The sequence below is a fragment of the Benzoatithermus flavus genome, from assembly GCF_037908215.1.
In the GTDB taxonomy this organism is placed as follows: Bacteria; Pseudomonadota; Alphaproteobacteria; order Geminicoccales; family Geminicoccaceae; genus Benzoatithermus; species Benzoatithermus flavus.
Genome location: NZ_JBBLZC010000009.1, coordinates 57672 through 113413, shown reverse-complemented (window position 1 = coordinate 113413; position 55742 = coordinate 57672). Strand labels below are relative to the sequence as shown.

Below are 55742 nucleotides of genomic sequence, written 5' to 3'. Positions count from 1 at the left end.
GCGCCGTGAATCACGCCCAAGGCCGCGTAGCAGGCGGGCACGCTGTCCACGAGGACGCGGAACGCCATGATGTCCGAGAGCTGCTCGAAGCTGATGTTCTTGCGCTCCATCTTCTGCCAGATGGAGTAGGGCGTCTTCTCGCGGCCGTAGATCTCGGCCTCGATCCCGGCGACCTGGAGCACGTGTTTGAGCTCGGCGACCACCCGGTCGACGAGGTCGACGTCGCCCTGGCGCAAGTGGCGCAGCCGGTGCAAGATGCTCTCGCGCGCGTCCGGCCAGAGTTCGGCGAAGGCGAGATCCTGCAGCTCCGCCTTCAGTCCCTCCATGCCGATGCGCTCGGCCAGAGGTGCATAGATCTCCATGGTCTCGACGGCGATGCGCCGGCGCTTCTCCGGGTTCTTGATGAAGTGGAGCGTGCGCATGTTGTGCAGGCGGTCGGCGAGCTTCACGAGCAGCACCCGGATGTCCTCGGACATCGCGAGCAGGAGCTTCCGGAAGTTCTCGGCCTGCGCAGTCTGCGCCGATTGCAGCTCGAGCCGGTTGAGCTTGGTCACGCCGTCGACGAGGCGTGCCACGGTGCGGCCGAACAGGCGCTCGATCTCTTCGAGCGTGGCGCCGGTGTCCTCGACCGTGTCGTGCAGGAGAGCGGTCGCGATCGAGGCGCTGTCGAGCCTGAAGCCGGTCAGGATGCCGGCGACCTCGACGGGATGGTGGAAGTAGGGGTCGCCCGAGGCGCGGAGCTGCGAGCCGTGCGCCTTCATGGCGAAGACGTAGGCGCGGTTGAGGAGATCCTCGTCCGCGTCCGGATCGTAGGACTTGACCCGCTCGACCAGCTCGTACTGCCGCATCACCGGCCGGCGCGGCTTGGGGGGCGGCGCCGGCGGTGCTGGCACGGGCGCCGGGGCAGCGGCCTCCGTCACGAGCTCGGCGGCTTCCCCAGGCGTCATCAGCGGATCTCTTCTTCGCTCCCGGTGTTCCGGACCATGTGCGCTAGCGGCGGCTCAGTCCCCGTCCGGGACGTTGAACTCGCCGTAGTTCACCCCTTCGGGCATGGGTGCCACGATGCCCGCGTCCTGCGGCGGGATCAGCGCCTCGAGCTCCTCGGCGAGATCCATGGGCGCCTCGGGCTCGAGGTCGACGTGGCGGCGCAGGCCATGGACCAGCTCGTAGCGCAGATGATCCAGGTCGACCGTGCCCTCGGCGATCTCGCGCAGGGCCACGACCGGGTTCTTGTCGTTGTCGCGGTCCACGGTGAGCGCGGCGCCGGCGGAGATGTCACGGGCGCGCTGTGCCGCGAGCATCACGAGCTCGAAGCGGCTCGGCACGCGCAGGACGCAATCTTCGACCGTGATACGAGCCATAAGGGAGAACTCCAGGAGGGCAGGAGAGGAAGGCTTCCCGTTCGTTTATCCGAACTCGCGGATGCAGGCAAACGGCCTCGTGGCCGCACGAGGCGAAAACCCATCGGGCAGAAGATGGTCACGACGGCCGGCCGGGAAAAGGGGAGGCGCATCCGGACACGCGGAGGCGACCCTGCGGCCGGTTGAGGAGCGCAGGAGGTAATCATACCTGCCCGCTCGCGCGGGCGTTGTTTCTACGCGCTCGCGTCAACAGCCTGTTGCGGCCGCTGACGAGCGGGATTAACTTGTCCTTAGTCCTTTTGGATTACGTTTGATGGCATGGAGTTCATCGAAATGGGCCTAGCTGCCCCGGAGCGGCTATTCCACCCCGAGGATCGGGTGGCCGTCTTCATCGACGGTGCCAATCTATATCAGGCTGCCAAAGCTCTCGGCTTCGATATCGATTACAAGCGGTTGCTCAAGACCCTGTCGTCCGACTGCCGGTTCCTGCGCGCTTATTACTACACCGCTCTCCTGGATGAACAGGAATATTCCCCGATAAGACCGCTGGTCGATTGGCTGGACTACAACGGCTACACGATGGTGACCAAGCCGCTGAAGGAGTTCGCTCAATCTACCGGAAGGCGGAAATATAAGGGCAACATGGACGTCGAGATAGCCGTCGACGTCATGGAGGTCTCGACGCACGTCAACCACATCGTCCTGATTTCGGGCGATGGCGACTTCCGCCGCCTGGTCGAGGCGGTGCAGCGCCGGGGTGTCAGGGTCACGGTGATCAGCACCATCCGCACCCAGCCGCCCATGGTGGCCGACGAGCTGCGCCGGCAGGCGGACTTCTTCCTCGACCTCGCCGACCTGCAGAGCCGGATCGCCCGCGAGTACCAGGTGCGGCAAGAGGAGGCGCGGGCCGCCAACGAGCTGCCCGAGGACGAGGTGGAGTTTGACGACGAGGCCCACTGATCCGGCCCGCCCCGAACCCGATCACGACTGCCCGCTCTGCCCCAGGCTCGCGGCGTTCCGCAACGCCCAGCGCGCGGCCGAGCCGGGCTGGTTCAACGCGCCCGTGCCCGCATTCGGGCCGGAGGACGCGCGCCTTCTCGTGGTCGGCCTGGCACCCGGCCTGCGCGGTGCCAACCGCACTGGCCGGCCGTTCACGGGCGATTATGCCGGCGAGGTGCTCTACCCGGCACTGACGCGCCACGGCTTCGCCAAAGGCCGGTTCGCGGCACGGGTCGACGACGGGTTCGAGCTCGTCGACTGCCGCGTCACCAACGCCGTGCGCTGCGTGCCGCCGGCCAACAAGCCCACGCCGGCCGAGATCGCGACCTGCCGGCGCTTCCTCGAAGGTCAGCTCGGCGGGACGGTCCCGCCGCGGGTGATCCTGACCCTCGGCCGGATCGCGCACGAATCGGTACTGCGGGCGCTGGGCGTCGCGCCCGTCCGCCATCCATTCGCGCACGGCGCGGTGCACGTCCTGCCGAACGGCCGCAGGCTCGTCGCGAGCTATCACACCTCGCGCTACAACGTGAACACGGGCGTTCTGACCGAAGCGATGTTCGACGCGGTCGTGGCCGAGGCCGCCCGCCTCGTCCGCATGGGCGCGGAGACCGTCAGCGCCGGCGCGTGACTTCGTCGGCGAATGCGCCGAACGCTTTCAGGAACTGCTGCCGGATCGGGTCGCGCTCGCGCAGGAGTTCGTGGCGGGCCTCGGGCAGGACGAGAAGGCGCCCGCGCGGCAGGCGCCGCGTGATCTCGGTCATGGCGCGGTTGGAGACGATACGCTCGCGGCCGGCCTGGCAGACCAGCACCGGCGTGGTGATCGCCTCGACGAAGCCCGGCTGCCGGAGCAGCGCGATCGAGCGGAGGCTCGCGGCGAGCCAGCCATAGGTCACCCCGCCCAGCGCCAGCTCGGGCATGCGCTCGAGACGCCGGCACAGGTCCTGAAAGCGCATCTCGCAGGAGGTCAGCCGGTGGAACTCGCGGGCGAGGCGCTCGGGATGGAAATCGCCTTGCCCCGGCGCGTAGCAGTGCGCGGCGCCGAGCCGGATCGCGACCGTGCAGATCGCATGCGCTATGGCCGCCGGCATCGGCAGGCGGATGCCGAGCATCGGCGCCGACAGCACCGCACCCGCGAAGCGCTCGGGTTCGAGCCGCAAGTAGCGCAGGCCGACGTGACCGCCCATGGAGTGGCCCAGCATCAGGAACGGGCGCGGCAGCCGCCGCCGCTCGAGATGCTCGAGCACGGCGGCGAGATCGGCGAGATAGTCCTCGATCCGGACGACGTGGCCGCGGTGGCGGCGATCGAGGAAGCGATCCGACCCGCCCTGGCCCCGCCAGTCGAACACGGCGACGGCGAAGCCTTCGGTGGCGAGCTCGCCGATCGTCTCCTCGTACTTCTCGATGAACTCGGCCCGACCGGTCAGGACGACGACCGTGCCGCGGGCCGCTCCTGCCAGCGGGCCGCGATGGCCCAGCCGCAGCCTCATGCCGTCGACGAGGATCCGCTCGAGCTCGACGGACACGGCCCCATCGGGAGCGCTCGCCTCGTCGCTCGGGCACAGCGCCGGGTCGGCCATGCGTCGCCCTCGTCATGCCTCGATCGACCGGACGGTTAGGCGCTCCACGGCCGATCGTCAATCGTGCCGCGACGCTTCGGCCGGGTGATCGGGTGAGCAGGGACGACGGGCTTTCCGCAGGTGCGGAATTCAGGTCGAACGGATGCTTCCGAGGGAAGCGCCACATCCGCGCTCACCTGCAGGCTCTCCCGGCCACGGATCGCCGAGACGCCCCTGGACGCTGACGCGTCAGCCCGGTCGGACTGCCGCTGCGCGGATGATGGCGGCGCGCATCTGCGCGGCGAGCCAGCCCGAGACCAGGGCCAGGGCCGGGTCGGCGAGGAGCGTGGCCGCAGCGGTGATGCCGATCACCGGCCAGCAGGACGGGCGCGCGTCGAACAGGCGGCGCGAGAGGGCGGGATCGCCGCCCGCGACCAGAAGGAGGGCACCCACGGCGCCGGACGGGATCGCGGCGAGAAGGGCGGCAGCGCTGCCGGAGAAGCCCAACGCCAGCACGAGGAGCACCGTGCCGAGCACGATCGACGCCAGCCCGGTCCTGGCGCCGAAGCGGTGCTGCGCCTGCACCCCGCCGGCACCGTGGCACATCGGCATGGCACCGAAAGGGGCGAGGAGAAGGTTGGCGAGACCGGTCGAGAGCAGGAGGTTGCGCTCGCTCGCCCGTGCGGCCTGCGCCGGGTAGAGCGCGCGGCACAGGGCGGCGGTCACGAGCACGGCGTTCGTGGGGGTCAAAGGAAGCTGCGGCACGGCGCCTTGGGCGAGCCCGCGCCAGAACTCGGCCGGGTCGGGCAGGGAGAAGACGGGAAGGGTGAGCGCGACGTGGATGGAGGAAGGAGGTGCTGCCTCGCCCGTGCTCCAGGCCGCGAATGTCGCCGCGAGCAGCATCAGAGGTGCCGAGGGGAGCGCCTCGGCCGCATGAGCAGGAGGAGCAGCACGAGCGAGCCCAACCCCAGCCAGGGCGTCTTCAGGACGAGGCCGAGCCCGAGCATCGCCATCGACAGACCGAGCCCGAGCTGGAGCCCGGCCGTCACCGACTGCGGAATCATCCGCGCCAGCCGCCCGATGGCGCCGATGGCACCCAGAACCAGGAGAACGGCCCCGATGACGATGCCGGCGGCCGCCACCTCGCCGGGTGCGAGGCCACCGGTCAGCATGACGGCCGAGACCGCCTTCATGGGCTGAACGGCCATGGGCAGCCGGTAGAACAGGCCGCTGCCGAGGAGGAAGGTGCCGAAACCGAACAGCACGCCCGTGGGCGAGAGGCCGGCCACGGTCATGGCACCGACCGCGTGCGGCAGGATGGTGCCGAGATCGCCGCAGGCGCCCGCACCTTCCCGCGCCAACCGCACGCGCCCGCCTTCGTCCGTCACGTCGGCATCCGCCACCTCTGCCGAGGGATGGTGCCAGCACCGCCCGGGCGCGCCTGTCACGCGCCGGAGAGCGGATCGCCGCGGCTCAGGCTGACGGAAGCTCCCGCCGGCGCACCGTCTCCGCCATCGGCCCGCGATCGAGCGAGGCGAGGCCGACATCGTCGAGCAGGTGCCAGATCGCGAACAGGTCGCGCTTGCGCACGTGCGGCAGGACGAGGCTCCGCGCTCTCGTCACCCGGAGCTCGCCGTGGCCGAACTCCTCGGCCAGCTCGGCCAGCGCCCGCATCGCCTCGGCCGTGGCTTCGCCGGGCACGCCGCCCGCAGGCTGCAGCGGCACCGTGACGATGCTGTAGCCCGGCACCTTGTGGCGCGCTGTGCTGTGCCACACCCAGCGCCCGAACGCCTCGACCGCGAGCACGCGCTGGTCGTGGAGTGCATCGACGTCGGCAAGCGCCTCCCAGGGCGGCGGCGCGAACCGGTCACGGCTGCGAGCCAGCTCCTCGGCCCATGGCGCGGGATTCCCGACCGGCTCGCCCGCGGCGTGCTCGGCCTCGACCAGGCGGGCGAACCCGGCGGCGCCCAGCTCATGGGCGAGAATTCTGATCCGCGCCTTGTGATCCCGACCCCATCGGGTGAAGCGATCATAGACCCGCACGAGCGCGGCCGCATAGGCGAGCAGCTCGTCGGCGGGAAGGAAAGCCCGGATCGTGCCGCCCGCACCCGAGGTGCCGCCGAGGAGCGCCGTGAAACCCAATGTACCGGCCTCGTCCCGCTTCAGAACGAGGACGAGATCCTGCGACCGCATCGCCGTGCCGGCCGGGAGCGGGCTCGCCGTCACCATGATCCGGAGCCCGCGCGGCAGCCGGGCGAGCGCCGGCTGGACGGCGAGCCACCGGCGCACGAGCGCGCACCAGGGGCGAGGGTCCTCGACCTCGCCATGGGCCGCGCCGGCATGGGGATCGGTCGTGACGACGTGGAGGTCGCCACCTTCGGCCGCGAGAGGCCCCAGACCGACCTCGGCGAGCGCGGCGAGGATGGCCGGCGCTGCCGCGGGGCTCGCCGCCTCGAACCGCACGTCCTGCCGGGCCGTGAACCGGGCGCGACCCTCGCCGTGCCGCTCGGCGATCTCGGCGAGCGCCATGAGCTGCCGCACGCTCAACGTGCCGTAAGGGATGGTGATCCTCGACCTCTCCGCCTCTTCCCGATGGTGGTCGTCGACGATCCCGAGCACCCTCTCCGGCCGCAACGGCACCACACGCTCCGACGTGAAGAGGCCGCTCATGCCGCCTGCTCCCCGATCGGACGGGACGACGCGAGGGCTCGGACCGCACGGCCTCGCTCCTCGCCCGCCGCTGCCGTCCGGGCAGGGCAGGGATGCGCCCCGACATAGATGATCGCCGGCCCCTTGATGCCGGCGTCGATGACGAGCTCGGCGAGGCCGACGATGACGCCCGTCGCCACCTTCTGCCCCGGCAGTGTGCCGTTCTCGACCACCGTGACCGGCGTGGCGGGATCGATTCCGCCGGCGAGGAGCCGGCTCTGGACATGGCCGGCGGCGCCTGTGCCCATGTAGATCGCGAGCATCCGGCCGGGCCGGGCGAGGGCCTGCCAGTCGTGCTCGGCGGGGCCGTCGCTGGCACGGCCCGTCAGCAGCGTCAGGCTGCGACGCTGCTCCCGCTCGGTGAGAGCGAGTCCGACCGCTGCAGCGCAGCCGATGGCGGCAGTGATGCCGGGGATCACCTCGACCGGGATGCCGGCCTCGGCGAGGGCGGCGAGCTCCTCGCCGCCGCGGCCGAAGACGAAGGGATCGCCGCCCTTGAGCCGGACCACGTGCTTGCCGGCCTCGGCCTCACGCACCAGGATGGCGTTGATCGCCGACTGGCTCGGCGAGGGCTTGCCCGGCGCCTTGCCGACATGGATGCGCGCGGCGTCGCGGCGGGCGCAGTCGAGGATCGCCTGCGGCACGAGCCGGTCGACGACGATGACGTCCGCGGTCTGGAGTGCTCGCATCGCCTTGAAGGTGAGAAGATCGGGGTCGCCCGGACCGGCGCCGACCAGCGTGACGGAACCCGTAGGTGCCGGCTCCGCGCCGGCGCCGTCCAGCTCCGTCTCGACCAGACGGGCGGCGGCTTCGTGCCGGCCGGCCAGATAGGCGCGTGCGATCGGCCCGTCGAAGAAGCCGTCCCAGAACCGGCGGCGTGCGGCTCCGGCCCGGATGGCCTCGGCCACGCGGCCACGCAGCGAGGCAGCCCAGCGGGCGAGCCCGCCCAGCCGTGCCGGCAGCATCGCCTCGAGCTGCGCCTTGATCCGGCGCGCCAGCACCGGGGCGGCCCCCTCGGTGCCGATGGCGACGACGACCGGATCGCGGTCGACGATGGCAGGCGTGAGAAAATCGCAGAGCTCCTGCCGGTCCACGACGTTGACCGGCACGCCCGCGGCCCGCGCCATCTGCACCGCGCGGGCGGCCTCGCCGCCGTCCTCGAGCGCCACGTAGGCGAGCCGCACGCCGACGAGGTCGCGCGCCGCCACCCGGCGCCGCTCGAGGGCGAGATCGCCGGCCGTGGCCAGCGCTGCGATCTCCGGGCCCGGCTCTTCCGCCAGCACCGTGATCCGTGCGCCGGTCCTGCGCAGGAGCCGGACCTTCTGCGCGGCCTGCTCGCCGCCGCCGATCACGAGCACCGGCTGATGCTCGAGATCGAGGAAGATGGGGAAGAAGCGCATCCTCGTGCCCATTCACGGCCGAAAGAGGTGGGATGGTCTATCCCACATCCGGCAGGGCGATCATCTCTTTTTACACAAAATAGTCAAGCAATGTTATAAATAACATATATTTTTCGTTATATAGCCTGCCGTTCCATCGGCTTCCTGCTGAAGGTGTCTTCCCGGTCTCGGCTCGAGAAGCGCCATGGCGGTCGTTTCCATGGAACGGCGGCTCGCTGCCATTGTGCTCGCCAGCTACGCTCGCCCGACCTCGAGCGTGCGGCCATGCCCGGATGCTGGTCTCGCGATTTCCGTTAAGGGCAACGTACCAGAAAATGACTTTACCATATCGGCCATGCGTCGAAATCTCTGCGACCAATTATACCTAGAGGCGAAATATCTGCTCCCTCATACCATGCAGTTGAGTTAGCGCGAATGGCGATCGCTTGCTGAGGCAAGCAGGAACGCAATAGCTTCGATGGGGACGGAAACGATGACAGGCATGGTGCGCAGGGGAGGTCAGCTCGGCTGGCGAGGTCACCGTCGTGCTCTTGCTCTCGTATCGGGCCTGGCTCTGGCCACCGTCGCCGGCGCCACGCGGGCGGCGCCGGTGAACGTGCCGGGTCTGCTCGATCCGCTGCCGGCGACGATGACGTCGCCGGCAGCGGAAGGCCTGCTCCTCGGCAGCGAGTCACCGGCAGTGGCCCGGCCGACCCCGACCATGGTCGCCCTGACGACCACGGCCACGAGCACGGCGCCGGTGCTGCGCAAGGCCGCCTGGGGCGGCCAGCGTTCCGGCCTGCCGTGGGCGTCGGGTGCCTCCAGCGGCTCGAGCGACCTCGAGAGCTGGCGCGGCCGCAGGCTCGACGTGCGCACCGGCTTCCTCGCCATCCGCCAGGGCTGGGCGGAGCTGACCCAGGTCTCCTGGTTGAGGGATTGGGTCGCGGCGGGCGGCTATCCGGTGGTCGCGGTGGGTCTCCTGCCCGAGAGCGCGCGCGGCCAGCTCGCCCAGTGCGCCAACGGCGCCTTCGACGCCCACATCCGCGAGATCGGCCGGGACCTCGTCGCCGTCGGCGCAGGCAACGCCATCCTGCGGCTGGGCTGGGAGGCCAACCGCATGGGCGGCTTTCCCTGGTCCATCACCGGTGACCCCGGCCCTTACAAGGGCTGCTTCCGCCGCTGGGTCCAAGTCCTGCGCACGGTGCCGGGGCAGCTCTTCACCTTCGATTGGAACATGGGTTCGCGCGGCTCGCTTCCTTACCATGTCGATCAGGCCTATCCCGGTGCAGAGTATGTCGACGTGATCGGCGTGCAGTACTACGACCGCTGCCCGCCGGCTTTGACCCAGGCCGACTGGGACAAGCGCTACAACTCGTACAACACCACGACCGGCAGCCCGTACGGGCTCGGCAAGTGGCTGGCCTACGCCAGGTCCAAGGGCAAGCGCCTCTCCGTGCCCGAGTGGGGTATCGGCGGTCCGACCGATGCCTGCGCCAGGCCCGGCGTCGACAATCCGCTGTTCGTCGAGAACATGTTCCGGTTCTTCCGGGTCAATGCCGCCTCGATCGCCTACGAGGCCTACTTCAACGGCGCCCTGCCGACCGGCTCGCACGTGATAGCCCCGCCCGACGACAATCCCTTGTCCTGGGCCAAGTACAACGCGCTCTGGGGCCGCCGCTGAGCCGTGCCCGGCGATGATAGGCGCTTTCGCCGAAGACCTCTTGCGCGCCGCCGCCGGCGGCGCCAGATGCTGCCGGCGGCGGCCGGGTGCCGCTTCGGCGAGGAGCGAACACGTGCACGATGCCGCCATCGAGGGCTTCTTCCTCGGCCTCAGCCTCATTCTGGCGATCGGTGCCCAGAATGCGTTCGTGCTGCGTCAGGGCCTGCTGCGGCGGCACGTCTTTGTCATCTGCTGCCTGTGCGCGCTCTCGGATGCCATCCTGATCGCGGCTGGGGTCGCCGGCTTCGGTGCTCTCATCGAGCGCCTGCCGGTGCTGCCGCGGATCATGACCTGGCTGGGTGCCGCCTTCCTTCTCTGGTACGGCTTCGGCCGCTTCCGCGAGGCGCTGCACCCCCAAGCCCTGCACGCCGCCGAGCGGGCCGCCGGCTCGCTGCGCGCCGCCGTCACCACCTGCCTCGCCTTCACCTGGCTCAACCCGCACGTCTACCTCGATACGGTGGTGCTCCTGGGTGGCATCGCCAGCCGCTTCGCCGGCACGGCGCGCGTCGCTTTCGGCACGGGCGCCGCCGCGGCCTCGTTCCTGTTCTTCTTCGTGCTGGGTTACGGTGCGCGCCTGCTGGCGCCCTGGTTCGCGCGTCCGAACGCCTGGCGCGCGCTCGACGTCGGCGTGGGTGCTACGATGTGGCTCCTCGCGGGCAAGCTCGTGCTCGGCTGAGCACCACGCCGCCCACACCGCGCCCGTGTGCTACACTCGCTGCGGCTCCGCCTCGTCGGCGCGGGCCCAGGGAGGACGACACATGCGCAAGGACATCGCGTTCCGGACGGAAGACGGCGTCACGCTCCGCGGCTGGCACTACCTGCCCGACGGCCGTGCCGGCAGGGTGCCCACCATCGTCATGGCGCACGGCTTCTCGGCCGTGAAGGAGATGTATCTCGACCGGTTCGCCGAAGCTTTCGCCGCGGCCGGCCTCGGCGTCCTCGTCTTCGACAACCGCAACTTCGGCGCCTCGGACGGCGAGCCGCGCCAGGAGATCGATCCCTGGCGGCAGGTGCGCGACTATCGCGACGCGATCACCTTCGCCGAGACCCTGGACGAGACCGATCCCGAGCGCATCGGCATCTGGGGCTCGAGCTACAGCGGCGGGCACGTCGTCGTGGTGGGCGCCATCGACCGGCGCGTGCGGTGCCTCGTCTCGCAGGTGCCGCTGATCAGCGGCCACGCCAACGCCCGCCGCCTGATCCGGGCCGACCGGATCGCCGCCGTCCAGGCGGCCTTCGCGGCCGACCGCCGCGACCGCATGCGGGGTGCCGCGCCCGCCATGATCCCGGTCGTGGCCGAGGACCCGGCTGCGGTCTGTGCCCTGCCGACGCCCGACTCCTGGCGCTGGTTCACGGCCACCCACGAGGCCCGCGCCCCTGCCTGGCGCAACGAGGTGACGCTGCGCTCGGTGGAGATGTTCATGGAGTACGAGCCCGGCGCCTACATCGCCCACGTCAGCCCCACGCCGCTCCTGCTCGTCGTGGCGCTCGGCGATCATCTCACCGTGGCCGACGAGGCGCTTGGAGCTTACGAGCGGGCACTGCACCCGAAGCAGCTCGTCTGCCTGAAAGGCGGCCACTTCGACGCTTATGTCGACGGCTTCGCCGAAGCTGCCGGTGCCGCCAGGGACTGGTTCGCCCGGCATCTTCTGCAGGCCTGAGTCCGAGACGCATTGCTGCCGATGCGCCTTCGAGGTTTCTTTTACGTTTTCGTGTTGATATCGGTGGGTGAGATAAAGCAGGCTGCTGCCGTGCGGATGTCTGTTCTCCGCTCGCACATCGCAAGAAACCGCCATGGCCCGAACCAGCCTCACCCACCCGCTCGAGATCGCGACCGTGCCGCTCGCAGGCGGCGGTGCGGTCGGTGACGCCTTCGGCTATACGGTGGAGTTCCTGCCGCTGGCTGCCATCCGCCGCCGCTTCGGGCCCGGGGGGCCTGGAAGAGCCGGTCTGCGAGGACGGCCGGCTCGACGTCGGCGACGAGATCGCGACGCTCGTGCAGGTGTTCGCTGCCCTCGCTTCCGTCCGCCGATCCTGATCGGAGCCATCAGCTCGCGGAACCATCGCCTCTTGCACCTCGATGCGTGCGACGGGCGGCCGATCGTGTATGATGGGCTTCGATACCCCGGTGGCGATGCCGATGGCCGGCACCGGGAGGTGAGGGGACGTAGGCCGCGGATCGGAGCACGTCCCGCCGTCCGGCGGGTCGGGCTCTCCCGAGACCGGTGGCTGGACCCGCCGAGCCGAGGGGTGGCCTACGACCTCTTGAACCAACGGTTCGGGAGAAGCGACCATGGCCGCCAGCGATCACATCCGAAACCCGATCGAGTGGAGCGCGGATCAGATCAAGAACGCGAGCCTCGCGGTGGCGCATGCGGGCCAGCACGTCCGAGGCGACGAGGTCGTCCGATCTACGGCACTGCCCGAGGTCCGGAGGATCACGGTGGCCGATCTCAAGGACGTCCTGGCCAAGGGTCTCGACGACTTCATGGCCTATCGCACCGACGTGATCTTCGTCTGCCTCATCTATCCGATAGCGGGCTTGATCCTGTGGCGGCTGGCTTTCGGCTACGAGATGGTGCCACTCCTGTTCCCGCTCGCGTCCGGCTTCGCGCTGATCGGCCCCGCGGCCGCGGTGGGCCTCTACGAGATCAGCCGGCGGCACGAGCAGGGGCTCGAGAGCACCTGGGCCGATGCCTTCGGCGTGGTCCGCTCGCCGGCACTCGGTGCCATGATCGTGCTGGCCCTCATCCTGCTCGGCATCTTCCTGCTCTGGCTCGTGGTCGCCAACACGATCTATCTCGCGACCCTCGGCCCCGAGGCGCCGGCTTCCCTGAGCTCGTTCTTCCACGACGTGTTCACGGCACGGGAAGGCTGGGCGCTCATGATCATCGGCGTGGGCGTGGGCTTCCTGTTCGCGCTTCTCGTGCTCATGATCAGCGTCGTGTCGTTCCCGCTGCTGCTCGACCGCGATGTCGGGCTCTGGACGGCGATGGCGACCTCGATCCGCGCCGTCGTCACCAACCCGGTGCCGATGGCGGCCTGGGGCCTGATCGTGGCGCTCGGCCTCGTGCTCGGCTCGATCCCAGCATTGCTCGGCCTGATCATCGTCCTGCCGGTGCTCGGCCACGCCACCTGGCATCTCTACCGCAAGGTGGTGGTGTCCTGATCCACGGGCCGCGGGAGCCGGTGCGCCGCGCCGGCTCCCGTGCACGCCGGTCTTGGGGGAAGGCGGGTCCCCGGTGCGACCGAAGCGGCAGCTCTTCGTGCTGCAATGTCCTGTGGTACTCGAGAGCCGGTTTCGGCTAAACTGACCTCTTGCCCGGCCGAGCCGGGCGGAAGCTGTCGATCAGGGAGAAGAGTCATGTCCGTCGCCCGTGTCACCGAGATCTCTTCCACCTCCGAGCAGAGCTTCGAGGACGCCATCCGCAGGGGGCTGGAGCGCGCCACGAAGACCCTGCGTGGCGTCACCTCCGCCTGGATCAAGGAGCAGCGCGTGGCGCTGCAGGACGGCAAGATCAAGCACTACCAGGTCAACATGCAGGTCACCTTCGTCCTCGACGAGTGAGCCCGGCGCGAGCCGGCAAGAGGCGGGCGGCGCAGGTGGACCGTTGCCGCCCGCCTCTTTCGATCCGCAGGGACGACCCTCGAGCAGCGACGAGCTTCGAGGAGTCCCGCACGCCATAGCGACCCCGGGCGCCGCGCCGAGGTTGAAACGTTCGCCCGGCCGATTCTCTTGCCCTTCGCCCGGCGGACGCTGCCGGCGCGGCTAGGATGCGCCGCCGAAGAACACGAGCCGTGTGAGGAGCGTGTAGTCCGACTCGAGCATCATGATCGCGACGAACACCAAGACCACGAGCGGCGGAACGAGGATGGCGTAGACGAGAGCCAGCCGCTCCCAGGCCATGTGCATGAAGACCGCGACGATGAGGCCGGCCTTCAGGATCATGAACAGAAGGATCAAGGACCAGCGCAGATAGCCGTGCAGGCCGAAATAGTCGACGAGATAGGAGCCCGTGCTGAGGATGAACAGCCATCCCCAGACCACGAGATAGAGCCTGATCGGGTGCTGCTGCCCTTCCTCGTGAGTCCGCTCTCCGACAGACAGGGTGGTCGCGTGCGCCATGCCGCTCCTCCTCACCACAGATAGAAGAAGGCAAAGATGAACACCCAGACCAGATCGACGAAGTGCCAGTAGAGGCCCATGATCTCGACGATCTCGTAGCGTCCCTTGCGGCTGGTGAAGAAGCCCGGCCGCTCCTGGTCGAAGTCGCCGCGCCATACCTTGCGGGCGATCGCCAGCAGGAAGATCACGCCGATCGTGACGTGGGTGCCGTGAAAGCCTGTGATCATGAAGAAGCACGAGCCGAACTGCGCAGCCCCCCAGGGATTGCCCCAGGGCCGCACCCCTTCCATGATCAGCTTGGTCCACTCGAAGGCCTGCATGCCGACGAAGGTGGCGCCGAAGGCCGCGGTCACGAGCATGAGGGCCGCCGTCCTGACACGGTCGCGGCGATAGCCGAAATTGACCGCCATCGCCATCGTGCCGCTGCTGCTGATCAGGACGAAGGTCATGATGGCGATGAGGATGAGAGGGATGCTGCGGCCACCGATCTCGAGTGCGAACACCTCGCTGGGATTGGGCCACGGCACGGTCGTCGACGACCGCACCGTCATGTAGGAGAGCAGGAAGCAGCTGAAGACGAAGGTGTCGCTCAGGAGGAAGATCCACATCATGGCCTTCCCCCAGGACACGTTCTTGAACGCCCGCTGGTCCGAGGCCCAGTCGGCGACGACGCCTCGCCAGCCCGAGGGCTGCGCGGCGGCCATCTCCTGCATGCCCACGAGCGCCTGCCGAGCCATCGCCGTCGTCCTCCCTAGCTGAGCAGCAGCACGAACAGGGCGAGCCAGACCACGAGCAGAAAGTGCCAGTAGAGCGCGCACAGATCCACGCTCAGCCGCACCTTGCCCGCCTCGTCGTGGCGCCATGCCCTGGTCGTGGTCACGCCGAGCGCGACGAGGCCGCCCAGGACGTGCAGCCCGTGCACCGCGGTGACGAGATAGAAGAAGGAATTGGCCGGGTTGGCGGCGAGAAAGTAGCCGGCGGCAACGAGCTGACGCCAGGCCAGGAGCTGCCCGGCCAGGAACGCGAGGGCCAGGCTGCCGCCGGCGAGCAGGCCGGTCCGCGTCTCGTCGATCCGCTCCCGGCGCGCGGCAACCAGCGACCATTGCAGCGCCGCGCTGCTCGCGACCAGAACGCCCGTGTTGAGCCAGAGCAGCCTCGGCACGGGCGGCGCGCTCCAGTCGCCCATGTGCATGCGCATGTGATAGGCGCTGATGAACAGCGCGAACAGCGAGCCGGCGACGGCGAGGAGCACGCCCAGGCCCAGCTTCGCCGCCGGCAGCGAGGGTGCGCCAGCGCCCGCGAGATCGGCCGGCGCCCCTTCCTCGAGCCAGGGCTTCGTGGCGAGGCCCTGCTGCGAGAGCCACCAGGCGATGATCGCCCCGACCCCGAGGAGGAACAGGAGGGTGACACTCACCGTGCCGCGGCCCTTGCGAGCGGCGGCTGGTTCTGCGGCAGGAAGTCCTGCTCCGCACCCGGCACGCTGTAATCATAGGCCCAGCGATAGACGACGGGCAGCTCCTTGCCCCAGTTGCCGTGCGCCGGCGGGGTCTCGGGCGTCTGCCATTCCAGCGTGGTCGCCCGCCAGGGGTTGGGGCCGGCGGGCCGGCCTTTGAACAGGCTCCAGACCAGGTTGAACAGGAACACGAGCTGGGCGAAGCCGACGATCAGCGCGGCGATGGTGATGAAGACGTTGAGCGAGTGGGCCGAGGGCGGGACGAAGGCGGTCTCGCCGAGCTCGTAATAGCGGCGCGGTACGCCCAGGAGCCCCAGATAGTGCATCGGGAAGAAGATCGCATAGGCGCCGAGGAAGGTGACCCAGAAGTGGAACTTGCCCAGCGTCTCGTCGAGCATCCGCCCGGTGACCTTCGGATACCAGTGATAGATACCGCCGAAGATGACGAGGATGGGGGCAATGCCCATCACCATGTGGAAGTGGGCGACGACGAACATGGTGTCCGAGAGCGGGACATCGACGACCACGTTGCCGAGGAACAGGCCGGTGAGGCCGCCGTTCACGAAGGCGACGATGAAGCCCAGCGCGAACAGCATCGGCACGGTCAGATGGATGTCGCCACGCCACAAGGTCAGGATCCAGTTGTAGACCTTGATCGCGGTCGGGATGGCGATGATGAGCGTGGTGGTGGCGAAGAAGAACCCGAAATAGGGGTACATGCCGCTCACGTACATGTGGTGCGCCCAGACGATGAAGCTCAAGGCGCCGATCGCCACGATCGCCCACACCATCATGCGGTAGCCGAAGATGTTCCGGCGTGCGTGCGTGGCGATCAGATCGGAGACGATGCCGAAGGCCGGCAGCGCCACGATATAGACCTCGGGGTGGCCGAAGAACCAGAACAGATGCTGGAACAGAAGCGGGCTGCCGCCGGTGTAGGCGAGGCGCTCGCCCATGGCGACGATGCTCGGCATGAAGAAGCTCGTGCCCAGAAGGCGGTCGCACAAGAGCATCACCGCCGCCACGAACAGAGCCGGGAAGGCCAAAAGCGCCATCACCGTGGCGGTGATGATGCCCCACACCGTCAAGGGCAGGCGCATCAGCGTCATGCCGCGCGCGCGCCCCTGCAGCACGGTCACGACGTAGTTGAGGCCGCCCATGGTGAAGCCGATGATGAACAGGATCAGGGAGGAGAGCATCAGGATGATGCCCCAGTCCTGCCCCGGCGTGCCGGAAAGGATCGCCTGCGGCGGGTAGAGGGTCCAGCCGGCGCCCGTGGGGCCACCGGGCACGAAGAAGCTCGCCGCCAGCACCAGCACGGCCAGAAGATAGACCCAGTAGCTCAGCATGTTGACGTAGGGGAACACCATGTCCCGCGCTCCCACCATCAGCGGGATCAGGTAGTTGCCGAAGCCGCCGAGGAAGAGAGCCGTGAGCAGGTAGACCACCATGATCATGCCGTGCATGGTGATGTACTGGTAATAGCCGTCGGGCGAGACGAGCGAGAACGTTCCCGGAAAGGCGAGTTGCAGCCGCATCAGCCACGACAGGACGAGGGCCACGAACCCGATCGCAAGAGCCGTGACCGAATACTGGACGGCGATGACCTTGGCGTCCTGCGAGAAGACGTACTTCGTCACCCAGCTTTTCGGATGATAGAGCTCGACGTCCTCGACTTCGGCAGGCGGGACGGCGCCGGCGGCGCCCAGTGCGATGTCGCCCATCAGCTCTTCTCCCCTTGCCCGAGACGGGTCTCGGCTCGCCCGCTCGCTCGCCCCGGCCCCGAGAGCTGGGCGAAGGTCCGCTGCTTCTCGAGCCAGGCCTGGTAATCGGCCGCCTCCTCGACCACGACCCGGCCGCGCATGTGCGGATGCTCGAGGCCGCAATACTCGGCGCAGAGCACCTCGAACGTCCCGGTCCGGGTCGGCGTGAGCCAGAAATAGGTGACGGCGCCCGGCACCATGTCCATCTTGGCGCGGAACTGCGGCACGTAGAAATCGTGCAGGACGTCGATCGCGCGCAGCAGCACCTTGACCGGCCTGCCGACCGGCAGGTGCAGGTCGTCGGCCTCGATCACCACGTCGTCCCGGCCGTTCGGATCGTCCGGGTCGAGGCCCAAAGGGTTGTCGGAGCCGATATGCGCGACATCGGCCCTGCCGAGCCGGCCGTCCTTGCCCGGCAGGCGGAAGCTCCACTGCCATTGCTGGCCCACGACCTCGATCTCGGACGCCTCTGCCGGGACCGTGACGAACTGATGCCAGACCACGAGACCAGGTGCCAGCATGGCCGCGACACCCACCCCGGTCACGACCGCGAGCCACCACTCGAGCCGCTTGCTCTCCGGCTGGTAGGCCGCCCGCACGCCCTCGCGGTGACGGAAGCGGTAGACGCAGTAGGCCATGAACAGGAGAACGGCCGTGAACACCACACCGGTGATCCAGAACGTGATCTCGATGGTGTGGTCGATGTACGCCCAGTTCGAGGCGATCGGCGTCCACCACCACGGGCTCAGGAAGTGGAACAGCACCGAGCCGATCACCACGAGGGCCAGTACGAGCGCTATAGCCATTCCTGGTTCATCCTTGCCTCGAAGGCTGCGGGAACAACGATCTTCAGGCGGTGTTCTGGTCCCTATCTCGGCAGGGAAGGGGCCGCCCACCGGCTGCGGAGCGGTGCCTGCCCGGCGCTCCAGGAGCGCGTCACGTCGTGCAGGTGCACGTTCCGGGCCGCGTGGCGCTCGAGGATGCCGAGCGCCGTCCGCTCCTGCTCCGGTCCATGCGTCTCCACCCAGAGCAGGAGCCCGCCGTGCAGGAGCTGCATCTCGATCGCGCGCGCCCGGCGGCGACCGATGAAGCGGGCGAGCCAGACGCCCAAGGCACCGCCGGCACCGCCCGCGGCCGCCGTGGCCGCGACCACCGCCGGAAGCTCGCCGCCGGCCGCGACCACCGTGCCGATCGCGGCGAAACTGCCGACATAGGCCAGACCCGCGACGAGGGCGGCCTTGCCTTCCGCCAGCTCGTGGCGGTCGACCCAGGTGCCGAGCGGTATGCGTGCTTCGTGCTCGAGCTCGCGGATGTCGGCCACCGTGTGGCCGAGCCTCCGCTCGACGCCTTTCCAGCTCGAGATCAGGTTGATCTGGGCCCGGTCGAAGCCGGCGAGCTCCAGATCCTCGATGGCAGCGACGAGGCCGTCGTGATCGTCGAAGACCGCGACCGCCTCGCGAGCCTTGTAGCGAAGAACCGATCCGCCGGCACGACCATTCGCTGCCGCCATAGCGGGCCCCCCAGGCACGAGCGCCTTGCAAGCGGCGGAGCTCCACCATCGGTCCGAACCGGCCCCGCCGTCGCCCGATCCCGGACGGCGACGTGCCGGCAGCCCTCGGGCCCGATCATGGGCTGCGTCTAATTTTTCATATTACCGAAAACCAAGTGTTGCGACAGCAGGAATAATCGGCGTGAACGGACGTCTCATGGCCTGCGCCATCGGAGCTGCATCGCACCGGTCGGGAAAAGACTCCGGGAACCGGCGTGCCTTTGACATGGATCAAGGCATGCGGCCGCCCTTCGGGCGAGCATGACGGGCTGTCACGGTCAGGGGGGAGTCCGGCTCATGCAGAAGCCTGTCCCGTCCGGCGTATCGCTATCGTCCGGCTGGGATCTCGAGCGTCGTGTTCGGGCCCTCGGGGCCGACACTGCAACGGCCCGCTGGATAGGCACGCGCGTGGATGCCTATCTCACGGCGATGCTGCGCCGCTTCGGGCTGAGCCATGCGCGCATGCAGCGTCTGTTCCCGCTCGAGCTGCTGACCGCCGAAGCGCGCTGTGCCGCCTGCACCGAGGTCGGGCGCTGTCGCCGTTTCCTCGCCGAGGCGGCCGGGAGGAAGGAACGGCCCAGCGCGTTCTGCCCGAACGCGCTGCTGCTCCGCCAGCTCCGCCGCCGGATCGGGACGATGCACGAGGACGGCTGCGGCGGGCCCTAGCCGCCCACCATGAGCTTCACGATCTCGTCGCCGCTGGTCTCGTGCGGGCGGCGCTCGCCGGCCTTGATGCCACGGCGCAGCACCAGGATGCGGTCGGCGACGGCGAAGATGTCCTGGAGATTGTGGCTGATGAAGATGATGGCGACGTTCTGCCGCTTCAGGCGCTGAATGAGCTCGCGGACTTTCCGCTGCTCGGGCACGCCCAAGGCCGCGGTCGGCTCGTCCATGATCAAAAGCTCGGCCTTCCAGTAGATGGCGCGCCCGATCGCCACGGCCTGGCGCTGCCCGCCCGAGAGGTTGCGGACGGGCTGGTTCAGCTTTCTGGCCGGAATGTCGATGTCGAGCGTCTCCAGAACCTCGTGCGCGGCGCGGCGCATGGCGGCGCGATCCAGGCGCGGCAGGAGGCCCAGAAAGCGCGTCTCGGGCTCGCGGCCCAGGAACACGTTCTCGCCGACGTCGAGATTATCGGCCAGCGCCAGATCCTGGTAGATGGTCTCGATCCCCCGCTCGCGCGCGGCTCTCGGGTTGGCAAAGCGCACGGGCTCGCCGTCGTAGAGGATCTCGCCCTCGTCCGGCTGGTGCACGCCCGAGATCGTCTTGATGAGGGTGGACTTGCCGGCCCCGTTGTCGCCGGCCAAGGCCAGGACCTCGCCGCGATGCAGCTCGAAGGAGACGCGCTCCAGCGCGTGCACGCCGCCGAAGCGCTTGCTGACCTCGACACAGCGCAGGATGGGCTGCGCCATCAGCCTTCCTCCTTCTTCTCGCCGGTGAGCCGGTGGCGCGACTGGTCGATCAGCACCGAGACGATGATGACGATGCCGACGGCGACGAACTGCCAGAACGGCTCGACATTGATGAAGACGAGGCCGTACTGGATGACAGCGATGATCAGCGCCCCGATGACGGTGCCGGCGATGGTGCCGGAGCCGCCGAACAGCGACGCCCCGCCGATGACGACGGCGGCGATGGAATCGAGCAGCAAGGGCTCGCCGGCCTGGGCGGCGCCGGCCGAGAAGCGGGCGGTGTAGAGCATGCCGGCGACGGCGGCACAGGCGCTCGAGATCATGTAGAGATAGAGCGTGTGCCGGCGGACGTTGATGCCGGCACGGATGGCGGCGGTGCGGTTGCCGCCGATGGCGTAGGTGTACTGGCCGAAGCGGGTCTGGCCGAGCGTCCAGTGCATCCCGAGCACCACCAGCACCGTGACCAGGACCGGGATCGGAATGCCGAGCACGGTGCCGTTGCCCATGACGAACAGGAGCGGGTTGTTGACCGGCACCGTGGTGCCGCCGGCCGAGAGGAAGCCGACACCGCGCGCGACGCCGTACATGCCGAGCGTGCCGATGAAGGCGGGAACGCCGAGGCGCGAGATCAGCGTGCCGTTGATGAGGCCCGGCACGATCCCGGCCGCGAAGGCGGCGATCAGGCCCGCAGCCAGGGCGAGCGCCGGGTCGACGGGGGTGAGGACCTGCATCGCCCGCGCCATGACGACGGCGGCGAGGCCCATGACGAAGCCGACCGAAAGGTCGATGCCGCCCGCGATGATGACGAAGGTCTGGCCCAGGCCCAGAAGGAGCGGCAGGGCGGCGAAGAGGGCGATGCTCTTCAGGTTGTAGGGATTGAGCAGGAACGAGGTGGAAAAGGCCGCGCGCGCCCAGAGCTCGAAGAAGGCGAGCAGGAGGACGAGGAACAGCCAGGGCCAGGCCGCCATCAGGAAAGCGAGCGCCGGGTGGCGCCTGGGCTCGGTATCCGCGCCGGTCGCGGCGATGGTGGAGGTGGAGGGGGGCATGGATCACCGCAGGGTGCCGGGAAGCCGACCCCGGCACCCCTCATGGGAGGTCAGTCGGAATAGACGAACTTCGCGATCGCGGGATCGTCGATGTTGGCCTTGGTCATGATCGTGCTGCCGGTGCCGATGTGTGGCGGCACGGACTGGCCGTTGATGACGGCGAACGCGGTCATCACACCGTAATAGCCGATCTCGGCCGGGTGCTGCGCCACCGCCATGTCGATGACGCCGGATTTGAGATCGCCCACGATCCGGCTCGGCGCGTCGAAGGCGACCACACGGATCTGGCCGGTCTTGCCGAGCGCCTTCACACCGTCGGCAGCACCGATGGCCGAGAACAGGTTGGCACCGAACACGCCGGCGAGGTCGGGGTTGCGGGCGTAGACCGCCTGGACCTGCGCCGCCGCCTTGTTGGCGTCGTCCTCGTTGAACTGGGTCTCGAGCACGGTGATGCCGGGATGGTTCTTCATCGCGAGCTTGAAGCCCTCCTCCCGCTGGTCCGTGGTCGAGATGCCGGGCTTGACGTTGCTGACGTAGACCTTGCCCTTCTCGCCGATCGCCTTGGCCAGCGCCTCGCCGGCCATGTAGCCGCCCATGACGTTGTCGGTGGCGATGTAGGCGAGCGGGAAATCGCCGTTGCCCTGTCCGTCCTGGTACTTGCCGTCGTCGATGAAGGTGTCGACCGTGATCACCGGGATGCCGGCATCATGCGCCTGCTTCAGGGGGGCTATGAGCTGCTGCTTGTCGGTAGGGGCGATCAGGATGGCGCCGGGCTTTCTCGCGATCACCGCCTGCAGCACCGGCACCTGCACGGTCGGGTTGAACTCGGGTCCGCCCTGGAACAGGAGCTGGCAGCCGACTGCCTTCGCGGCCATCTCGGCGCCCTTGCGCATGGTGATGTAGAAGGCGTCGGTGGTGAGCCCCGGAATCAGGGCGATGGTGCAGGAGCCTTGCGCCTTTGCTTCGGGTGCGGGCGAGACCGCCAGCGCAGCGACGGCGCCAAGCAGCGCCGCGACGAGCCTCTTCATGATGACCTCCCTGGTCCTCGGTACCGCCGGTTGCGGCTTGCCGTCCGGCGTTCGGTGGCCGACCCTAACGAGCCCGCCGATTGCCGGCAAGCATGGTCTCGATCGGGTCGATGTCGCCCGCCCGGCTCTCCGAAAAGAAAGCGCCGGGCATGCTCTTTCGAGCGGCCCGGCGTATCGGCTCGATCCTGTCCGATGCGTCTCAGCCCGCGGTGGCGGCCCGGATCGCCTCGGAGCTCGCCTCGGGCTTGGCCGGACGGGTGGCCTCCCGTTCCGGCTTGGTCTCGGGAGCCGCCGGCGTCGTCTCCTCGTGCGGCACGATGTAGGTCGTCTGCTCCGTGCCCAGGAGCGTCGCCACGCGTGGCGGCGTGCCCCAGTGCACGGCATCGAACCGGCCGCTCGGCCCGAACGGCTGCCAGGCCGGCAGGACCTCGCCGGTGTCCTCGCAGATCCACGCCTTGTCGGGCTGGGCGTCGATCGCCTTGACCAGCCACTCCTGCGCCCGCGCGTTGTTGCCGTGCGCCGAGCGCTCGAGCTCGGCGAGCAGGCGGTAGACGCGGGCGGTGTGCTCCTTGGTCAGCGCCGTCTCGAGCCGGCTGCGCGCCACGTCCCACTGATGCGCCTGCATGGCGAGCTCGGCCTGCAGGATCAGCGTCTCGACGTGGTCGCGGTTGAGCGGGGCGAGGCGGGTATCGACCCGCTGCAGACGCTGGGCCGGGGTCTCGCTGGGATCGAGCTGGGCATAGGCGCGCCCGACCTCGGGATGGGGCTCGATCCGCCAGCACTCCTCCAGCATCGAGAGCGCGAGCCGCCGCCGGCCCTGCTGCATCGCGAGCTCGGCCGCGAGCACGGCCGCCGGGGCGAAGCTCGGGCAGGCCCTGACCGCCTTTCTGGCCTGGGACAGGGCCTCGGCGTTCCGGTCCTGCTGCCGCAGGCGGCCGGCCAGGAGATGGTGCAGGATGCCGCGCTTGCGGCGCGCCTCGCCCTCGTCGAGCAGCTTCTGGGTCTGCATCTCGCTTAAGAGCGAGAGCGCCTCGTCCCACTTCTCGGCGCGGGTCAGAAGATCGAACAGGGTCGTGAGCACCCAGGGCGTGGTCGGGCTGCGTCGGTAGGCGCGCCGGGCGAGCTCCAGCGCCTCGTCGAAGTCGCCGGCCTTCATGGTCTGGCCGAGGAGGCCACGCAGGCCCACGAACTCGCCGTCGCGCCGCTCGAGCATCTGGCGGAACCTGAGATGCGCCACCTCTTCCCGGCCCTCGAGCTGAGCGGTCTGCGCTTCGAGCAGGAGAAGTCCGGCATTGGCGGGCAGGCAACGCTCGGCCTCGCGCGCATGGATGCGGGCCCCGCGCAGGTCGCCGGCGGCAGCCGCCATGAGGCCTTGCGTGAGAGCCCGGTAGCCGCGCAGCTCGCGCCGGCGGCTGCGCGAGATCCGCCAGCGCGACGGCAGGCCTACGAGCCAGCGCAGAAGCTCGAACAGGACGATGACGACGGCGATGAAGACGAGGGTGAGCGCTAGCACCGTGCCGACGTTCAAGATCAGCTCCTGGCCCAGCCACTGGACCGTGACCGTACCGGGATGCTCGGCGACCCAGACCGCTGCCCAGGCGAGCACGGCCGAGACCGCGAGGAAGAGGACGAGGCGAAGCATGATGGTCGTTTCCTCCGCTTGTCTCGGGCTCAGCCCTGCTGCGCCAGCAGCGTCTTGACGTGCTGCTGCAGCGCTTCCAGCGCCTCGCGCGCCGCGAGCCGCTGGCGCGCCGCGTCGATCCACGCGACGGCGTCCCGGTTGCCCGCTTGTGCCAGCGGCTCGAGCGCGCTCACGGCACCCGGCAGGTCCTGCGCCTCCAGCGCTCGGGTCGCGGCCCGAACCGCGTTCAGGCCGGGCACGGCCTCCTCGCCCTCGGGATGAATGCTGACGAGGCCCGTGAGGTTCTGGCGCGTCCGCTCCAGCCAGTCCTTGGGCTGCTCCTTGGGCGTGGGCTTCAGCTTCGCCTCGATTTCGGCCAGGCGCCTCGCGAGTTCGGCCGAACTCACGACACCGCTGTCGGCCACCGGCTGCAGCTTCCGGATCGCCGCAGCGACCACGTCGTCGCCTTGGCCGAGCTGGGTCAGGGTCTCGAGCGCCGGCTCGAAGGGCTGACCGTTCTGGATCGCCGTTTCGATGTCGTGCACGGCGATCGAGAGGCCCACGCTGCGCTCGCGCTGGGCGTCGAGCGTCGTCAGGTGGTCGGTCACGTCGCGGAGCTGCCGCTCGAGATCGCCGCGCACGGCCGCGATCCGCTGGCCCAGCTCCTCGAATGCCGCCTGGTTCTTCCGGATCGCCTCACCCTGCTGCGCCATCTGGTCCTTGAGGGCCATCAGCTCGCGCTGGCCCGCGACCAGCTCGTCGAGGCGCGAGCGGGTGGCGTCCACCACGGTCCTGAGCGCCGCCGCCTGCTGGTTGCCGGCCTCGAGTCCCTGCGCCACGAGCTGCTCGAGGCGCGAGAGAGCGCCCTCGAGCTTCGCCTGCGACTGGTCGATGGCGGCCTGCTTCTGCGCCACGGCGGCGACCGTGCCCTTGTCGACGACGTCCGCCGGCTGGTGCTGCTCGACCTCGACCAGCTTGGCGTTCACGGCCTCGAGCCGGCCGATCACCTCCTCGCTCGCCTTGCGGAAGCTGGTGCTCGCCTGCTCGACCGTGGCGGCGAGATCGCTGCGCGCCTTCTCGGACGCGGCGGCGAGGTCGCTCGTGGCCTTCTCCGAAGCCGCGACACGATCGTTCAGGGCCGCGATCGCGGCGTTCGTTTTCTGCAGATCGGCGTTGGTGCCCTGGAGCGCCGTCTTCAGCCCGTCGAGATCGCCGCGGAGCTGGCCGAGCTGGTCGCCGAGCCGACCGACGCCGGCCTCGGCGTTGCGGGCCGCGGTTTCGGCCGCCTCGAACCGACCGAGCGCCGGCTTCAGGGGCCCGTACTCGTACGCGTACCAGCCGCCGCCGGCGAGGACGGCGGCGGTGCCGAGCAGGCCGCCGATGAGGCCAGCGAGGAAGCCGGTGCCGCCGCGGCGACGCGGCGCGGTGCTATCTGCAGCCCGCAGATCGGGCGAGGAGCCACCCTCCGCCGCGGTCGGGGTGGCCGGACTCGTGTCTTCGGGCTGGCTCATCGCATGGTTCCTCCTGTCCGCAGCCACATCGTCGGCGCCGGCAGCGGGCGCAGTCCGGGCACGCACGCCACCAGCACCGCCCGGCTCGTCGATCTCCTCGAACTCGACCGTCTCGTACCGGGCGAGCTCGACCCGGCGCCCCTTCGCCTCGTTCTCGGGCGCGCTCCCATGGCCGGAAGGATCGGCCGGCCTGCTCCGCCCGGATGGGGCGGCCGATCTCGAGCGGTCGTTGTTCCTGCCGCGCGCCATCTGGCGAGCTCTCCCTATGTGTCTTCTTCAGGCGAACGCCCTTGCCGGTGACGATCCGGCCGGTCGGCACGCCGTCGGCCATCGGGCTGCCGATGGCGACCGTCGGCTACCATCTTCACTGCGGTGCTTCAAGGCAACCCAAAAGCACGGCCTGGTCCGGCGCCGCCGCGACCCGGATCTCCCGGAAGGGCAGGGTGCGCAAGGGGACGGCCACGGCCTCGCTCAGGCAGACGGCGACGACGGGCCGAAGACGGCCCGCGAGGCCCGTCCGGGTCGCGGCTTCGGCCCAGAGCCGGGCCGTGCGCGGCGAATAGAACAGGATGGCGCCGAGGCGACCGTCGCGTAGCGCCGCCTCGGTTTCCGACATCGGGCCACGGGTCGGCACGGCCTCGTAGACGACCGCACGGCGGCAGGCGAAGCCGGCCGCTGCCAGGTCTTCCGCGAGACCCTCGCCGACCTCGGCACCGGAAAGGTGCAGGATGGCGCCGCTCTCGGGCGGGAGCGCCTGCGCGATCAAGGCCGCGAGCGCGCGCCCGTCGCCCCGTGCCACCCGGATCGCGCGGTCGCCCGCGGCTCTGGCGGCGGCAGCGGTGGCGCCGCCGACGGCGAAGACCGGCAGGTCCTCGGGCAGGGCCGCGAGCGCGTGCGCCGCGTTGGCGCTCGTGATCGCGACCGCGGCGATCCCGGCGAGGTCGAGCTTCGGCACGGGCAGAGGCCGGATCTCCAGCACCGGCTCGACGATCGCCTCGTGGCCCATCGTCGCCAGCAGCCGCGCCGTCTTCTCCCCCTGCTCGCGCGGTCGGGTCACCAGGACCAGCATCGCCCCTCTCCCGTTCTCAGCCGGCTCGGCCGGCGAAGAAATCGGCATCCAGCCTTACCCGGATGCGCGCGCCGGCCTCGGCACCGAGCGCTCGCGCATCGGCCGCCGCACCTTCCGCCTCGATCCGCTCGATCCGCCGCCCGTCCGGGCTCGCGACGAGGCCTCGCAGGCGGAGCCGGTCGCCGTCGAGCTCGGCGAGTGCCGCGATCGGCGTGCGGCACGAGCCGTCGAGGGCAGCGAGGAAGGCCCGCTCGGCGGTGATCCGGGTCATGGTCGGGACGTGGTTGATCCGGGCGAGCAGCTCCGTCACCGGCGCGTTGCCGGCGTGACACTCGATCCCGATCGCACCCTGCGCCACCGCCGGCAGCATCTCCTCGGGTGAGAGCGGGACCGAGACCACCTCGGCGAGGCCGAGCCGCACCAAGCCCGCCATGGCGAGGAAGGTCGCCCCCACCTCGCCGGCATCGAGCTTTTTAAGCCGGGTCTGCACGTTGCCGCGCAGCGGCACCACCACGAGATCGGGCCGCAGCGCTCGGAGCTGGGCCGCGCGCCGCAAGGAGGCGGTGCCCACCGTGAGCCCGTGCGGCAGTTCGGCGATGCGCCGCGGTCCGCGTGCGATCAGAGCGTCGCGCGGATCCTCGCGCGGCAGGACGGCGTCGATGACGAGCCCTGCGGGCAGGACGGTCGGCATGTCCTTCATGGAATGGACGGCGATGTCGAGGCTGCCCGCGACGAGGCCGTCTTCGATCTCCTTCGTGAACAGACCCTTGCCACCGATCTCGGCCAGGGGCCGGTCGAGGACCTTGTCGCCCGTGGTCTTGATCACCACGATCTCGACGGCGTCGTCGGCGGCGAGCATGGGCTCGACGGCGGCGAGCGCGGCCTTGACCATCCGCGCCTGGGCAAGCGCCAAGGGCGAGCCGCGCGTGCCGAGGCGCAGGGGCAGACGGAGCGTCATGGCCGGTTCTCGCGTTTCGGGTTAGACATCGGGCTCGTCGGTCGAAGCTGGCATGGAGCGGAGCGGTGCAGGACAGCGCGATCGTGCTCGGGATCGAGACGAGCTGTGACGAGACGGCGGCAGCGCTCGTGCGCGCCGACCGGCAGGTCCTCTCGGCTCCTCTCTTCTCCCAGCTCGCCGAGCATGCGCCCTATGGCGGCGTGGTGCCGGAGATAGCAGCAAGGGCGCACGTCGAGAAGCTCGACCTCCTCGTCGCCGAGGCGATGGCGGCGGTCGGGATCGGCTTCGCGGACCTCGCCGGTGTGGCCGCCACCGCCGGGCCCGGGCTCATCGGCGGCGTCATGGTGGGCCTGCTCACGGCGAAGACCATCGCGCTGGTCAACGACCTGCCGCTGGTTGCGGTCAACCATCTGGAGGCGCATGCGCTCACCGCGCGCTTTGTCGCACCCGAGCTGGACTTCCCCTATCTCCTGCTTCTGGTCTCGGGCGGGCACTGCCAGCTCGTCGCGGTCGAAGGTGTCGGACGCTACCGTCAGCTCGGCACGACGATCGACGACGCGCTCGGCGAAGCCTTCGACAAGGTCGCGAAGATGCTGGGCCTGGGCTATCCGGGCGGCCCCGCGGTCGAGGCGCTGGCGGCGGAAGGCGATCCGGAGCGCTTCCCGCTGCCGCGGCCGCTCATCGGCACGAAGGGCTGCGATTTCTCCTTCTCCGGCCTCAAGACCGCCGTACGCCACCAGATCCTGGCGCTGGGCCGGGAGGCCGGCAGAGAGGCCACGATGCGCGATCTCTGCGCCAGCTTCCAGGCCGCCGTCGGCGACGTGCTCGTGGATCGGGCGGCGCGCGCCATGCGGTCGTTCCGTGCCGATCATCCGGATGGCCGCACGCTGGTGCTGGCCGGCGGGGTCGCCGCCAACCGCTATCTCCGCCAGCGCCTCGAGGCGGCCGCGGCGGGTCTCGGCTTTCGTCTCGTGGCCCCGCCACTCGCCCTTTGCACCGACAACGCGGTCATGGTCGCCTGGGCCGGGATCGAGCGGCTGCGGCTGGCATCCGTGAACGACCAGGCCGTGCCGGCGCGCGCACGCTGGCCCTTGGAGGAGCTCACGCCGCCCTGACCCGCTCCGCGCGCGGGGTCTTGCCGAACATCTGCCGGTAGCAGGTCGTGAAGTGCGAGGCCGAGACGAAGCCCGTGGCGCAGGCCACGCTCATGATCGGCATGTCGGTCTGGTAGAGGAGATGCCGCGCGCGCTCGAGCCGGGTCTCGAGATAGTACTGCGCGGGCGTGCGGCCGAGATGGCGCCGGAACAGCCGCTCGAGCTGGCGTCGCGACAGGCCGATGTAGCGGGCGAGCGATTCCTGGCTCAACGGCTCCTCGATATTGGCCTCCATGATCTCGACCGCCTGGATCAGCTTCGGGTGGTGCACGCCGAGCCTCACCCGGAGCGGCATGCGCTGCCGGTCGTGCGGGCCTCTGATCCGGTCGACGATGCACTGCTCGGAGACCTTGGTCGCGAGCTCGTCGCCGTGCGCCAGCGCTATCCGGTTCAGCATGAGATCGAGCGCCGCCGTACCGCCCGAGCAGGTGAACCGGTTGCGGTCGATCTCGTAGAGATCCGACGTGACCTGGATGTCCGGGAAGGCCTCCATGAAGCCCGGCAGGTTCTCCCAGTGGATCGTGCAGCGGTGCCCGTCGAGGAGGCCGGCCCGGGCCAGAACGTGGGCGCCGGTGCACAAGGCTCCCACCTGCGCACCCCGCCGGTCCCAGCGGCGCAGCCAAGCGAACACCTCCTTGTCCTGGTAGTGCTCGGAGCCGAGGCCGCCGCACAGGACGATCACCGGCATGGAACCGCTGCTGCCGGGCTCGCATTCGCCGATCGCGGCATCCACCTGGATCGCGATACCGTTGCTCGCCGCCACCGGCTTGCCGTCGCGCGAGACGAGCCGCCAGGTATAGAGCTGCTTGCCGGAGAGCCGGTTGGCGATCCGCAACGGCTCGATGGCGCTCGTGAAGGCGATCATCGAGAAGTCGGGAATCAGAAGGAAGAGGATGGTCTCGGCTGCGACGTCGGCGGCTGAGGCAGGACGCTCGCTCATCGTGATTTCCAAGAAGAAAAGGCGGGACTCGTGTTGCTTCCCCGTCGCGACCGTGCGACTTTACCACAATCGTCGGGCGATCCATATCCCTCCTGCTTTCGTGACGACGGGGTCGCCTCGGTGCGACCTTGTCGCGCACGGCGGCGGGTTTCCGCCGGCGCCGCTCGCCCTGGCGAGGTCCTTGACCGGCGAGCGCCGCTATGCTGGCGGTGGTGGCCCGAACCGATCATCCTTGTCTGGCAGCATCGAATTCCGTGGACGCGATCGACGCACAAGAGGCTTTCCGGCGTGGCATCCGAGGGGTCGCTTTCGCCCCCACGGTCGCGTTCAGCAGCCTTGCCGAGATCGAGGCGGCGTTCACGGGCGGTGTGAACGAGACGCTTCTTCTGACGCTGACCCGGCTGCCGGGGCTCGTGGAGCCGCGCGCGGCCTACGAAACCGGCCGGGCGCTGCGCATGATCATCCGCCTGTTCGACCAGGCCGGGGCGCCGGAAGCCGTCGGCCGCCAGTTCATCGACAATCTCGGCTTGGCGGTGATGGCCGCGCACATGCGCGGCTCCCGCCCTTGGGGCGCTGCCGACACGGTCGAGATGTTCATCGAGATGTACAGCCGCGTGCTCGGCGGTCGGCCCAGCGAGCTCGAGCGCGTGCGGCGCACGGTGATGGACTACGCCGTCGCCGAGCCGAAACGCGTGCCGCGAGCCGGAGGCGGGCTTGTGGGCATGCTGCGCCGCCGGCGCACGGCCGGCGCGGGCTGAGAGGCCGTGGACCGGATCAGAACTGCGAGAGCGCCTGGCGCAGGCCTTCGGTGCCCGGAACCGCCGGGGCAATGCGCTGGCGCACGATCTGCTCCGCCGTGAGCGGCTGGCCGTAATAGGCCTGGTTCAGGTCGTTCCTGGGCTTGGCATAGGTGCCATCGAGCGCCAGTCCGCCATAGACGCCCATGTTGCGGGCGAAGGCATAGACGTCTTCGCCGAACTGGACGGTGGTGCCCGCACCCACGCCCGCCCCGAGCTCGCCGACCGCCACGCTGGCGTCCGCCCCGAGCTGGAAGCGGGCGGAGAGCAGCTTCTGGATCGCACCCTGGTTCATGATGGTGAAGATCGCATCCGAGCTCTGGCCGCCGAACTGCAGACCGAAGCTGCCGCCCCAGATCTCGAAGAAGGCGGGCTGGCTCCAGGCGCCGGACTGCGGATCGCGTCCGAGGAGAACGCCCGTGCCGTGCTCGACGCCGATGAAGAAGCCGCCCTTGAGGAGGTCCGGGATCACGAGCACGCCATAGGCGTTCTGGACATAGACCCGCATCTTCGCGAACTGCGGGTCGTTGAGGAACGACTCCACGACGATGCGCGCCTTGTCGACGATGAGCTGCTGCTTCTCCCCGGCGCGGGCGAGGGTGGGACAGGCCACGGCGCCCGCAAGGGCGGAAGCCGAAAGAAGGAAGGTCCGCCGCGTCCGGTCGCCCATCATCGTCCTCTCGTCGTGCTGCCCAGGACCTGAGAATTCACGTTCGCAGGCGTCGCTAACCTACTGGATACGCGGCCTTGGTCAAGGCAGCCACCGCTCCGCACGTCTTCGCGAGCAGCACGCCCGCACGATTCCCTCGTTCCGATGCAGCATCCGATCGCGTCGGCCGGTGCGGTGAGCACGGGGCAGGTCTCCGGCGGGCGGTGCCGCCCGGACCCTGCTCTCGACGCGAGCCTTTCTCCGCGAAAGCTGCGGGACGCCGCTCGGGGCTTCTCCATCGCGGGAGGCGATCACCCCTATGGCTGCGTCGGCGCGCTGACCCTGGTCTCGCCGAACAGGCACTGATAGTCGACGAGGCAGTAGGCGTACTCGACCGCCGCCTCGACCGGTTTGCCGTCCCCGCCCGAGAACGGGACGCGGAGCGTGGGCGGCGTCGCGAAATAATCCCGGTTCGGATCGACCTCGCTCACCGGCGCATCGGCCGACCAGGCGATGCCTTCGCGCGGCAGCGGCGTCACCGTGACCCCCGGATCGGCCACGAGCTTGACCTGTCCCTTGGGCACGAGCTGGACCACGAGCTCCGAGCCGCCGTCACCGCGCTCGATCCAGCTCGTCACCTCGACCGAGCCTTGCGGCGTCTTTCTGGGAGCGAGCCGGTCGAGAAGCGCGTCCAAAGGCTCCGCTGCCCGTGCGGCGCTGCCTACGGCGCTCGTCGCCACGAGGGCCAGAACGGCGACGGAACGGGCAGGACGGAACCTCGTCACGGTTCTCCTCCTAGAGAATGCGCTGGCCGGTTTTCTCCCAGTCCTTGAGGAACGCCGCCAATCCCTTGTCCGTGAGCGGGTGCTGCACGAGATCGCGCAGCACCTTGGGCGGCAGGGTGGCGACGTGGGCACCGAGGCGCGCCGCCTCGATCACGTGGTTGGGCGTGCGGACGGAAGCGACCAGCACCTCGGTGCGGATCGTGTCGGGATAGTTGCGGAAGATCTCGACGATGTCCGAGATGAGCTGCATCCCCTCGTGGCCGATATCGTCGAGCCGCCCGACGAAAGGCGAGACGAAGGTAGCCCCGGCCTTGGCAGCGAGCAGCGCCTGGCCGGCCGAGAAGCACAAGGTGACGTTGACCTGAGTCCCCTCGCTCGAGAGGGCCTTGCAGGCCTTGAGCCCGTCCCAGGTGAGCGGCAGCTTCACGCACACGTTGGGGGCGAGCTTCGCGAGCTTCCGGCCCTCGGCGAGCATCCCCTCGTAGTGGACCGCGGTCACCTCCGCGCTCACCGGGCCCGGCACGAGCTCGCAGATCTCGCGCACGACCTCGAGGAAGTTGCGGCCGGTCTTGGCGACCAGGGATGGGTTGGTGGTGACACCGTCGACCAGGCCCGAGGCGGCAAGATCGGCGATCTCGGCCACGTCGGCCGTGTCGATGAAGAACCTCATGTCTCTACTCGCGTGCAGGCAGGATGGGCACGATCTTACGCCCGTCGCGCCGGGACGGGAAGGTACGGCGGCCACCGCCCGCGCCTACCGCGATCCGGGCGGCGGCCGGCCGTCAGTTGGCGTAGGTCGAGCGCGGCTCGTAGCGCCCGCCTTTCAGCTCACCGAAGAGCTGCGGGATCTGCGGGTGCCCGACCGGCTCGCCGCTCGTGTCGGGCAGGAGGTTCTGCTCGGACACGTAGGCGACGTAGTAGCTTTCCGCGTTCTCGGCCAGGAGATGATAGAAAGGCTGATCCTTGGCCGGACGCACCTCCTTCGGAATGGATTCGTACCACTCTTCGGTATTGCTGAACTCGGGGTCGACATCGAAGATCACGCCACGGAACGGGAACATCCGATGCCTGACCACCTGACCGATCGTGAACTTAGCCCGTTTCGGCTCCATGGCCTTTCGCCTCATCCGTCCGGCGCCCGCTTCAGCGGCGCGCCATCCTGAAACGCTTCACGGACCCTGAAGTTGGCATCCGTTTCGCCCTGCAATATGGGAACGCGCAGCCGTTTCCGCTACGGAGCTTCTTCGAATGGCCATACGGTGTGGCAGCCTTGCCGAAGGGGGTCAGGGCTCGCGCAGGTTGACGATCAGGCTCGAGGTGTCGAAGCGCCCGCCACCCTTCTGCTGCACCTGCCGGTAGAACTGATCGACCAGCGCCGTCACCGGCAGTGCCGCCCCGTTGCGGCGCGCTTCGTCCAGCACGATCGCGAGATCCTTTCTCATCCAGTCCACGGCGAAGCCGAAGTCGAACTTCCCCTCGGCCATCGTCTTCCAGCGGTTCTCCATCTGCCAGGACTGCGCGGCCCCCTTGGAGATCGTGGCCAGCACCTTGTCGGTATCGAGCCCGGCCTTCTGCGCGAAGTTGACCGCCTCGGCCAGGGCCTGGACGAGGCCGCCGATGCAGATCTGGTTCACCATCTTGGTGAGCTGGCCCGAGCCTGCCGGCCCCATCAGCGTCACCGCCCGGCCGTAAGCGCGCATCACGGGCTCGGCCCGCGCGAATGCCGCTTCCTCGCCACCGCACATGATGGTGAGCACACCGTTCTCCGCCCCGGCCTGACCGCCCGAAACCGGCGCATCGATGAAGTGCCGTCCGCGCTCGCCGCAGGCCCTGGCCAGTTCGCGCGCCACGTCGGCCGAGGCGGTGGTATGGTCGACGAGGATCGCGTCTTCCGCGAGCCCGGCCAGGATGCCCGCCTCGCCGTAGACGACCGAGCGCAGATCGTCGTCGTTGCCGACACAGGCGAAGACGAGCTCGGCCCCTTGCACCGCCTCGCGCGGGGTCGGCGCCGTCCTGCCGCCGAAGCGCTCGGCCCAGGCCGCCGCCTTCTGCGGCGTGCGGTTGTAGACCGTGACCTCGTGGCCCTTCGCCTTGAGATGCCCGGCCATGGGAAAGCCCATGACGCCGAGCCCGATGAACGCCGTCCTGGCCATTCGTCTCCTCGCCTTCTTGCCAGCGGCGCCGGACGCTAGTCGCTGCGCTCCCGGTCTTCAAGGGCCACGGCACCCCGTGCACCTCGCGTTGCCAAGCGCCGGGCCGCGCGCGATAAGGCCCGCATCCCTTTCGATCTTTCCGAGGACGCTGCCGATGAGCCAGGCCCCGACCCGCGAGCCCGTCTATCTGAAGGACTACCGGCCGCCGGCCTTCCTGACCCCCGAGATCGAGCTCGACTTCGTCCTCGAGCCCGAGGCCACCCTCGTCACCTCGCGCCAGACCTTCCGCCGCAACCCGAAAGGCGAGGGGCGGGAGCTCGTCCTCTTCGGGGAGAACCAGGACCTCCTCGCCCTGACCCTGAACGGAGCGCCTCTGCCGCCGGAGCGCTGGCGCAAGGAGAGCGACCGGATCGTGCTCCTCGACCCGCCGGACGAGTTCACGCTCGAGGTCAGAAGCCGGATCGATCCTGCAGCCAACACCGCGCTCATGGGGCTCTACATCAGCAACGGCGTGTTCTGCACCCAGTGCGAGCCCGAGGGCTTCCGCCGCATCACCTACTTCCAGGACCGCCCGGACGTCATGGCGCGCTACCGGGTGCGCATCGAGGCCGACCGCAGCGCCTGCCCCGTCCTGCTCTCGAACGGCAACCCGATCGACCGCGGTGACCTTCCCGGCGGGCGCCACTGGGCCTTGTGGGAGGACCCGTTCCCGAAGCCCTCCTATCTCTTCGCCCTGGTCGCGGGCGACCTCGCCTGCCTCGAGGACGAGTTCACCACCCGCTCCGGCCGCAAGGTCCAGCTCCGGCTCTACTCCGAGGCCGCCAACATCGGCCAGTGCCACCATGCTTTGGCCTCGCTCAAGAAGGCCATGAAGTGGGACGAGGACCGCTACGGGCTCGAGTACGACCTGGATCTGTTCCAGATCGTCGCGGTCAACGACTTCAACTTCGGCGCCATGGAGAACAAGGGCCTCAACATCTTCAACACCTCGGCCACGCTCGCCCGCGCCGACACCTCGACCGACTTCGACTTCATGAACGTGGAGCGGGTCATCGCCCACGAATATTTCCACAACTGGACCGGCGATCGCGTCACCTGCCGCGACTGGTTCCAGCTCACCCTCAAGGAAGGCCTCACCGTCTTCCGCGACCAGCAGTTCTCGGCCGACATGCACTCGCCCGGTGTGAAGCGCATCGGCGACGTCGTGTTCATCCGCGACGTGCAGTTCGCCGAGGACGCGGGCCCGCTGGCGCATCCGATCCGCCCCGACCGCTACATCGAGATCAACAATTTCTACACCGCGACCGTGTACCAGAAGGGTGCGGAGGTGATCCGCATGCTGCACACGCTGCTCGGCGAGGAGACCTACCGCAAGGGCATCGACCTCTATTTCCAGCGCCACGACGGGCAGGCCGTCACCTGCGAGGACTTCGTGCAGGCCATGGCCGACGCTTCCGGCCGCGACCTCGGGCAGTTCATGCGCTGGTACAGCCAGGCCGGCACGCCCGAGCTCGAGGTCCGGCGCCGCTTCGACCCCGACCGGCAGGCGCTGACGCTGGAGATCGCCCAGCGCACCCCGCCCACGCCGGGGCAGGAGGAGAAGCTGCCCTTCCACATCCCGATCCGCATGGGCCTGATCGGCCGCGACGGGACGCCCCGTCGGCTCCAGCTCGAGGGCGAGAACGAGCCGAAAGGAACGGAGCGCGTGCTCGAGCTCACGGAGCCCGCACAGCGCTTCACTTTCATCGGCCTCGAGGGCGGCGAGCCCGTGCCGTCGCTCCTTCGCGGCTTCTCGGCCCCGGTCAAGCTCGACGCCGGCTACAGCGACGACGAGCTGGCGCACCTCATGGCCCACGACACCGACGATTTCGTGCGCTGGGACGCGGGCCAGCGCCTCGCGAGCAACGTGCTCCTTGCCCTGGTCGGTGATCACGCCGCCGGCCGCGCACCCTCGACTCTGGACCGCCGCCTGATCGACGCCTTCGCGAAGAGCCTCGACCGTGCCGGCGAGGACCCGGCCTTCGCCGCCCGGATGCTGTCGCTGCCGAGCAGCTCCTATCTCGGCCAGCAGATGCAGGTGATCGACGTCGAGGGCATCCGCTTCGCCCTCGACCTCGCCCGCCGCGAGCTCGGCCGCAGCTTGCACGGCGCCTGGCTCGCCGCCTACCGTGCCAACACCGACGAGGGCCCGTTCTCGATCGACACCGCCGCGATCGCCAGGCGCTCCCTCAAGAACCTGGCACTCGCCTATCTCGCCTACGCCCGGGACGAGGAGGGGCAGGCGCTCGTGCGCACGCAGTATGCCCGCGCCGACAACATGACCGACTGCCTGTCGGCGCTGCGCCTCATCACCGAGACCGGCATGCCGGAGAGCGAAGCGGCGCTGGCGAGCTTCTACGAGAAGTGGGAGAAGGAGCCGCTCGTCGTCAACAAATGGTTCTCGCTCCAGGCCATGATCGAGGACGAGGCGGCGCCGGAGCGCGTCGAGCACCTCATGGCGCATCCCGCCTTCACCTGGTCCAACCCCAACCGGGTGCGGGCACTCCTCGGCTCCTTCGCCATGATGAACCTCGTCGGCTTCCACCGCCGCGACGGTGCCGGCTACCGTCTCCTCACCGACAAGGTCCTCGAGCTCGACCGCCGCAACCCGCAGGTCGCCGCCCGCCTGCTCTCGGCCCTGGGCCGCTGGCGTCGCTTCGACGAGCACCGCCAGTCCCTGATGCGCGCCGAACTCGAGCGCGTGGTGGCGACCCCGGGCCTGTCGCGCGATTCTTACGAGATCGCGAGCAAGAGCCTGGCGTGACGGACGATCGGCCGGCTGCTAGCTTCCTTCCGGGCTTTACCGGAGGTCCAGCATGGAGCAGCCGGCGCCGCGCGGCATGACCGTGGCCGAGTTCTTCGCGTGGGACGACGGCACGGATACCCGCTACGAGCTGGTTCACGGCGCGCCTGTCGCGATGAACCCGCCGCTTCGGCGGCACGTCGTGATCACGATGAATCTCGTCCGAGCGCTCGATGCGCGACTTCGGCCACCTTGCCGCGCCTACGCCGGTGGAGGCGTTGCCCGGAGCGACGACGACGACGAGTACCGCATCCCCGATGTTCTCGTATCGTGCGTCGGCTCAGGTGAGCGGACCTTCGACGAGCCGCGCCTGGTTGCCGAGGTCCTTTCCTCGTCCACCGAGAAGGAGGACCGCACGGCGAAGCTCGACTTCTACCGCTCGCTCCCTTCGGTCGAGATCATCCTCTTGATCTGGCAGGACGCCCGCCGCGTCGAGGCCCACACGCGCCATGGCGAGGTCTGGGAGGTCCGCAGCGCGATCGGCAGCGGCGCTGTCCCATTGGAGTCTTTTGACACCTCCCTCCCGCTCGATGAGATTTACGCCGAGGTCTGAGCGATATTGACAGCAGTGGCAGCTTTCGCCGGTTTCGGTGGCACCATATGAAGTCAACCTGTCCACCCTACGCTCGCCGGACCTCCCCATCATAGAGCAAGGCTCAGCCTACCCGCTTGGCCTCCAGCTGTGCCCAGGCGAGCACGGCCACGTAGCCCCCAAACGCTACGAAGAAGCGTGATTTCGTATAGTCCTCGAAACCGAGAGGGGGCTTAAAGCCCCCTTTCCCTCCTGATGATGCCGAACGCCTGCTCCGCATCTTTGAACAGCCGCTCGGCTCGGGCCTGCTCCTCCAGATTGCCGACAAACCGATCAGGATGATGGTTGCGCCTGAAGCTGGCCTGAGCCGCCCCGACGAGGAAGTCGGGGCAATGCGGGTCGAGCCCGACCGTCTTGTATGCCGCATCGACCGGACGCTGCCGTCTCTTCGATGCGCTACGGGAGCGTACCGTTTCTCGCGCCAGAGCTACTTGCAGCTCTGTAACCCGCTCGTTCAGCTTGGCTCGCTCATCCATCAGCCAAGCGATCTGCACCTCCTGCTCCTCGAGCCGTGCAAGCAGGCTGGCCTTCTCTGCAGCCTCCTTCGCCGCCTGTTCCCTTGCCTCCTGCCCAGGCTTTGGCATCAGGGACCAGATGCGACTCACGAAGCGAGATAGGAACCTCTCAAGGGGCAGACCCTCCGGCGTGGGGTCAGCATCAGGCGTGTTGATGAACAGCGGCTTCCGTTTCTCCTGCAGACGCATGCCAAACGCCAGCACCGCCCAGATCAGGAGCCACCACAACACGCCAAGCTGGCCTACCCAGCCAACGGCGACCATCAGAATGGCCGCCATCGACGCAATGGTGATCGGATACGACGCGAAGCGCTTGAAACGCTTTCGCCGCTCACCCGATTGCCCGGAGAGGCAAGTCACGATCCCGACCACCAGCATGACCGGAATCACGAACGCATAAAGCATTCCAAGAACTACGCCGAGCCCGATGGCAGCTCCGGTAGGAACGGCGATGATGAATGGAATATCTAAATTGGTCAGCGATGACGAGCCGCCATAAACCAGTACAGCCAGTACAGCAAACAGCGGCAAAAATGGCTGAAATTTCAGGAACTTATTATTGCTATTCATCTGCTTGGTAACCATGACAGGAGTGTCAGCGGCCTGGTCGTATCACGGAGAACAGGGCAGAGAAGCTCCCGGTTATTATGCATTGAGGAAAAGGGGTGGGGCGAATTTGGCAAACCACGCGCCCCTCTATGCCAAGTACGAGGTGCTCACCTCACAACCCAGCCTTCTCCAGCCGCTTCTCGATCTGCTGGATCTTCAAGCGGACCTTCTCGTAGTTCCGGTCCAAGTCCCGCAGGAACCCGTGCGCCGCATCGTGCCGCTGCAGCATGTGGCCCATGACCGTCCGATCGTTCCGGATCTGGTCCAGCCGTTCGAGGATCTCGAAGGTGCGCTTGCCCGGCAGGTCGAGCGAGACGTTCTCATCGGCTACAGGGGGCAGGGTCAGCGGCTCCTCCCGGAAAACGCCTTTCGCCGTGATCTTCGTTCGGATCACGGCAACAACGCGAGAGATATGCGAGAGCTGTAAAAGCGCCGTTAGCGTTCGCCCATATGTCGAGCGTCCCCGATGCTCTTGTCGCCCGACCACGCCCCCGATAGGCTCGTAGGCGAAGGAGGGGCGAGCCTTGGCGCAGCCACAGCCGATCTATCCCGAGATCCGGGATATCCACGAATTTCGCGACTGGCTGCACGGCCGGGAAGGTCGCTTCGAGTTCGTCGACGGGCGCATCGTCCCCATGGCCGGGGCGAGCCGCGCTCACAACGACATCCAGGTCAATCTCATCCTGGCCATCGGCCCGCAGCTACGCGGTGGGCCCTGCCGCGTGAACGGTCCCGACCTTCTCGTCAGGACGGCCGCGAGTGGTCGTCGCGGGCGGCTGCCCGATGCCAGCATCACCTGCGAGCCCGAGATCGATCCCTATTTCGTCTCCAGGCCCGTTGCCCTGTTCGAGATCCTCTCGCCCGAGACCGAGGCCAGGGACCGCGGCGAGAAGTGGCAGGAATACCAGAGCCTGCCATCCTTGCAGCACTATGTGCTGATCGCCCAGGACCACGTACGGGTCGAGCATTATCGCCGTATCGCGAACGGCTGGCATTATCAGGAGCTGTGCGGCCGCGACGCCGTCTTGCAGCTCGACCCGCCCGGCATCGAGCTGCGCTTGGCCGACCTCTACGAAGCCGTGAGCTTGGTAGGTCCGGAACCCTCCCCCTGAAAGCAGAGGCTCCGTCCTTTGGCCCACGAGGATGCCGGAACCGCACCTCCATTCGCTTGTCGTCGTGCATGTCTTAGGATAACATTCCCGGTCGACCCGCCTCCGGCTTTCAGGCGGAAGCATGCGCACGACGCATCGGAATTGCACGAACGAATTCGGAATTCTCCTTTATTACGATGTCCAAGCCAAAAAGCGTTGACGCTGCTGCCGTCGTTCCGCCGGCCGCTCCAAACACCTCGTTTCTGCCCGGCTGTCCGGCCGCGCGGCACCCCTCTTTTCCCGACGGCTCCGCGTGGCGGCCGCGCGAATGCGCCTTGAGGCCGGGGCGGAACTGGTGCACCGTGCCAGGATGGCTCACCACGCGGGAGAAGTCCTGAAAAAGCCTTCGCTTACGCTCGGTGATCGCGTTAGTTTCGCCCGCGCGGAGCGTGTGGGCGGGAACGGGGTTGCGGGGAGCGCCCTTAGGATGTCATGTCGGCGCCGGGACGGGGCTCGCCGTCGCGCGTGGGTGCGGCGTCGAGCTGCGATTGGGTCGGGATCTCACAAGGTTGGAGACATGCGGGCGCATTGGTCACGGCGTCAGGCCCTGAGTGCTGGGCTCCTCGTTCCGGCGGCCGGTCTCCTGGTGCCGTCGGTGACCTCCGCGCAGGTCCCGGTGGAGCTGGGGCCGCCGGAGCCGTTCTCGTTCGAGCGGCTGATCGTGCAGGCCAAGGAGCTGGCCCAGCAGCCCTACCAGCGCCGGCCGACGGTCCCGTCGTGGCTGACCGACCTGCCGCCGCAGCAGTGGCGCGCGATCCGCTACCGGCCCGATCGTGCGGTGCCGCTCGGCAACAGCCTCTACTCGCTGCAGCTCTTCCACCTGGGTTCCGTCCACCGCTCGCCGGTCCGGATCCATCTGGTCGAGGAGGGCAACGCGCGGGAGGTGCTCTACGATCCCGGCCTGTTCGACTTCGGCACCGTCAAGATGCAGGAGACGCTGCCCAAGGACGCCGGGTTCGCCGGCTTTCGCATCCATTACGTCTTCGATCAGGGCAGCGAGCCGCGCGAGCTTCTGACCTTCCTGGGGGCGAGCTACTTCCGTGCGGTCGGGCGTAACACGCGTTTTGGCATCTCCGCGCGCGGCCTCGCACTCGAGACGGGCCTGGGCAAGCCCGAGGAGTTCCCGGCCTTCACGAAGTTCTGGATCTTCCGCCCGAACGATCCGCGCGATCCTTTGCAGATCTGCGCGCTCCTCGACAGCCCGAGCGTGGCGGGTGCCTATCGCTTCGACGTGACGCCGAGGGACGGCACCATGGTGGCGGTCGACGCCAGCCTGTTCTTTCGGGCCGATGTGAGCCAGGTTGGCCTCGCCCCTTTGACCAGCATGTTCTTCTTCGGGCCCAACGACCGGGCCGGCATCGACGACAGCCGGCTGCAGGTACACGATTCCGACGGGCTCGCGATCTGGCGTGCCAACGGCGAGGCCTTGTGGCGGCCGCTCGTCAATCCCGACCAGCTCCGCATCAGCGTGTTCGGCGACGAAAATCCGCGTGGCTTCGGCCTTTTGCAGCGCGAGCGCGCCTTCGGCGACTACGGCGATCTCGACGCCCGCTTCGAGCAGCGGCCCAATCTCTGGGTCGAGCCCAAAGGGGCCTGGGGCAAAGGTTCGATCCGGCTGATCGAGATCCCGATCCTGGACGAGACCCACGACAACATCGTGGCGTTCTGGACGCCCGAGGAGCCGGTCAACGCCGGCCGCGAGCTGCGCGTCGCCTACAGCCTGCTCTGGTCGCTGCAGTCGCCGATCGAGACCGGACTCGTGGTCGTGCTCGCCACCCGGATCGGCCAGGGCGGCGAGCCCGGCGGGGAGCGTCCGCCGAGATTGCGCCGCGTGGTGGTCGAGTTCGGCCCACCAGGTCCCGACTTCCCGACGGACGCCTTGCCCGAGGCCGTGGTCGAATGCCACAATGGCAAGTGCTCTCCCCCGATCGTCCGCCGCAACGACGTGACCGGCGGCTGGCAGGTGAGCTTCGACGTCGATCTGGGCGAGGGGGCGGTCGAGCTGCGCTGCTTTCTTTCGCAGGCGGGCAAGCCCATATCGGAGACTTGGCTCTATCGCCTGGATCACAGTTGAGCGGCCTTCCCGGCCGGTGAGAACGAGAGATGAGCGCAGCCTCCTCAGCCAATCCCGCCGTGTCGGACGATGCTCTCGGCCCGCCCTGGCCGACGGCGACGGCCCGTGTGCGCGCCTATCTCGAAGCGGCCGGCCTCGAGCACGATACGGCGCGGGATCTGGCGCGCGAGATCGTCGCGCGCTGCGCCGCCGACAAGCCTGCGGCGGCGGAGGAGGAAGCCGTGCTCGCGGCCTTGCGCGCTGCGCGCCTGCTCCTCATTCAGCAGACGGCACGCGAGGACGGGGCCGAGGGCGAGGCCGCAGCGCTGGCACCGCGCGACCAGCCGCTCAGCATCCGGCGGCGCGCCTTCCGCTCGGTCATGGACTGGCGCCTCGCCACCTCGCGGATACGTCGCCTCCTGCCGGCCCGGGCACCCCAGCGGGTCCGCCGCATGGCGGGCGGCGGCGATCAGGCGCTGGCCCCTCTGACCCGGAGCGCCCGCAACCGGCGGGCCGCGTTCGGCTTCTTGATTCTCGCCACCACCGTCTGGGGTGTCGCCACCTTCGTCGAGATCCTGGGCACGGACGGCCTCAGCTATCTCGACATCACGCACACGGCGATCTTCACCGTCCTCCTGCTCTGGCTGGCCCAGTCCTTCTGGACGCTCGCCGCCGGTGCCGCCGTGCTCCTCGCCCGTCTCCTGCGGACGACGCCCCCTGCGCCACCCGGATCCGCGCCGGCTGGTCCGCTGCCGCGAGTCGCGGTGATAGCGCCCATCTACAACGAGGATACCGAGCGCGTGTTCGCCGGCGTGCAGGCGATGTGGGAGGATCTGCAGGCGCAGCCCGGCAGCGGGCGCGTCGACCTGTTCGTGCTCAGCGACACGACCGATCCCGACATCTGGCTCGCCGAGCTCGACAGCTGGCAGCGCCTGCGCCAGGAAGTGCCGGGTGGCGAGCGGATCTTCTACCGGCGACGCTTGCGCAACGTGAAGCGCAAGACCGGCAACATCGAGGACTTCGTCACCCGCTGGGGCGGCGCCTACGGCTACATGGTGGTGCTCGACGCCGACAGCCTGATGTCGGGCCGGGCGATCATGGGCCTGATCGAGCGCATGGACGCCAATCCCGCCGTCGGCCTGATCCAGGCGCCGCCCAAGCTCGTGCGCGGCCGGACCGTGTTCGCCCGCATGCTGCAGTTCGCAGGCGAGCTCTATGGGCCGCTTTCGGCCTCGGGCATCAGCTACTGGGCGCTCGGCGAGGGGAACTACTGGGGACACAACGCGATCATCCGCATCGTCCCCTTCGCCGAGCTGTGCGGCCTGCCGTTGCTGCCGGGCCGCGCCCCCCTGGGCGGCGAGATCCTGAGCCACGATTTCGTGGAAGCGGCGCTCCTGCGCCGTGGCGGTTGGCAGGTCTGGATCGCCGACGACCTCGGCGACTCTTACGAGGAGCCGCCGCCCTCGCTCGCCGACTTCGCCACCCGCGACCGGCGCTGGTGCCAGGGCAACATGCAGCACATCAAGGTGCTGTTCGTGCGCAACCTGCACTGGGTGAGCCGGCTGCATCTCGGCATCGGCATCATGTCGTACCTGACCTCGCCGCTTTGGCTCCTGTTCCTCCTGCTCTCGGCGGCGCAGGCCTGGGAGCTGACCTACGGCCGGCCGGTCTACTTCGTCGAGGGCTGGCCGTTCCCGACCCTGCCGGTCTCGGTCTCCTCCGAGGCGACGCTGCTGCTCGTCGTGACCTTGGGCCTCCTGTTCCTGCCGAAGCTGTTCGGCCTTTTCCTGGCACTGATCGACGGCCCGCGACGGCGCGCTCTGGGTGGGAGCCTGCGCCTGACGCTGAGTGCTCTCCTCGAGACGCTGCTCTCGGCGCTGCTCGCCCCCATCATGATGCTGTTCCACACCGGCTTCGTACTCAACATCCTCCTGGGCTCGGCGATCGAGTGGCAGCCGCAGCGGCGGCAGATGAGCGGCGGCCTCGTCGCCGAGACCGTGCGGCGGTTCGGCTGGGTGACCGTGCTGGGGAGCGCTGCCGCGATCGCGACCTTCGTTCTCACGCCGACGCTGTTCTACTGGCTGATCCCGGTGCTGGCGGGCCTCGTCCTCGCCATTCCACTCGCACTCTGGAGCAGCTCGGAACGGTGGGGCGAGCGGCTGCGGGCGCTCGGACTCTTGCGGATCGTCGAGGAGACGGAGCCGCCGCCCGTGATGCGCCGGCTCGAGGAGCTCCTGGCCCATCCCGAGCCCGTGCCCGCGGACCGGTTCGCCGAGGTCGTGCTCCATCCCGGCTTCAACGCGCTCCACATCGCGATGCTGCAGGCGATCGGCGGCCAGTCGGCAACACCGTCCGATGCGCTGCGCCCGATCGAGCGCAAGGCGGTCTATCTGGGGGCGGCGGCACTGAGCAAGCCGGAGCGGCGAGCATTGCTCGAGCATGCCGGCACCATGGCACGGCTCCACCTCGCCGCCTGGCTCCACTGGCGCAGCGAGCACGGCCTGCCCTGGGAGACGGACGAGCCCCTGCCGCCGGCGCCGCGAGGCTGGCGTCCCGGCCAGTCCGACCGGCCGGTCTCGTCGGCGGCCGCCTGACGCTGGTCGATCGGCGGTGCCGGTCAGCCGCCGTTCGCGGCGACCCCGGATCCCGTCGAGCGCTCGGCCGAGGCGTGCTGCAGGGGTTCGGGTGCTCCGATCGCGGCCGCGCAGGAGCTCGCTACCCCGACCGCACGCCAGGTGAGATCGTGGTGCATGGGGCCGCCACCCCAGCCGCGCCGGACGAGATGCTCGACCGCGAGGCCGCGCCCGCTTGCCTCGTCGACCCACGGCTGCTGGACGGCGAGCGGCACCAGGCTGTCGAGCTCGTCGGAGAGCACGAACACGCGGCGCAGCCGATCCGGGGCGATCGAGCCCACGTGCGTCAGCGGATCGTCGAGATCGGGCAGGACCACGGCACTGTCCGCGCCTTGGGAGCTCAGTTGAGCGGCGAGCGACAGCGGGCCCGAGCCCAGCGCCGCGCAGGCCACGTCCCGACGATGTGCCAAGAGGTTCGCGGCTGCGGCCGCACCGCCGGACTGGCCGGCGATCGCCCATTGCCGCACCCCGTAGCGCCTGGCCAAAACGTCGAGTGCTGCATTGAGGAGCGCCGTCTCCTCGAGCGTCTTGCCGTTGCGCCACTGATTGCCGGACGAGCCGCCGGTTCCCGGACGCTTGAGGACGACGAAGGGCAGCCCGGCCCCTTCGGCGATCGCCGCCATCCGCGCCGCGATCCAGGCATCGCGCTCCACCGGCGCGGTGCCGATGGCGGCGACCCCGGTGATCATCGACCGGTTCCGGCCGTAGAGCGGATAGACCTCGTCGCCGTCGAGCAGGAGAAACATCGTCGGGTTGCTCGGCCCGAGCCCGCCCGCATGGTAGCGAAGGCAGGCCTGCCGACCGGCGGCCTCGACCCAGACCGTGTCCGGCCGCCCGGCGCAGCGTGCGGCATCCGCGAATGCGCCCGTGAACAGGCCTTCGAGCGTTCCGGTGTCGGCTTCCGGTCCGGGCGGCGGAACGAGCGCCGCCGGGACGGGATCGGAGCGCCGCGGCCGCCAGACCACCTCGTCCCGGTCGAGATAGAGGCGGCAGCCGCTCGCCACGCCGCCGCAGGCGCGCAAGGCCTCTTCGGCGGTGCCGGATCGGCCCCAGGAGCCGCCGATCCGCATCGTCGCGGTGCTGATGGCCACACTGTGCGGGCCGGGAAAGCTCAGCAGGCGGCGATACCAGGCTCCCTGATCGAGAGCCTGCAGGATGTAGGTGTCGGCGTCGGTGGGGGCTGCGATCAGCCGGCCCGCTGCATCGAGCGAGGCTGCGACGAAGGGAGGCAGTACCGCCGGCGGCTCCGCTCTCGCCGGCGCTCCGGTGAGGAGAGCCACGGCCAGGAGCGCAGCCGCCTGCGCCCATCGTCCGACGACGTTCTGCCCTTGCATGGGCTCGTTCCCCGCAGCGCCCAGGCGATGTCATTCCCGCCTGTGGATCGCTCGTCTCCTCCCTAGCAGCCCGTCGGGATCGGCACAGCCCGCCGCATGGTCGCAGCGGGGCCGTTCATCGTGGCGCCGACCTCAGACCGGCCAGGTTTCGAGCCGCCAGGCGCTGTCCCAGAACATCCATTCGTAGCGGGCGGCCTTGAGATAGGCCTCGCGCATGGCGCGGCGATCGGCCGCCGTCGCGGCCTCGAAGGCGCGGTCGGTGTGGTCCAGCACCTCGCGGACCGAATCCCCGAACGACTCGTCCTTGTAGGTGTCGATCCACCGCTGGTACGGGTTGTCGGGGGCCGCGATCGTCGCGAGATGCTTGCCGACCTCGTAATAAATCTGAAAGCAGGGCAGCAGCGCCGCGGTGCTCACGGCAAAAGGCTGGCCGTAGGCCGTCGCGAGCAGGAAGTCGCCGTAGCCGGCGCAGGTGGGCGAGGGCGGGGTCGCCGCGAAGTGCTCCGGCGGCACGTCGAACGTGCGAAAGAAGCCCTCGTGCAGCGCCCGCTCGACCACGATCGCATCGTGAGCGCTCTTCGCGAACTTGATCTGGGCGTCGGCGTAAGGGGCTTTGGCCGCGGTAGCGGCGAGCGCACGGCTGAACATGCCGAGATAGTGCGCGTCCTGGATCATGTAGAACACGAACCGCTCGCGGCCGAGAGTGCCCGCCGCGAGCTCACGATTGAACGGTAAGTCGAGGATCGCCCGGTAGATCGGTGCTATCTCCTGCCACATGCTGTCCGTGAAGCTGCTCATGTCCCTGTTCCGTTGCTCTTTCCGATCCGGTGTCGCTCAGGCTGGCCCCGAAGGGCGGAGGAAGGCGAAGTCGCACCCTTCCGGCGCCTGCAGGATCTGCTCGGCCCAGAGCCGCGCATAACCGCGCTCGGGCAGCGCCGGCGGACGCCAGACCGCCCGCCGGCGCCCGAGCTCCGCCTCGGGCACCAGAAGATCGAGCCGCCGCTCGCGTACGCTGAGCCTGATCCGGTCGCCATTCTGCACCAGCGCGAGCGGGCCGCCCGAGGCCGCATCGGGGGCGACGTGGAGGACGACGGTGCCGAACGCCGTGCCGCTCATCCGTGCGTCCGAGATCCGGACCATGTCCTTCACCCCGGCGCGCGCGAGCTTGGTCGGGATCGGCAGATAGCCGGCTTCGGGCATGGCGGCAGGGCTCGCCGGGCCCGCGTTCTTGAGCACCAGCACGTCCGCAGGCGTCACGTCGAGCGTGGGATCGTCGATGCGTCGCGCCAGATCCTCGAGCCCCTCGAACACGACGGCCCGGCCCTCGTGCTCGAGCAGCGCAAGGGTGGCGGCCGCCCGCTTGAGGATGGCTCCTCGGGGGGCGAGAGAGCCGAACAGCGCCACGAGCCCGCCCGCCGGCGCCAGCGGCGATTCCAGTGGCCGGATCACGGCCCGGTCCACGGGCTCGGCCGGTGGGCGGGCGAGGCGTTCGCGCAGGCTCTCGCCGGTGATGGTCGGCACGTCGAGGTGGAGGAGGGGAGCGAGCTCGCGCAGGACGGCCTCGAGCCCGCCCGCGGCATGAAAGTCCTCCATGTAGCCGGCACCGGTGGGCTTCAGATCGACCAGCACCGGCGTCGTGTCCGAAAGCTCGTTCAGCCGGTGGAGGTCGATCCCGATGCCGCGCCGGCCCGCGATCGCCGTGAGGTGGACGAGCGCGTTCGTCGAGCCCGAGAGAGCGAGGAGCACGCGGAGCGCGTTCTCGACCGTCTCGGGCGTGATGATCGTGGAAGGCCGGGGCCCGCCCGCGACCGCCATCCGGGCGGCGAGAAAGCCACTCGCTTCGGCGCAGCGCAGGCGGTCGGCATGGACGGCCGGAATCGCGGCCGAGCCGGGGAGCGCCATGCCGAGCGCCTCGGCGATGCAGGCCATGGTGGAAGCCGTGCCCATGACGGCGCAGGTGCCGGCGGTCACAGCGAGCCGGCCCTCGATCCGGTCGATCGCCGCGCGATCGATGTCGCCTGCCCGGTAGCGGGCCCAGAAGCGGCGGCAGTCGGTGCAGGCGCCCAGCCGCTCGCCCGCGAGCCGGCCCGTCATCATCGGTCCCGCCACGAGCTGGACAGCCGGGATGTCGGCCGAGACCGCCCCCATGAGCTGGGCGGGAACGGTCTTGTCGCAGCCGCCCACGAGCACCGCGGCATCGAGCGGCTGAGCGCGCAGCATCTCCTCTACGTCCATGCTCATGAGGTTGCGCAAGAACATGCTGGTCGGCGAGAGGAAGACCTCGCCCAGCGAGATGGTAGGGAACGCCATCGGCAGGGCGCCGCCCGCGAGCACGCCGCGCTTCACGGCCTCGATCAGCTCCGGGAAGTGACGGTGGCAGTTGTTGAGGTCGCTGGGTGAGGTGCAGATCCCGACCACCGGCCGGTCCAGCATCGCATCCGAAAGCCCCATCGACTTCGCGAACGACTTCCTGAGGTAGAGCGCGAAGTCGGGATCGCCGTAGTTGGTGAGGCCGCGCGCCAAGCCGTGGCGGCCGCCTTTCGAGCTGCCCATCCTGTCCTCCCGTCGTCCTTTACGGCACCTTGGGTCTTCCGGTCACGCCTCGGCGACGTCCGGCACCGCCGCCTCCTCCCCGAACAGCACCTCGAGATAGCGACGCACGGCGCGCTCGACCGAGAACGCACGGGCCCGTCCCTTCAGCACCTCGCGCGGCAGAGGATGATCCAGCACCTGCTCGATCGCGGCCGCGATTCCCTCGACGTCGCCGACCGGCACGAGCGGCCCGAAGCGGCCGTTGTCGAGGATCTCCATGGGCCCGCTCGGGCAGTCGGTGCTCACCACCGGGCAACCCGTGGCCATGGCCTGGATCAGCACACCGGGCAGACCCTCGTAGCGCGAGGACAGCACGAACAGGGCCGCACGCGCCATGTAGGCGAACGGGTTGGCGGTGAAGCCGGGTGCGTCCACGTCCGTGCCGACGCCGAGCCTTTCCGCCAGCGCCTTGATCTCGCCGCGGCGCAGCTCGGTCTTGGCCGCGTCCTTGGCCGAGCCGAAGATGACGAGCCGCGCCCGGCGCCGGGCGCGCACCTTGGCGAAGGCTCGGATCAGCGTCGGGAAGTCCTTCTGGTCGGACAGGCGTCCCATACCCAGGATCACCGGCGGCTGATCCGGCGCGAACCAGGGATGGTCGACCGGCTCGGCGACGAGCCGCTCGATCTCGGGCCCCACCACGGGATTGTAGATCGCGGTGATACGCTGCCGCGGGATGCCGGTGAGCTTGGCCAGATCGTCGCCCAAGGCTTCCGAGACGGACACGATCACGTCGGCCTGCTGGTAGGTGCGGTGCATCAAGGGTGGAAGGAAGCGGTTCCGCCAGAGATCCGAGGTCGGCAGGACCTGCGACGGCACGGTGCGCTCGCTGATCAGGAGCCTGGTCGGGACCCCGGCGAGCCGCTTGGCCCAGACCGCCTCGAGGTTCTGATGCGGCGCTGCGGCGAGGAGCGCGTCGGGGCGCCGCTCGCGCAGATAGCGGGCGAGGTCGGCGAGATAGACGAGCGTGCGCGCCGGGCGGCGGGTCAGCAGCACGGGCAGCAGCAGGCGCGGCAGCCCCAGAGGATCGGCGAGCAGCGGCAGGAGCCGTGCCACGAGGCGCGAGTTCGGCCGGAGCGGGTGGACGCCGAGCTGCGGCGGCACCATCGCCTCGAGCTCGCCCTCGACGTGGTAGACCACGAGATCGACCTCGTGCCCGTGAGCGCTGAAGGCGGCGGCCAGCGCCAACGTCATCTTCTGCACGCCCCCGCCGCCGAGGTCGGGCATGAGCACGGCGATCCGCCGCCGCGAGGCCGTGCGCACGGCACCGGGTCGGCGCACGTGCGCCACGGGGACGGCGCCATCGGTCGCGGTCAGGGCCGCAGCCTTCAGGGTCATGGTCGGGGGCTGGTCCGACCGGCTCGGGATCCGGTCCTCACCGCGCATCTCATCTCACTACGGCCGCGTATCCGTTCTCGATTCGGGGCAACGATCCGCCACACCGTGTACCTGCCGGGTGTGGGGTCTTACGGCCACCAGTGATGCCGACCTGTAGGAGTAAGGTCCAGCCCAAATCCGAAGCGGCCTCCTTCAACGCGCACGAGCTTCCGCCGTTTCCGGGCCACCCTCGCGTTCGGCCTTCCGTCCCGCTAGAAGAAGTGCAGCCTCGAACCATGCGCTCGGAAGCCTGTCATGAAGCTGCACTCGAACCCAGCCTCGCCCTTCGGCCGCAAGGTCAAGGTGACGGCGATCGAAACCGGTCTGTTCGACCGGCTCGAGATCAACAACGTCCAGACCAGCGCGGTCGGCCCCGATCTCGGCCTCGTCGCCGACAACCCGCTCGGCAAGATTCCCTGCCTCGTCCTGGACGATGGCAGCGCTCTCTACGATTCCCGCGTCATCTGCGAGTATCTCGACACGCTGCACGGTGGCGCGCGCCTGTTCCCGGCCGAGGGGCCCGCGCGCTGGACGGCGCTGCGTCTGCAGGCCCTGGGCGACGGGATCATGGATGCTGCGATTCTCGCCCGCTACGAGACCTTCCTGCGGCCCGAGAACCTGCGCTGGCCGGCCTGGGTCGACGGGCAGCTCGACAAGGTCGTCCGTGCCCTCGACCGACTCGAGGCCGAGGCCGACGAGCTGGGCAAGCGCCTCGACATCGGCACGATCGCCCTGGCTTGCGCTCTGGGATATCTGGATTTCCGCTTTGCGGCCATGAGCTGGCGCAGCACCCGGCCGAGGCTCGCCGCCTGGTTCGAGCTGTTCGCCGCGCGCGAGTCGATGCTGCGCACCCTGCCTTCTGCCTGAACGAAACAGGATGAGCGCCGGCCCGGGATCGAGAAACCGGGCCGACGCCAATCTTTCCATTACCTGGGATGGATCCCTGCCAAGAGCAGGGCAATGAACATTCGGCTGCTCGAAATAACGGCCTCGCGTCTGCGTGGCCCACTATTGCTCACCATCAATGTGCCGCCATCAAACCATCGGGCAGCCTGCTCCGCTGTGAGAAAACTCACAAAGCTGCCATCCTCCATCCGGCCATGGTTGGCTGTGGCAGATGTGCAACGCTGGCCTCAGCGCCCGCGGGGCTCGCGGTGGACCTCGATCACCTCGTAGCGACCCTCGATCACGTCGGGCCGCCCGCGTGGTGCAGGCGCAGGTCGTCTGGTGCTCGTGCCGAGGAGCAGCTTGGCGACGAGCCCGCCGACGAGCGCCACCGGCACCAGGATCACGAGGAGGCTCGCCATCGCGATCAGGACGGTGAGCACGAAAACGGCCCCTACGGCCGCGAGCGCCCAAACCTTCCAGGGCTGCAGCCGGACCATGCGGACATCGAAGCTTCCGCGCCGAAAGCGCTCGTGCATGGCGTCATCTCCTTTGCCGCCCAAGAAGTGGGGAAAGGGCTCCCGAGCGCAAGCGGGAGCGCCGTCACACCTGCGTCAGACCGGCGCGGTCCTCGACCACGCCGGTGTCGGGCTCCTATCCGGGGCGCATCCTGCGCCTGAGAACGACCTCATGGCTCCCGCGATGATCGGCGGGGACGATCCCGTCTCGCGACGAGCCCGCCACGGCAGCGCGTCTCGTCTGCATCGGCCTTGGCGGCATCGTCGGGCTCAAGCGCGTGGGGCAGGGGTGAGATAGGGCCCGCCGCCTCGTGACCCTTTACTGCTTGCTGCTCTGCGAGGCGTCGGTATCCGAGATGGTTCGGGCACCGGTCGGCGGATGCTCGTGGGAGCGTGGCGCCGTCGGACCCCGCCCACGCTTGCGGTAGTGCATCGTTCCGTAGATCAGGATGACCGCCAGGATGATCGTGCCCAGCACGATCACGATGTTCAAGGCGGCACCGCCGGTCCCGTCGTCCATGCCCGTCTCCATCGAGGTCGCCGTTCCCGAGCGATCAACGCGCCCTGAAAGCGACAGTTCCTCGGGCCGGGCTCAGTCCGGCGAGGCGGTCGCCGCGAGCCATGCCACGGCGGCATCCAGGCCACCCGGCCCGTAGGGGATGCCGCAGACGCGCATCGCCACCTCGATCCCGGCGAGAGCGCCCAGAACGGTAGGCGCGTTGAGGTCGCCGAGATGGCCGATGCGGAATGCCTTGCCCGCGAGTTCGCCGAGACCGGCGCCGAGCGAGATCGCGAGCGAGTCGCGGCAGACCCGGCGCAGCCGGTCGGGATAGGTCCCGGCCGCCGTCAGGACGGTGGTGACCGCGTTGGCCCGCTCGGCCGGGTTCACCGCGTTGAGCGCGAGCGTCCCGGGCGCGGACCAGGCCTCGACACAGCGCCGCACCGCCTCGGCAAGGCGCCGATGGCGGGCGATCACCTGCTCGAGCCCTTCCTCGAGCAGCATGTCGAGCGCCTCGCGCAGACCCCAGATCATCTGCACGGGCGGGGTACCGTGCCACCACATGTAGGACTCCGGGCCGCGCCGGAACTGCAGGTCCCAGTAGCGCCGCGGATAGCGGCAGCGCTCGGCCACCGCCATGGCTTTCCGGCCGACCGCGAGAAAGGCCAGCCCTGGTGGCAGCATCAGCCCTTTCTGCGAGGCGGCGAGTGCCACGTCGATGCCCCAGTCGTCCATCGCGAACGGCTCGACCGCGAGCGAAGCGATGGCGTCGGCGAAGAAGAGAGCCGGATGCGCCGTCCGGTCGAGAGCGCCACGGATCGCCACGAGGTCGCTGCGCGTTCCGGTCGCGGTCTCGGTGTGCACCGCGAGCACCGCCTTGATCCGACGCTCGCGGTCCTCGGCGAGCGCCTGCTCCACCGCGGCGACGTCGGCGGCCCGCCGCCAGTCGGCCGGCAGCTCGATCACCGAAAAGCCCAGCCGCCGCGCCATCTCGGCCCAGGAGCGGGAGAACTGGCCGGTACCCGGCACCAGCACCGTGTCGCCCGGCTCGAGAAAGTTGACGAGCGCCAGCTCCCAGGCACCGTGGCCGTTGGCGGAGAAGGCGAACACCTCGCCCTCGGTCGCGAACACCCGGCCGAGATCGTGCAGGCACGAGCGCGTCAGCGCCGCGAACCGCGGCTCCGCGAAATCGTTGCCCGCCCGTTGCATCGCGCGCAAGACCCGCTCGGGCACGGGTGTCGGTCCCGGCAGTTGCAGAAAATGGCGGCCACGCTCGATACGGCCCGGCTTGTCCGGCATCGTTTCCCTACTCGATCCTGTTCGTGGAGGGGTTGGGCCACCCGTTCAGCGTACGGCCGGGCAGGCCTCGAGCTTCAGACCCTGCTCGCGGTAATAGCGCTGTGCGCCCGCATGGATCGGCGCGAACACGCAGTAGCGGACGATATCCGCCTTCTCGATCGGTGCGAAGGCCAGATGCAGGGTCTTGAGCTCGGCCAGGTTGTCGAACACCGCTCTGGTCACCTCGTACACCACCTCGTCCGGCGTGCCGGCGGGGGCCACGAGCGTCGCGCGCACGCCGACCGTCTCGGTCGGATTCGGGTTGTTCGGGTAGAGGCCACCCGGAATGAGCGCCGAGACGTAGTAGGGATGCCGCTCGATCATGGCCTGTGCGAACGCGAAGCTGATCGGCACGAAACGCGCGTTGCAGGCATGTGTCGCCTCCTGCAGGCTGGGCGAGGGATTGGCGCCGACGACGGCGATGGCGTCGACATCGCCCCGGCAGAGCGCTGCGGCCTGGAGCGAGCTCTTGATGTCGGGGAAGGCCCGGAAGTCCCCGGCCGACCAGCCGCGTGCCGCCATCAGCCGCCGGAAGGTCACGTCGGTACCCGAGGCTGGGGGGCCGATGCTGAGCCGCTTGCCCTTGAGCTCGGCCAGCGACGGCACCGGGCTGTCGCCGCGCGTCATCACCACGAACGCCTCGGTCACGAGCGAGAACAGCGCCCGAACGCTCCTGTCCGGCCCGGTGCCCGCGAACGGGCCGGTGCCGGTGACGGCGTAGTAGAGCGAATCGCTCTGCGCGATTGCGAGGGGAACGTGGTCCCAGCGCATGTCGATCAGGTTGCGCACCGAGCCGTTGCTGCCTTCCGTCGTGCAGTCGATCGGGTGCTGCGGCGGGTGGTCCTTGAGCAGCCGGCAGATCGCTGCTCCGATCTGGTAGTAGACGCCGGTGACGCCGCCGGTCGCGATCGCGAGTGGGTAGGGTTGGGTTTCGGCGGCCCGCCCATGGCTCACGAGACCGAGAGCTGCCAGCGAGGCGAGAAGAAGGCGGCGGAGCGTGACATCCATTCCCGTCGTTCCTCGGTGATGCCAGCGCCGACGATACCGGCCGCGAAGCTCAGGCACGGCCGGGTCGCGCTACCGCGGCCGGCGTTCCCAGGGTGGCGGGGGCACGCTCGAGCCGACGCTGCAGCCAGAGCAGGAGCAGGAGCCCCGGCACCGCTGCGAGCGTGGTGAGGACGAAGAATCCGACCCAGCTTGTGCTGTCGGCGAGCAGGCCGCTGCCGGCCGCTAGCGTGGTGCGGGCCTGCGCCATGAAGGAGGAGAGGAGCGCGTACTGGGTCGCCGTGTAACTCAGGTTGCAGAGCGAGCCGAGATAGGCGACGAACGCCGCCGTCCCCATGCCGCCCGCGAGGTTCTCGGCCGAGATGGTGAAGGTGAGCATGGCGAGGTCGTGCCCGATCCAGGCTTGTGCCACGAACACGAGGTTCGAGAGCATCTGGATCAGGCCGCAGATCCACAGGCCCTGGATCACGCCGCGCCGGTTGACGACGATGCCGCCGAGAAAGCCGCCCAGAAGCGTGGCGACCAGCCCGTAGCCTTTCACGATCGTCGCCACCTCGGTCTTGGTGAAGCCGAGCTCGACGTAGAACGGGTTGGTCATGGTGCCGAGCAGCGCATCGCCCAGCTTGTAGAGCATGATGAACAGGAGGATGAGGAGTGCCGTGGCGATGCCATTGCGGCGAAAGAAGTCCGCAAAGGGCTCCACCACGGCCTCCTTCATCCAGTCGGCCAGCCGGCTCCGGCTCCCGGTCGCGGCCATGTCCGATCCTCTGGGCTCGGGCGAGAGCAGCACGGTGATCATGCCGATGGCCATGCACGCCGCCATGGCGGCATAGGCCCAGAACCAGCCGACATGCTCGGCGATGACGAGAGCGCCCGCACCCGAGACCAGCATGGCGATGCGGTAGCCGATCACCACGACGGCGGCACCCGCACCCTGCTGCCGCTCCTCGAGCAGCTCGACGCGATAGGCATCGACGACGATGTCCTGGCTGGCCGAGAGGAAGGCCACGAGCACCGCGAACACCGCCATCCGACCGAGATCGTGCTGCGGATCGCATGCGCCGAGGCCCAGGATCGCGAGCATCAGGAGGGACTGGACGAGAACGAGCCAGCCGCGCCGCCGGCCGAGCAGGGAGCCCAGCACCGGCAGCCGTACGCGGTCCATCACCGGCGACCAGAGAAACTTCCAAGTGTAGGGCAGCCCCGCCAGGGCGAACAGGCCGATCTGAGCCTTGTCCACCTGTGCCTCGGCCAGCCAGAAGGTGAGGGTGGAAAGGGTGAGGAGGAGCGGCAGCCCGCTCGCGAAGCCCAGGAACAGGACGGCAATGACCCTGGGCTCCAGATAGACCCGAGACGCGCCGAGCCAGCTCTCCATGCCACCTCCCGTCCTCACGGCCGCCCGCCTGCGGCTCGTTCCTCGTGTGCCCCGATCTTAGGATCCACCCCCGCCGATCCTCAAAGCAAAAAGGCCGGCATCGCGGTGGATGCCGGCCCCGGCCGTCATGGTTCGTGACGAACCGTTGCCTAGAAGAACCGCTCCTGCACGGTGACGATGTCGCCCGGCAGGAGCGGCGTGTCGCCGCTGACCTCGCGGGTCTGCGAGTTGCTGCCGCCGCGCTGCAGGAGGAAGTTGCTCTGCTTGGCGCGGTAGGTGAAGCCGCCCGCCAGCGCCACCGCGTTCAGGACGGTCATGCCGTTGACGTACTGATAGGAACCCGGCTGCTTCACCTCGCCCAGGATGTAGAACGGCCGGTAGTTCAGCACCTCGACGCTCACCTGCGGATCGACGAGGTAGCCGTCCTTCAGCTTGTCCGCGATCTTCTGTTCGAGCTCGCGCGTGGTAAGATTGTAGGCTTGGACCTCGCCGATGAGCGGCATGGCGAAATTGCCGGCGCCATCCAGCGTGAACTCGCCCGAGAGATCCTCGTGACGGAACACGACGAGGCGGATCTTGTCGCCCGAGCCCAGCCGATAGGCCGAGCTGAGCTCCTGAGCCGCGGCCGCAGCGGCTGCCGGAGATGGCGACGCCATAGATGCTGCCGGCGGTGGCGGTGGTGAGCTCTGACA

General features: G+C 69.1%; 54 protein-coding genes (1 of these 54 only partly in view). 16 read left to right on the top strand and 38 right to left on the bottom strand.

Annotation, left to right across the window (positions count from 1 at the left end; genetic code table 11):
- Positions 1 to 851 carry the 5' end (the start) of a RelA/SpoT family protein gene (locus tag U1T56_RS11035; RefSeq protein WP_418159582.1) on the bottom strand. It extends 1303 nt beyond the left edge of the window, so the window shows 851 of its 2154 coding nt (coding positions 1-851); it begins with the start codon at positions 849 to 851; the stop codon falls past the left edge of the window.
- A gap of 150 nt (positions 852 to 1001) precedes the next feature.
- Positions 1002 to 1361 carry a DNA-directed RNA polymerase subunit omega gene (rpoZ, locus tag U1T56_RS11030; protein WP_418159524.1) on the bottom strand — a complete coding sequence of 120 codons (360 nt, stop codon included), beginning with the start codon at positions 1359 to 1361 and terminating at the stop codon, positions 1002 to 1004.
- A gap of 333 nt (positions 1362 to 1694) precedes the next feature.
- On the opposite strand from rpoZ, the gene U1T56_RS11025 reads away from it, so the two are divergent.
- Together U1T56_RS11025 and U1T56_RS11020 are read left to right on the top strand one after the other, a co-directional pair.
- The gene (locus tag U1T56_RS11025) at positions 1695 to 2321 is read left to right on the top strand and encodes a LabA-like NYN domain-containing protein (protein ID WP_418159523.1); all 627 of its coding nucleotides are present in this window, start codon (positions 1695 to 1697) and stop codon (positions 2319 to 2321) included.
- Positions 2302 to 2988: a uracil-DNA glycosylase gene (locus U1T56_RS11020; RefSeq protein ID WP_418159522.1), complete on the top strand. Its 687-nt coding sequence runs from the start codon at positions 2302 to 2304 to the stop codon at positions 2986 to 2988. Before U1T56_RS11025 ends, U1T56_RS11020 begins: the two co-directional genes overlap by 20 nt.
- On the opposite strand, the gene U1T56_RS11015 is transcribed toward U1T56_RS11020, so the two are convergent.
- The 5 genes from U1T56_RS11015 to cysG all read right to left on the bottom strand — a co-directional run bounded on the left by U1T56_RS11015 (position 2972) and on the right by cysG (position 8025).
- A complete protein-coding gene (locus U1T56_RS11015) occupies positions 2972 to 3937 on the bottom strand; it encodes an alpha/beta fold hydrolase (RefSeq protein ID WP_418159521.1) in 966 nt (321 codons plus the stop codon). The genes U1T56_RS11020 and U1T56_RS11015 overlap by 17 nt on opposite strands.
- A 228-nt stretch (positions 3938 to 4165) precedes the next feature.
- On the bottom strand, positions 4166 to 4819 hold the full coding sequence (locus U1T56_RS11010) for a putative sulfate/molybdate transporter (protein ID WP_418159520.1): 654 nt from the start codon (positions 4817 to 4819) through the stop codon (positions 4166 to 4168).
- Positions 4819 to 5304, bottom strand: coding sequence for a putative sulfate/molybdate transporter (locus U1T56_RS11005; protein WP_418159519.1), 486 nt, complete (start codon positions 5302 to 5304; stop codon positions 4819 to 4821). Before U1T56_RS11005 ends, U1T56_RS11010 begins: the two co-directional genes overlap by 1 nt.
- 85 nt (positions 5305 to 5389) lie before the next feature.
- Positions 5390 to 6586, bottom strand: a complete 1197-nt coding sequence (locus U1T56_RS11000; RefSeq protein WP_418159518.1) for a hypothetical protein — start codon at positions 6584 to 6586, stop codon at positions 5390 to 5392.
- A complete protein-coding gene (gene cysG, locus U1T56_RS10995) occupies positions 6583 to 8025 on the bottom strand; it encodes a siroheme synthase CysG (RefSeq protein ID WP_418159517.1) in 1443 nt (480 codons plus the stop codon). The genes U1T56_RS11000 and cysG overlap by 4 nt, the downstream gene beginning before the upstream one ends.
- A gap of 481 nt (positions 8026 to 8506) precedes the next feature.
- Between cysG and U1T56_RS10990 the strand changes: the two genes are divergently transcribed.
- The 5 genes from U1T56_RS10990 to U1T56_RS10970 all read left to right on the top strand — a co-directional run bounded on the left by U1T56_RS10990 (position 8507) and on the right by U1T56_RS10970 (position 13292).
- Positions 8507 to 9685 (top strand): glycoside hydrolase family 26 protein, encoded by a 1179-nt coding sequence (locus U1T56_RS10990; protein WP_418159516.1) that lies wholly within the window; start codon positions 8507 to 8509, stop codon positions 9683 to 9685.
- Positions 9686 to 9797: 112 nt separating this feature from the next.
- Complete coding sequence (locus U1T56_RS10985) at positions 9798 to 10400, top strand: LysE/ArgO family amino acid transporter (protein WP_418159515.1); 603 nt, start codon at positions 9798 to 9800, stop codon at positions 10398 to 10400.
- Between the two features lie 82 nt (positions 10401 to 10482).
- Entirely contained in the window at positions 10483 to 11385 is a 903-nt protein-coding gene (locus U1T56_RS10980; RefSeq protein WP_418159514.1) for an alpha/beta hydrolase, read from the top strand.
- A gap of 632 nt (positions 11386 to 12017) precedes the next feature.
- A complete protein-coding gene (locus tag U1T56_RS10975; protein ID WP_418159513.1) occupies positions 12018 to 12893 on the top strand; it encodes a DUF2189 domain-containing protein in 876 nt (291 codons plus the stop codon).
- A gap of 195 nt (positions 12894 to 13088) precedes the next feature.
- The gene (locus U1T56_RS10970) at positions 13089 to 13292 is read left to right on the top strand and encodes a dodecin family protein (protein WP_418159512.1); all 204 of its coding nucleotides are present in this window, start codon (positions 13089 to 13091) and stop codon (positions 13290 to 13292) included.
- A gap of 201 nt (positions 13293 to 13493) precedes the next feature.
- On the opposite strand, the gene U1T56_RS10965 is transcribed toward U1T56_RS10970, so the two are convergent.
- The 6 genes from U1T56_RS10965 to U1T56_RS10940 all read right to left on the bottom strand — a co-directional run bounded on the left by U1T56_RS10965 (position 13494) and on the right by U1T56_RS10940 (position 18576).
- Complete coding sequence (locus U1T56_RS10965; protein WP_418159511.1) at positions 13494 to 13850, bottom strand: cytochrome C oxidase subunit IV family protein; 357 nt, start codon at positions 13848 to 13850, stop codon at positions 13494 to 13496.
- 11 nt (positions 13851 to 13861) lie between these two features.
- Positions 13862 to 14563, bottom strand: a complete 702-nt coding sequence (locus tag U1T56_RS10960; RefSeq protein WP_418159581.1) for a heme-copper oxidase subunit III family protein — start codon at positions 14561 to 14563, stop codon at positions 13862 to 13864.
- Positions 14564 to 14601: 38 nt separating this feature from the next.
- On the bottom strand, positions 14602 to 15264 hold the full coding sequence (locus U1T56_RS10955) for a cytochrome c oxidase subunit 3 (protein WP_418159510.1): 663 nt from the start codon (positions 15262 to 15264) through the stop codon (positions 14602 to 14604).
- Positions 15261 to 17027, bottom strand: a complete 1767-nt coding sequence (locus U1T56_RS10950) for a cytochrome c oxidase subunit I (RefSeq protein ID WP_418159509.1) — start codon at positions 17025 to 17027, stop codon at positions 15261 to 15263. Before U1T56_RS10950 ends, U1T56_RS10955 begins: the two co-directional genes overlap by 4 nt.
- Complete coding sequence (locus tag U1T56_RS10945; protein ID WP_418159508.1) at positions 17027 to 17872, bottom strand: cytochrome c oxidase subunit II; 846 nt, start codon at positions 17870 to 17872, stop codon at positions 17027 to 17029. The genes U1T56_RS10950 and U1T56_RS10945 overlap by 1 nt, the downstream gene beginning before the upstream one ends.
- A gap of 62 nt (positions 17873 to 17934) precedes the next feature.
- The gene (locus tag U1T56_RS10940; RefSeq protein ID WP_418159507.1) at positions 17935 to 18576 is read right to left on the bottom strand and encodes a hypothetical protein; all 642 of its coding nucleotides are present in this window, start codon (positions 18574 to 18576) and stop codon (positions 17935 to 17937) included.
- 447 nt (positions 18577 to 19023) lie between these two features.
- Here U1T56_RS10940 and U1T56_RS10935 point away from each other — a divergent pair, with 447 nt between their 5' ends.
- Entirely contained in the window at positions 19024 to 19281 is a 258-nt protein-coding gene (locus tag U1T56_RS10935) for a DUF6455 family protein (protein WP_418159506.1), read from the top strand.
- On the opposite strand, the gene U1T56_RS10930 is transcribed toward U1T56_RS10935, so the two are convergent.
- From U1T56_RS10930 to hemC, 7 genes are all read right to left on the bottom strand, one after another.
- Positions 19278 to 20024 carry an ATP-binding cassette domain-containing protein gene (locus U1T56_RS10930; RefSeq protein WP_418159505.1) on the bottom strand — a complete coding sequence of 249 codons (747 nt, stop codon included), beginning with the start codon at positions 20022 to 20024 and terminating at the stop codon, positions 19278 to 19280. The genes U1T56_RS10935 and U1T56_RS10930 overlap by 4 nt on opposite strands.
- The gene (locus U1T56_RS10925; protein WP_418159580.1) at positions 20024 to 20992 is read right to left on the bottom strand and encodes an ABC transporter permease subunit; all 969 of its coding nucleotides are present in this window, start codon (positions 20990 to 20992) and stop codon (positions 20024 to 20026) included. Before U1T56_RS10925 ends, U1T56_RS10930 begins: the two co-directional genes overlap by 1 nt.
- A 128-nt stretch (positions 20993 to 21120) precedes the next feature.
- On the bottom strand, positions 21121 to 22098 hold the full coding sequence (locus U1T56_RS10920) for an ABC transporter substrate-binding protein (RefSeq protein WP_418159504.1): 978 nt from the start codon (positions 22096 to 22098) through the stop codon (positions 21121 to 21123).
- A 199-nt stretch (positions 22099 to 22297) separates the two neighbouring features.
- Positions 22298 to 23740, bottom strand: a complete 1443-nt coding sequence (locus U1T56_RS10915; RefSeq protein WP_418159503.1) for a heme biosynthesis protein HemY — start codon at positions 23738 to 23740, stop codon at positions 22298 to 22300.
- A gap of 29 nt (positions 23741 to 23769) precedes the next feature.
- The gene (locus U1T56_RS10910) at positions 23770 to 25479 is read right to left on the bottom strand and encodes a COG4223 family protein (protein WP_418159502.1); all 1710 of its coding nucleotides are present in this window, start codon (positions 25477 to 25479) and stop codon (positions 23770 to 23772) included.
- Between the two features lie 115 nt (positions 25480 to 25594).
- Positions 25595 to 26299 (bottom strand): uroporphyrinogen-III synthase, encoded by a 705-nt coding sequence (locus U1T56_RS10905; RefSeq protein ID WP_418159501.1) that lies wholly within the window; start codon positions 26297 to 26299, stop codon positions 25595 to 25597.
- Positions 26300 to 26315: 16 nt separating this feature from the next.
- Entirely contained in the window at positions 26316 to 27257 is a 942-nt protein-coding gene (hemC, locus tag U1T56_RS10900) for a hydroxymethylbilane synthase (protein WP_418159500.1), read from the bottom strand.
- Positions 27258 to 27322: 65 nt separating this feature from the next.
- On the opposite strand from hemC, the gene tsaD reads away from it, so the two are divergent.
- Positions 27323 to 28372, top strand: a complete 1050-nt coding sequence (gene tsaD / locus U1T56_RS10895; RefSeq protein ID WP_418159499.1) for a tRNA (adenosine(37)-N6)-threonylcarbamoyltransferase complex transferase subunit TsaD — start codon at positions 27323 to 27325, stop codon at positions 28370 to 28372.
- On the opposite strand, the gene U1T56_RS10890 is transcribed toward tsaD, so the two are convergent.
- Positions 28359 to 29351 (bottom strand): GlxA family transcriptional regulator, encoded by a 993-nt coding sequence (locus U1T56_RS10890; RefSeq protein ID WP_418159498.1) that lies wholly within the window; start codon positions 29349 to 29351, stop codon positions 28359 to 28361. The two genes, tsaD and U1T56_RS10890, sit on opposite strands and share 14 nt — an antisense overlap.
- Before the next feature lie 254 nt (positions 29352 to 29605).
- Between U1T56_RS10890 and U1T56_RS10885 the strand changes: the two genes are divergently transcribed.
- Positions 29606 to 30109: a hypothetical protein gene (locus tag U1T56_RS10885; RefSeq protein ID WP_418159497.1), complete on the top strand. Its 504-nt coding sequence runs from the start codon at positions 29606 to 29608 to the stop codon at positions 30107 to 30109.
- Positions 30110 to 30125: 16 nt separating this feature from the next.
- Here the strand turns inward: U1T56_RS10885 and U1T56_RS10880 are convergent, their stop codons facing one another.
- From U1T56_RS10880 to U1T56_RS10860, 5 genes are all read right to left on the bottom strand, one after another.
- On the bottom strand, positions 30126 to 30821 hold the full coding sequence (locus U1T56_RS10880; RefSeq protein ID WP_418159496.1) for a lipid-binding SYLF domain-containing protein: 696 nt from the start codon (positions 30819 to 30821) through the stop codon (positions 30126 to 30128).
- Positions 30822 to 31114: 293 nt separating this feature from the next.
- On the bottom strand, positions 31115 to 31582 hold the full coding sequence (locus U1T56_RS10875; RefSeq protein WP_418159495.1) for a hypothetical protein: 468 nt from the start codon (positions 31580 to 31582) through the stop codon (positions 31115 to 31117).
- Between the two features lie 10 nt (positions 31583 to 31592).
- Complete coding sequence (gene fsa / locus U1T56_RS10870) at positions 31593 to 32252, bottom strand: fructose-6-phosphate aldolase (protein ID WP_418159494.1); 660 nt, start codon at positions 32250 to 32252, stop codon at positions 31593 to 31595.
- Positions 32253 to 32364: 112 nt separating this feature from the next.
- Complete coding sequence (gene hspQ / locus U1T56_RS10865; RefSeq protein ID WP_418159493.1) at positions 32365 to 32694, bottom strand: heat shock protein HspQ; 330 nt, start codon at positions 32692 to 32694, stop codon at positions 32365 to 32367.
- Between the two features lie 171 nt (positions 32695 to 32865).
- A complete protein-coding gene (locus U1T56_RS10860) occupies positions 32866 to 33735 on the bottom strand; it encodes an NAD(P)-dependent oxidoreductase (RefSeq protein ID WP_418159492.1) in 870 nt (289 codons plus the stop codon).
- 154 nt (positions 33736 to 33889) lie between these two features.
- Here U1T56_RS10860 and pepN point away from each other — a divergent pair, with 154 nt between their 5' ends.
- Positions 33890 to 36538 carry an aminopeptidase N gene (gene pepN, locus U1T56_RS10855; RefSeq protein ID WP_418159491.1) on the top strand — a complete coding sequence of 883 codons (2649 nt, stop codon included), beginning with the start codon at positions 33890 to 33892 and terminating at the stop codon, positions 36536 to 36538.
- Between the two features lie 52 nt (positions 36539 to 36590).
- Positions 36591 to 37130 (top strand): Uma2 family endonuclease, encoded by a 540-nt coding sequence (locus U1T56_RS10850; RefSeq protein WP_418159490.1) that lies wholly within the window; start codon positions 36591 to 36593, stop codon positions 37128 to 37130.
- Positions 37131 to 37342: 212 nt separating this feature from the next.
- Here the strand turns inward: U1T56_RS10850 and U1T56_RS10845 are convergent, their stop codons facing one another.
- Both U1T56_RS10845 and U1T56_RS10840 read right to left on the bottom strand, forming a co-directional pair.
- A complete protein-coding gene (locus U1T56_RS10845) occupies positions 37343 to 38269 on the bottom strand; it encodes a hypothetical protein (RefSeq protein WP_418159489.1) in 927 nt (308 codons plus the stop codon).
- A 136-nt stretch (positions 38270 to 38405) separates the two neighbouring features.
- A complete protein-coding gene (locus U1T56_RS10840; protein ID WP_418159488.1) occupies positions 38406 to 38687 on the bottom strand; it encodes a hypothetical protein in 282 nt (93 codons plus the stop codon).
- Between the two features lie 130 nt (positions 38688 to 38817).
- Here U1T56_RS10840 and U1T56_RS10835 point away from each other — a divergent pair, with 130 nt between their 5' ends.
- The 3 genes from U1T56_RS10835 (at position 38818) to mdoH (ending at position 44091) form a co-directional block, all read left to right on the top strand.
- Entirely contained in the window at positions 38818 to 39405 is a 588-nt protein-coding gene (locus U1T56_RS10835; RefSeq protein WP_418159487.1) for a Uma2 family endonuclease, read from the top strand.
- 634 nt (positions 39406 to 40039) lie between these two features.
- A complete protein-coding gene (locus tag U1T56_RS10830; RefSeq protein WP_418159486.1) occupies positions 40040 to 41518 on the top strand; it encodes an OpgD/OpgG family glucan biosynthesis protein in 1479 nt (492 codons plus the stop codon).
- Positions 41519 to 41547: 29 nt separating this feature from the next.
- Positions 41548 to 44091 carry a glucans biosynthesis glucosyltransferase MdoH gene (gene mdoH, locus U1T56_RS10825; RefSeq protein ID WP_418159485.1) on the top strand — a complete coding sequence of 848 codons (2544 nt, stop codon included), beginning with the start codon at positions 41548 to 41550 and terminating at the stop codon, positions 44089 to 44091.
- A gap of 23 nt (positions 44092 to 44114) precedes the next feature.
- On the opposite strand, the gene U1T56_RS10820 is transcribed toward mdoH, so the two are convergent.
- The 4 genes from U1T56_RS10820 to U1T56_RS10805 all read right to left on the bottom strand — a co-directional run bounded on the left by U1T56_RS10820 (position 44115) and on the right by U1T56_RS10805 (position 49391).
- Positions 44115 to 45464: a hypothetical protein gene (locus U1T56_RS10820; protein WP_418159484.1), complete on the bottom strand. Its 1350-nt coding sequence runs from the start codon at positions 45462 to 45464 to the stop codon at positions 44115 to 44117.
- 132 nt (positions 45465 to 45596) lie between these two features.
- Positions 45597 to 46262, bottom strand: coding sequence for a TenA family protein (locus U1T56_RS10815; protein WP_418159483.1), 666 nt, complete (start codon positions 46260 to 46262; stop codon positions 45597 to 45599).
- A gap of 36 nt (positions 46263 to 46298) precedes the next feature.
- The gene (locus U1T56_RS10810) at positions 46299 to 48017 is read right to left on the bottom strand and encodes a dihydroxy-acid dehydratase (protein WP_418159482.1); all 1719 of its coding nucleotides are present in this window, start codon (positions 48015 to 48017) and stop codon (positions 46299 to 46301) included.
- A gap of 42 nt (positions 48018 to 48059) precedes the next feature.
- Positions 48060 to 49391 (bottom strand): glycosyltransferase, encoded by a 1332-nt coding sequence (locus U1T56_RS10805; RefSeq protein WP_418159481.1) that lies wholly within the window; start codon positions 49389 to 49391, stop codon positions 48060 to 48062.
- Positions 49392 to 49685: 294 nt separating this feature from the next.
- On the opposite strand from U1T56_RS10805, the gene U1T56_RS10800 reads away from it, so the two are divergent.
- Positions 49686 to 50297: a glutathione S-transferase gene (locus tag U1T56_RS10800; RefSeq protein WP_418159480.1), complete on the top strand. Its 612-nt coding sequence runs from the start codon at positions 49686 to 49688 to the stop codon at positions 50295 to 50297.
- A 266-nt stretch (positions 50298 to 50563) separates the two neighbouring features.
- On the opposite strand, the gene U1T56_RS10795 is transcribed toward U1T56_RS10800, so the two are convergent.
- From U1T56_RS10795 to U1T56_RS10770, 6 genes are all read right to left on the bottom strand, one after another.
- A complete protein-coding gene (locus U1T56_RS10795) occupies positions 50564 to 50854 on the bottom strand; it encodes a hypothetical protein (protein ID WP_418159479.1) in 291 nt (96 codons plus the stop codon).
- 298 nt (positions 50855 to 51152) lie between these two features.
- Entirely contained in the window at positions 51153 to 51353 is a 201-nt protein-coding gene (locus U1T56_RS10790; protein WP_418159478.1) for a hypothetical protein, read from the bottom strand.
- A gap of 72 nt (positions 51354 to 51425) precedes the next feature.
- Positions 51426 to 52631: a pyridoxal-phosphate-dependent aminotransferase family protein gene (locus U1T56_RS10785; RefSeq protein ID WP_418159477.1), complete on the bottom strand. Its 1206-nt coding sequence runs from the start codon at positions 52629 to 52631 to the stop codon at positions 51426 to 51428.
- Between the two features lie 45 nt (positions 52632 to 52676).
- The gene (locus U1T56_RS10780) at positions 52677 to 53678 is read right to left on the bottom strand and encodes a TAXI family TRAP transporter solute-binding subunit (protein WP_418159476.1); all 1002 of its coding nucleotides are present in this window, start codon (positions 53676 to 53678) and stop codon (positions 52677 to 52679) included.
- A 49-nt stretch (positions 53679 to 53727) separates the two neighbouring features.
- Positions 53728 to 55050: an AmpG family muropeptide MFS transporter gene (locus U1T56_RS10775; protein ID WP_418159475.1), complete on the bottom strand. Its 1323-nt coding sequence runs from the start codon at positions 55048 to 55050 to the stop codon at positions 53728 to 53730.
- Between the two features lie 149 nt (positions 55051 to 55199).
- Positions 55200 to 55706 (bottom strand): polysaccharide biosynthesis/export family protein, encoded by a 507-nt coding sequence (locus U1T56_RS10770; RefSeq protein ID WP_418159474.1) that lies wholly within the window; start codon positions 55704 to 55706, stop codon positions 55200 to 55202.
- Positions 55707 to 55742 lie beyond the last annotated feature (36 nt).

Coding starts and splice junctions, on each gene's coding strand:
- U1T56_RS10970 (WP_418159512.1), top strand. CDS start 13,089: ATGTCCGTCGCCCGTGTCACCGAGATCTCTTCCACCTCCGAGCAGAGC.
- U1T56_RS10945 (WP_418159508.1), bottom strand. CDS start 17,872: ATGGCTATAGCGCTCGTACTGGCCCTCGTGGTGATCGGCTCGGTGCTG.
- U1T56_RS11015 (WP_418159521.1), bottom strand. CDS start 3,937: ATGGCCGACCCGGCGCTGTGCCCGAGCGACGAGGCGAGCGCTCCCGAT.
- U1T56_RS10915 (WP_418159503.1), bottom strand. CDS start 23,740: ATGCTTCGCCTCGTCCTCTTCCTCGCGGTCTCGGCCGTGCTCGCCTGG.
- U1T56_RS10780 (WP_418159476.1), bottom strand. CDS start 53,678: ATGGATGTCACGCTCCGCCGCCTTCTTCTCGCCTCGCTGGCAGCTCTC.
- U1T56_RS10905 (WP_418159501.1), bottom strand. CDS start 26,299: ATGCTGGTCCTGGTGACCCGACCGCGCGAGCAGGGGGAGAAGACGGCG.
- U1T56_RS11010 (WP_418159520.1), bottom strand. CDS start 4,819: ATGCTGCTCGCGGCGACATTCGCGGCCTGGAGCACGGGCGAGGCAGCA.
- U1T56_RS10965 (WP_418159511.1), bottom strand. CDS start 13,850: ATGGCGCACGCGACCACCCTGTCTGTCGGAGAGCGGACTCACGAGGAA.
- hemC (WP_418159500.1), bottom strand. CDS start 27,257: ATGACGCTCCGTCTGCCCCTGCGCCTCGGCACGCGCGGCTCGCCCTTG.
- U1T56_RS10975 (WP_418159513.1), top strand. CDS start 12,018: ATGGCCGCCAGCGATCACATCCGAAACCCGATCGAGTGGAGCGCGGAT.
- U1T56_RS10890 (WP_418159498.1), bottom strand. CDS start 29,351: ATGAGCGAGCGTCCTGCCTCAGCCGCCGACGTCGCAGCCGAGACCATC.
- U1T56_RS10930 (WP_418159505.1), bottom strand. CDS start 20,024: ATGGCGCAGCCCATCCTGCGCTGTGTCGAGGTCAGCAAGCGCTTCGGC.
- U1T56_RS10845 (WP_418159489.1), bottom strand. CDS start 38,269: ATGGTTACCAAGCAGATGAATAGCAATAATAAGTTCCTGAAATTTCAG.
- U1T56_RS10910 (WP_418159502.1), bottom strand. CDS start 25,479: ATGGCGCGCGGCAGGAACAACGACCGCTCGAGATCGGCCGCCCCATCC.
- U1T56_RS11000 (WP_418159518.1), bottom strand. CDS start 6,586: ATGAGCGGCCTCTTCACGTCGGAGCGTGTGGTGCCGTTGCGGCCGGAG.
- mdoH (WP_418159485.1), top strand. CDS start 41,548: ATGAGCGCAGCCTCCTCAGCCAATCCCGCCGTGTCGGACGATGCTCTC.
- U1T56_RS10940 (WP_418159507.1), bottom strand. CDS start 18,576: ATGGCGGCAGCGAATGGTCGTGCCGGCGGATCGGTTCTTCGCTACAAG.
- U1T56_RS10990 (WP_418159516.1), top strand. CDS start 8,507: ATGGTGCGCAGGGGAGGTCAGCTCGGCTGGCGAGGTCACCGTCGTGCT.
- U1T56_RS10785 (WP_418159477.1), bottom strand. CDS start 52,631: ATGCCGGACAAGCCGGGCCGTATCGAGCGTGGCCGCCATTTTCTGCAA.
- U1T56_RS10775 (WP_418159475.1), bottom strand. CDS start 55,050: ATGGAGAGCTGGCTCGGCGCGTCTCGGGTCTATCTGGAGCCCAGGGTC.
- U1T56_RS11025 (WP_418159523.1), top strand. CDS start 1,695: ATGGGCCTAGCTGCCCCGGAGCGGCTATTCCACCCCGAGGATCGGGTG.
- U1T56_RS10805 (WP_418159481.1), bottom strand. CDS start 49,391: ATGACCCTGAAGGCTGCGGCCCTGACCGCGACCGATGGCGCCGTCCCC.
- U1T56_RS10800 (WP_418159480.1), top strand. CDS start 49,686: ATGAAGCTGCACTCGAACCCAGCCTCGCCCTTCGGCCGCAAGGTCAAG.
- U1T56_RS10815 (WP_418159483.1), bottom strand. CDS start 46,262: ATGAGCAGCTTCACGGACAGCATGTGGCAGGAGATAGCACCGATCTAC.
- cysG (WP_418159517.1), bottom strand. CDS start 8,025: ATGCGCTTCTTCCCCATCTTCCTCGATCTCGAGCATCAGCCGGTGCTC.
- U1T56_RS10860 (WP_418159492.1), bottom strand. CDS start 33,735: ATGGCCAGGACGGCGTTCATCGGGCTCGGCGTCATGGGCTTTCCCATG.
- U1T56_RS10925 (WP_418159580.1), bottom strand. CDS start 20,992: ATGGCGGCCTGGCCCTGGCTGTTCCTCGTCCTCCTGCTCGCCTTCTTC.
- hspQ (WP_418159493.1), bottom strand. CDS start 32,694: ATGGAGCCGAAACGGGCTAAGTTCACGATCGGTCAGGTGGTCAGGCAT.
- rpoZ (WP_418159524.1), bottom strand. CDS start 1,361: ATGGCTCGTATCACGGTCGAAGATTGCGTCCTGCGCGTGCCGAGCCGC.
- U1T56_RS10770 (WP_418159474.1), bottom strand. CDS start 55,706: ATGGCGTCGCCATCTCCGGCAGCCGCTGCGGCCGCGGCTCAGGAGCTC.
- U1T56_RS10880 (WP_418159496.1), bottom strand. CDS start 30,821: ATGATGGGCGACCGGACGCGGCGGACCTTCCTTCTTTCGGCTTCCGCC.
- U1T56_RS10950 (WP_418159509.1), bottom strand. CDS start 17,027: ATGGGCGACATCGCACTGGGCGCCGCCGGCGCCGTCCCGCCTGCCGAA.
- U1T56_RS10820 (WP_418159484.1), bottom strand. CDS start 45,464: ATGCAAGGGCAGAACGTCGTCGGACGATGGGCGCAGGCGGCTGCGCTC.
- U1T56_RS10920 (WP_418159504.1), bottom strand. CDS start 22,098: ATGAAGAGGCTCGTCGCGGCGCTGCTTGGCGCCGTCGCTGCGCTGGCG.
- U1T56_RS10960 (WP_418159581.1), bottom strand. CDS start 14,563: ATGCAGGAGATGGCCGCCGCGCAGCCCTCGGGCTGGCGAGGCGTCGTC.
- U1T56_RS10980 (WP_418159514.1), top strand. CDS start 10,483: ATGCGCAAGGACATCGCGTTCCGGACGGAAGACGGCGTCACGCTCCGC.
- U1T56_RS10795 (WP_418159479.1), bottom strand. CDS start 50,854: ATGCACGAGCGCTTTCGGCGCGGAAGCTTCGATGTCCGCATGGTCCGG.
- U1T56_RS10850 (WP_418159490.1), top strand. CDS start 36,591: ATGGAGCAGCCGGCGCCGCGCGGCATGACCGTGGCCGAGTTCTTCGCG.
- fsa (WP_418159494.1), bottom strand. CDS start 32,252: ATGAGGTTCTTCATCGACACGGCCGACGTGGCCGAGATCGCCGATCTT.
- U1T56_RS10790 (WP_418159478.1), bottom strand. CDS start 51,353: ATGGACGACGGGACCGGCGGTGCCGCCTTGAACATCGTGATCGTGCTG.
- U1T56_RS10810 (WP_418159482.1), bottom strand. CDS start 48,017: ATGGGCAGCTCGAAAGGCGGCCGCCACGGCTTGGCGCGCGGCCTCACC.
- pepN (WP_418159491.1), top strand. CDS start 33,890: ATGAGCCAGGCCCCGACCCGCGAGCCCGTCTATCTGAAGGACTACCGG.